A 56,400-nucleotide genomic window follows, 5' to 3' on the forward strand; every position below is an offset into this window, starting at 1 on the left:
CGCGAATACGGTGTGTCAGCCAGAACCTTTCTCGCTGATCCACCGCCTTCGCGAGCAAGCCCGCTCCCACATTTCCAGTCCCGCAGTGTTGCAGATAATGCGTTACTGCTGCGCGATGCTGTACCCATCGAACGCGGTCTGCTGCTGCAGCGCAGTGATCACGCTCTTGCGGCTCAACGGCTGTTCAGCCCCGGCGTTATCCACAAAGCTCTCGACCTCAAGCTCCGCCTCATCGCCTTCGCCGACAAAGCTGAAGCCCAGGAACTCGAACGCCTCGCGGTCGACATTGAGCTTCGAGCGCGGGGTGCGCAGGGGCAGGGTGACGCTGATGCCATCCTTGCTGATCACAAACACTTCGGCTTCTTTCTTGGGCCGCGATGCCTTGCTCTTGCCGGCGCTTGGGTTGCTGATCGCCTGGTGGCTCTGGTTCAGCACTTTCAGCGCCAGACCGTAGACCAGCTCCTGGAACTCGGGGTCGTCCTTGAAGCTGGACAGGATGCGGCTGATCGAGAATTTGCTGCTCAGGTCTTCCAGGGCGGCGCTGTCAGCGGCCTCGGCGTCCTTGAGTTGCTTGAGCTGGCCCATCAGGTCATAGGCCTTGTCGTCGTCGAAGGCATCGTGGGCCTGGCGGATGGCGACGCGCAGCTCGCGGATCTGGTCGCTTTCCTTGGAGGTGTGAAACGCGTCCAGCACCATCTCGCTGATGATCTTGGCCGCCGGCACATGCTGTGAAAGATTGATGGCGTTTTCGTATTCCGCTTTGGATTGCAAGGCGACTACGGATTCTTCGGTGGTGTAGGAATCGGACATTGAAATTTCACTACTTCAGTAAACGGGGGACAAAAAAGCGTCGGGCATTTTCAGCGGGGAGGGGGATCAGGTCAAGGCGGCACTCTGCCCCACGGTTGTGCTGATCCATATCAACAGGCGCCCCGGGGAAATTCGCTACAACAACACGGGGGCTGAACCCGCCCCCGGTTATCTGCCTGATGACGTATAAAAATAATTGCAGACCTGCGCCGAGGAGACCGCTCCAGGCCGGGTTTTTAAAGGAATATTGCGATGACGCTTCCCCTGTCACGTCTTGGCCTTGTGGGGGTGATGTTCTGTCTGTCCCTTCCCCTGCACGCCAACACCCCCGACCCCGCACTGATCGAACACGGCCAATACGTTGCACAACTGGGCGACTGCATCGCCTGCCATACCGCCAAAGAAGGCAAGGTCATGGCCGGCGGCCTCGAGCTGAGCACGCCGATGGGCACGATCTTTTCGAGCAATATCACCCCGGACCGCGAGACCGGTATCGGTCACTACACCTTCGAACAATTCGACCGGGTCATGCGCGAAGGCGTCACGCCTGCGGGTATGAATCTGTACCCGGCGATGCCGTATCCGTCCTACGCGAAGATGAGCGAGGCGGATATGCGCGCCTTGTACGCCTACCTGATGCACGGGGTGGAGCCCGTGCCCCAGGCCAACCGCGACGCCGACATGGGCTTCCCCTTCAACCAGCGCTGGGGCCTGGCGCTGTGGAACTTCGCCTTTCTCGACAAGCAGCCGTTCCAGCCAGACCCGGGCCGCGACGAGGTGCTCAACCGTGGCGCCTACCTGGTTCAGGGCCTCGGCCACTGCGGTTCGTGCCACACACCGCGCGGCATTGCCTTCCAGGAAAAAGCCCTGAGCGATGCCGGCCGCAGCGGCCAGCATTACCTCGCCGGCGAAACTGTCGAGCATTGGCGGGCGCTGAGCCTGCGCAACCTGTGGACCGTGGACGACACCGTGCAATTGCTCAAGACCGGGCAGAACCGCTTTGCCACCGTCTCCGGCAATATGGCCGATGTGATTCACCACAGCACCCAGCATTTCAGTGACGATGACCTGACTGCCATCGCCAGCTACCTCAAATCCCTGCCGCCGGGCAAAGACGACCTGCCGATGCCGTCCGTGGCCCAGGCACCCGCCGCGCCGCCTGCCGACCTGTTCACCAGCCGAGGCGGCCTGGGCTATATGCAGTTCTGCAGCGATTGCCACCGCAGTGACGGCGCCGGCGTGAAAGGCCTGTTCCCGCCCCTGGTCGGCAACCCGAGCATCGCCGCGAGCAACCCGACGTCGCTGCTGCACATCACCCTGACCGGCTGGGAAACCGCGCAAACGGCGACTCACCCACGGGTCTACACCATGCCCGGTTTCGCCCGGCTGGCGGACCCGGAAATCGCCGAGATCCTCAGTTTCGTGCGCACGCGCTGGGGCAACCAGGGCACCCCAATCGACGCCGCCCAAGTGAAAAAGCTGCGCGCCCAGCTCAACCCGGTCACCACCGATTCGTCCGCCTTCGAAACCCCGCGCCTGGCCGATCTGCTGGCCGCCCCCAACGCCGATCAAGTCATGCGCGGCATGCGCCTGCACCTGCAAACCAAGGCGCTGCTGCCTGACAACGTCGGCAACTCGCTCAATTGCACCAGTTGCCATCTCAATGCCGGCACTGTGGCAGACGGCTCGCCCTTTGTCGGTGTGTCGGCGTTTTTCCCCAGCTACGCACCGCGTGCGGGCAAGGTGGTGACCCTGGAGGAGCGCATTAACGGCTGCTTCCGGCGCTCCATGAACGGCAAGCCGTTGCCGCCGCAGTCAGCCGATATGCAGGCGATGGTCGCCTACTTTGACTGGATGAAAAACAACACGCGGCCTGAAGACAAAGTCGCCGGGCGCGGCGTGGGCAAGGTCGACCCGGCGATCAAGCCCGACCTGGCCAATGGCAAGGCGGTCTATGCCAAGCAATGCGCGGTCTGCCATGGCGACAACGGCCAGGGGCTGGCGCGGGCCGATGGCGAGCTGATCTACCCGCCGCTGTGGGGCGAGCAGTCGTTCAACATCGGCGCGGGGATGGCGCGCACCTACACCGCGGCGGCGTTCGTCAAACGCAACATGCCGATTGGCTTCCACGAGAAATTCCCGTTGGGGCAGGGCGGTTTGTCCGACCAGGACGCGGTGGACGTGGCGGCGTATTTTTCCGGGCAACCGCGTCCGGACTTCCCGGACAAGGTCAAGGATTGGCCGAACGGCGGCAAGCCGGTGGATGCGCGGTACTAGTCCAGTTGCTTGAGGCAGGCCTCGAGGATGTCCAGGCCTTCCTCCAGCACCGCTGGCTCAATGGTCAGCGGTGCGAGCAAGCGGATGATGTGCCGTGACTTGCCGCTGGGCATCAGCAGCAGGCCGGCCTCGCGCGCCAGGCTCAGCAACTGGGCGAGTTGTTTCGGCGCGGGCGTGCCGTCGGCGTGGGCCAGTTCCATGCCGCGCATGGCGCCGACGCCGGTCAGGCGGCCGAGGTAGGGCGACAGGCGCTGTGCGCGCCAGGCTTCATAGCGGCTGACAATCGCTGTTTGCTGCTGCGAACCCCAGGCCTGCAAGTGCTCATCGGTCATCGCGTCCAGGGTGGCCAATGCCGCCGCGCAGGCAATCGGGTTGCCGGAATAGGTGCCGCCGAGGCCGCCTTTGGGCAGGTTGTCCATCAGCGCCTTGCGCCCGACCACCGCCCCCAGCGGCACACCGCCAGCGATGCTTTTGCCGAGCAGGATCAAATCCGGTTCGATGCCCAGGCGCGAGAAGGCGAAGCGCTGGCCGGTACGCCCGAAGCCCGACTGGATTTCATCGGCGATCAGCAGGATGTTTTTTTCATCACAGAAACGCCGCAGCGCCTGGGCGAATTCAATGTCGAGGGCCAGGAAACCGCCTTCGCCCTGCACCGGTTCGAGGATGAAACAGGCGACGTCGTCGATGTCGATTTCCACGCTGAACAGGCGGTCCATGGCCTTCAGCGCTTCGGCACAGGTCACGCCGTTGTCGGCGCTGGGGTAGGGCAGGTGATAGACCGGGCCGGGCAGGACGCCTACCTTTTGCTTGTAGGGCGCGACCTTGCCATTGAGGTTCAAGGTGGCGAGGGTGCGGCCATGAAAGGCCCCGTCGAACGCGATCACCGCCGTGCGGCCGGTGGCCCCGCGCACGATCTTCAGGGCATTTTCCGCCGCTTCGGCGCCGCTGTTGGTGAGCATGCCGCTGACCGGATAGTCCACCGGGATAAACGCGGTCAGGCGATCCATCAGCTCGATGTAGGGCGCGTGAGGCGCAGCGTTGAAGGCGTAGTGGGTCAGTTTCGTCGCCTGTTCGCGAATCGCGTCCACGACCCCCGGGTGGCAATGGCCGAGGTTGAGCACGCCGATGCCGCCGACAAAATCGATATAGCGTTTGCCCGCAGTGTCCCAGACTTCGGCGTTTTTACCGTGGCTGAGGCTGATCGGGTGGACGATGGAAATCGACTGGCTGATGGTTTCGCGGCTCATGAATCTCGGACTCGGCAATGGCGGACGTGTTTTTATCTAAGCCGTGCGCCCGCCCTGGCCGCAAACGAAATAAAGTCGCCGGGTCATTATTAAAAGTCGCGATGTGCACTCACGTAGTCGACCATCCAGTTCAGGAAGGCTTTGACTTTGGGGATCTCGCCGGCGTGTTCGGCATGCGCGATAAAGTGCGCGCCGCTGCTGGGCATGGCGTAGTCCCACGGGATCGTCAGGCTGCCTTGGGCAAGTTCTTCGGCCACCAGGTAATGCGGCACCAGCGCCACGCCATAGCCTGACTGCGCCGCGCGAATGCACATGTAGAACGTGTCGAAACGCGGCCCGTGGTAACTGTTCTGCGAGTGCAGGCCTTGCTCCAGGAACCATTCGTGCCAGGCCTCCGGGCGCGAGGTGCATTGCAGCAAGGTGTGGCGCGACGACGCGTCGCTGCCCTCGGCGACAAACCCCGGCGCACAGACCGGCACCACGGCTTCACGAAACAGCTCGATGCAGGTCGCGCCCGGCCATGAGCCCTGGCCGAAGAAAAACGCGATATCGGCCTTGGCCTGCAGCACGTCGAAGGGCTCCAGCTCGTTGCGCACGTCCAGGTGGATATTCGGGTGTTTCGCCGCGAAGTCCTTGAGCTTGGGCACCAGCCAGCGATCGCCGAAGGTCGGCTGGGTGGCGATGCGCAGCACCTCGGTTTCACCGCCGTAGGTGAGGATGTAACGGCTGGAGATGTCCACCTGGGTGAGGATCTTGTGCACCTCGGCCAGGTACAACGACCCGGCCGGCGACAAGTACAGGCGCTGGCGGACCCGCTCGAACAGGTTGTGGCAGAGCATCTCTTCCAACTGCGCCACCTGCTTGCTGACGGCACTCTGGGTCAGGTGCAGCTCTTCGGCGGCGCGGGTGAAACTCAGGTGGCGGGCGGCGGCTTCGAAGCATTGCAAGGCCGTCATCGAAGGGGTCAAGCGTTTTGAAATCATGCAGTTCATTCCAAATCGGAAGGAGCCTTTGCCTAAAGGTCGTTTGTGGCAGCGCCGTAAAGCCGTGGATACTGCCCGGCAGCACTATAAACCGGCGCGGGCTGTGCAGCGCCGAATAATAAGGAATGACAGGGAGCGCCTTGCATGAACCGATTCAAAACCACGTTGGCCGCACTGGGCGCCACCGCCGTATTCGGCCTCGCCGGCACGGCGCACGCCGGGGCGACCCTGGATGCGATCCAGAAAAAAGGCTTTATCCAATGCGGCGTCAGCGACGGCTTGCCCGGTTTTGGCGTGCCCGACAGCAAGGGCAAGATGACCGGCCTCGATGTCGACGTGTGCCACGCCGTGGCGGCGGCCGTGTTCGGCGATGCGTCGAAAGTGAAGTTCACCCAATTGACCGCCAAGGAGCGCTTCACCGCGTTGCAGTCCGGCGAAATCGACCTGATCTCGCGCAACACCACCTGGACCAGCTCGCGTGATTCGGCGATGGGCCTGGTGTTCACGGGCATCACCTACTACGACGGCATCGGCTTTCTGGTGAACAACAAACTGGGAGTGACCGGTGCCAGTCAACTGGACGGCGCGACCGTGTGTATCCAGGCCGGCACCACCACTGAACTGAATGTCTCCGACTACTTCCGCACCCACGGCATGAAGTACACGCCCATCACCTTCGACACCGCCGACGAGAGCGCCAAGGGCCTGGAGGCCGGGCGTTGTGATGTGCTGACCACCGACCAGTCGGGACTGTATGCACAGCGGATCAAAATGGCTCACCCGGATGAGTTCGTGGTGCTGCCGGAGGTGATCTCCAAGGAACCGCTGGGGCCACTGGTGCGCAAGGGCGATGACGAGTGGTTCAGCATCGTCAAGTGGACGCTGTTCGCGATGCTCAATGCCGAAGAAATGGGCATCACCTCGCAGAACGTCGAGGAACAGGCCAAGACCAGCAAGAACCCGGATGTCGCGCGCCTGCTGGGCGCCGACGGTGAGTACGGCAAGGACCTCAAGCTGCGCAAGGACTGGGTCGTGCAGATCGTCAAGCAGGTGGGCAACTACGGCGAAGTGTTCGAGCGCAATATCGGCCAGGGCAGCGTGTTGAAGATCAAGCGCGGGCTCAATGCGCTGTGGAACAACGGCGGTATCCAGTACGCGCCGCCGGTGCGATAACGCCGGGGCTCAGTCGGCGACCCCACCTTTCCCCGCCGCCTTGGCGCGATACAACGCCTGGTCGGCACGTGCCATCAAGGCGGCGGGGGTATCACCCGATTGGCTCGCCGCCACGCCTACGCTGAGGGTGACGTGGAAGTCGTCGCTCACCGGGTTATCCCTCAACGCCTCGCAGATGCTTTCGGCGATTGCCTTGGCCGTCTCCAGCGACGTGTTGGGCAGCAGTACCATAAACTCATCGCCGCCCCATCGAGCCAGCAGGTCATCGGCGCGTATACAGCCTTTCAAACGCTCGACCACCCGCACCAGCGTCTCGTCACCTGCGCTGTGGCCGTACTGATCGTTGATCGGCTTGAAGTCATCGATATCCATCGCGATCAGTGCCAGCGGCAGGCGAAAGCGTTGGGCGCGTTCGCATTCTTCCAGCAAGGTTTTTTCCATGCGATAGCGGTTGGCGACCAGCGTCAGGGTGTCGCGTTCGGCGAGGGAGCGATTTTCATCCAGCTGCAATTGCAGTTGCTGGTTGACCCGTGACAGCTCGCGCGTGCGCTCGGCCACCAGCACTTCAAGGGATTGATTGCGCTGTTCCAGTTGCTCGACGGAGCTTTTGCGTGAATGGATATCACGGTGGGCGCCCACCATCCGCGCCACCGAACCGTCAGCGTTGCGGGCAATCACGTAGCCACGGTCTTCGATCCACAGGTAGCTGCCATCTTTTTTGCGGCAACGGTATTCGGCCTGGTAGTAGGGGGCACGACGCTGGATATAGTCATCAAACAGCATCATCACCTGGGGGTAGTCGTCCGGATGGATCACGTTTTCCCAGGTGAACACGCTGTTTTCCAGGGCGTGTCGAGGGTAGCCAAGCATTTCATACCAACCCGGGTTGCGGTACACGAACCCGGTATTGGCGTTCCAATCCCAGATGCCGTCGCTGACCAACTCCAGAACGGTGTGCAGCATGTCGGCGTTGAAGTGAGAGAAATCAGTGCCCGGTGGGCTGTTGCCGGGAGTATCGTCCATTGCGCGATCCTTGCTTGGGCTGGCATCCAAGGCCTGCCGATATTGATGCCGGTACTCCGTGGCTGGCGCTACTGTACAACGGGATTTGAGTGCTTTGAATAGGGCGAATGTACGCCTTTGGCAGGATGGCAATAGGCTATCTATCTGGGGCGCCCGACGATTTCCCCGCGCCTTGACGATGCGCAGCGCTTCGCGCCAGCGTTCGAACCGCAGGCACCCCTCGTGGCCATTCGAGCTGGACGGCCTTGTTGTCGATGAAGAAAAGTTACTTGGGGGCCAGCATTCTCGTCCTGGCCTTCCCATCCGCGTTGTGTTGGTAGATCTCTTCAGGTTGGCCCTGTTCGTTGAAAAACACCTGGCCGATCCCCGCCGAGTTCCATAGCCGCTCGCCCGCTTCGGCATGTTCCGGAATATGCGGAACCACCTGCATGGTGCGGCGGCGGGTGAACCAGTTGAGGGGCGAGCGGGGCGAGTAGAGCCAGCGGTTGAGCCGGTCGAACCATTCCAGCAGGCGCGGCGGGAATTCGTTCTTGATGCCGCTGCTGGTGATCTGCCAGATTTTCGGGCCGGCATTGCGATGACGGATCAGTACTTCGTAGACGAACGAATAGTGCACATCGCCCGACAGGATCACGTAGTTCCCCGGTGTCCGTGAGTGACGGAAGATATTCAGGATCACCTGGGCAGCGCCACGATGGGCCATCCAGTTTTCCGCGTCTACCAGCAAGGGGTGGCCGCACCAGCTGAACACTTTTTGCACGGTCTCGATCAGCTTGACGCCAAAGATCGGCGCGGGCGAGACGATGATGGCCGAGGGGTGATCAAGCAGTTCCTGCTGCAGTTCGCTCAAGGCTTCCCAATCCAGCAGGCCGGAAGGTTGCTTGAGGGTGAACTCACTGCGCCAGCGGCGGGTGCGGGTGTCCAGCACCACCAGCGCAGGCGTGGTGGGCAGTACGTAGTGCCATTGCTGGAATTTCAGCAGGGCCTCGAGCAACGCATCCTGCGCGCTGGCGTCCAGGTGGTTGGCCTGGGGCTGGGTGGTCAGCGTCTGGACCTGGCTGACCAGCGGACCAAAGACATCCGGCTGGTTGCCCCAGCCCTGGCACAGCAAATAGGCCAGCAGGGCATTGCCGATGATGCGTTTTGAGAAGGGGTGGCCGTAGGCGGTTTCTTCCCATTGGGCGCTGAGGTTCCAGTCGTCGGTGATGTCGTGATCGTCAAAGATCATCAGCGTGGACAGGTGGGCGAATACCCGCGCGACGCCCGGCAGACCCTGGCGAAAGCGCTCGATCTGTACCCGCTCGCGGGCGTAGCGCTGCTGTTCTTCGGCGCTCAAGCGGGGAGGTTCCAGCGTGAGCAGGTTCCAGGGCGTGGGCGACCAGACCAGCAGGTACATCGCCATGACTTCGGCGAAGGTGACCAAGTGGTTATCGGCGGTGCTGCTGGTGAATATCGGTTTTTTCACCCCGCCGAAAAATCGCTCGCGCAGGGTTTCATTGCTGTCCAGCGCCGGGAGCAGGTCGGCACGGTGGTAGTAGCTGGCGCGATGCCCGTAGAGGCTGGCGCTGTCGTCTATCACCGCTCCTTCCAGGTATTCATCGAACAGGCCCAGGCGCGCGATCAACCCATGGATCGCCCGCAGCATGGGCCCGGCGACATCGTCCGCGTACACCTGGTCGCCGCTCATCATCAGCAGGGCCGGGCGCTGCTCGGGCAGGTGGGCTTCGGCCAGCAGACGGTCGACGCACAGCAGGCCTTCGTCCGCGTGATGGTGTGGTTTGCGGCACGAGCCATGGACCAACTGATGAATACGGCTGTGCAGCACAAAACTGGGGTATTGGGCGTCGGCATACAACAGGTGTGGCGCCCACTCGGCGATGCCGAGGCTGTCGATCAATAGGTCATAGCCAATGACCTCATCCTGGGGCAAGGCGTCATCCAGCGGCACGTCGATCAAGTGGATGACGGCGTCACGCCCCACCGCAACGGTTTGGCATTGGCCCTGATCCAGCACGATGCTGCGGGTCTGCCCGGCGATGTGCAGCGTCAGGGTCAGTACCAGCTCCCGGGTGCCCATCAGCCACAGCACCAACCGCTGGGGTTCCAGGCGGCGTAGCAGGGGGCCGGCGAGTACGGCGGGCAATGTGTCGGGTGGCAGCATGCAGGGAAGGGTTCCAGGCGGGGTCGGCCAAAAACTCTAGCGCATTGAATGTCAGTGTTTTGTTAAGGCGAGGGTATGAAGGGCCGTGCACAGCCCTTCACATGCCCGGTTAGAGCAGTCGACCGCCGCCCAGGCTGTCCAGCGTGCTGGTGCCGGTGCTCCTGCGCCTGTCGTTCGCGGCCGGGCCATCGGATGCAATGGAAGAGGCGTGTTGGTGGGTCTGCTCGATGCTGCGCTTGTTGCGAGAGCGCGTGACTTCATCCTGCTGAGCCACAGATGCAATAGGCATGTTCAACGAGTGATTGAGGGTACTTATCATGGAGGTGGTCCTCTGTCAGTGGTAAGCCTCACCGCTTAGTGAAGCTGAGCCAAACCTACAGAGGGGGACGGCAACCGCGCTATAAACGCCTCGCCGCAACATGTGACGGATCGCGGCTGGAAATCATCGACGCGGCCTTCGGCGCAGCCGCCCGCTTCGTGCGAAGTCGCGGCCTCCCTGGCGTGCAGCCCAAACGCCGCGCAGTTGTGTGCGACGCCTTTACGTAACGCGCTGTAGTAATCCGCGCGGCACCCTGACCCTGGCAGAGCGCCAAGGCGGGAGGCGTGTCAGGTATGCGACTCTTCCATCACCTTTGGCACGGTGAAGCGGAACTCACTGCCACGCCCCAATTCACTCTCGGCGACGATCTTGCCGCCATGGGCCTGCACGATACCTTGGGTGATGTACAGCCCCAGGCCGCTGCCGGTGGGGTTGTTTTCCGCCTGGGTCCAGTAGCGATCGAACACGTGGGGCAGTTGTTCCGGCGCAATGCCTTCGCCCGAGTCACGCACCGAAAACACGATTTCCTCGCCATTGCTCATGGCGCTGATACCGATATTGCCCTGGCGCGGGGTGAACTTGATGGCATTGCCAATCAGGTTCGACAGGACCTGGAACAGCCGCTCCGGGTCGGCATTGATCTGCAGGCCGGGCTCGGTGTTGAACGACAGGTCGATGCCTTTCTCCATCGCCAGCGGGGCAAGCAGGGAGTAGGCCTCTTCGAACATCTGGCTGACATCCAGCGCCACCGGCTTGACCACGTAGCGCCCGGCCTCGATTTTCGAGGTGTCGAGCAAGTCTTCCAGCAGCACATTCATGCGCCCGGCGGCCTGTTGCATGGTGTCGATGGCCGAGGAAATGCGCCGTGAGGTGTGTGGGCCATCGGAGCTGAAGGCCTTTTGCATCATGCCGCACAGCATCGAGATTACGGTCATCGGGTTACGCAGGTCGTGGGAAACCACCGCCACCAGTTCATCGCGGGCGCGCACGGCTTGTTGCTCGCGCAGTACCTGGCGGGCCAGGTCGTTTTCCAAGGCCGAGCGGCGCAGGTCGTTGGCGGCGAAGCGGTCGCCATGGCTCCACTTGGTGGAGATGCCGGCCATTTCGACTTTCCAGATTTCAAATGAAGTACGTGGGCGAAGGCGCAGGCCGGCGTCGGAATTTTCCAGGTCGAGGGGCTTTTTCGGGTCGCCGCTCCAGTTGATGTTTTCCTTCACCTCCGGGCGGAACCACATCACGCCATTGTCCACCGGCTTGGGCAGGCTCATGGCCAACACGCCGCTGGCCACCTGCTGGAACTCGGCAGCCGGCGGGTACACCGACACCAGGTTATGGCTGGAAAATACCGGCTCGCCGCTGTCCTGCAGCCACTTGTGCAAGGCACGGATCTGCGCCGGTTCCGGGCAGTTGCCGTAGCGGTGCAATTGTTTGTCTTCGATGATCGCCACGCCGCCGGCGAGGGTCAGGTCCATCAGCAACTGGCCGCGTTGGGCGAGGCCGTCGAACACGTTGTCTTGCGAAGCTTTCATCGCCTGGTCCAGCAGCGCCAGGGCCTCGACTTTTTCTTCTCGCTGACGGCTCAGGTCCAGGGCTTCCATGGCGCTGATCTGCAACGACAAGACTTGGCCGATGGTCTGGCAGGCGGTGCGCAGGTCGTTGGGCACCAGCAGTGGCTCGCGGTTGCCGCAGCTGATCAGGCCCCACAGCTTGTCACCCTTCATCAGCGAGATGCTCATGGACGACAACACGCCCATGTTCTGCATGTACTGGCAGTGAATCGGCGACACGCTGCGCAGGGTGGCGAAGCTCAAGTCCAGCGGTTGGCCGGTGTCCGGGCGCAGTTTGGGCAACAACGGCACCGGCTCGTAGGCCGCGTTCGGGATGATGCGCAGCCAGTTGGTGCGGTACAGCTCGCGGGCCTGCTCGGGGATGTCGGACGCGGGGAAGAACAGCCCGTTGAACAGCTCCATGGACGGTGCCGACGCTTCGGCAATCACCTGGCCGTGGCCTTCGTCTTCGAAGCGATAGATCAGCACGCGGTCGTAACCGGTCATGGCCTGGATTTCGGTCACGCTGATTTCGTACAGCGCCTGCAGGGTTTTCGCCGACTGCAAACGTTGCAGCATTTTGCCCAGGTCACTGGTGCGACCATTCAGCGCGCGTGGGCGGAAGTCTTTGAGCCGCGGTTCGAACTCCAGCACCAGCACGTCCTGATGGCGGTGCAGCAGGCCTTCGAACTCGGCGCCGTTGAGGCTGACATGCAGCGGCGGGGCATCGAAAAAGCTGTTTTGCGCAGCCACGGTTTGCACGGCCTGGGCGTGTTCGGCCCCGATCAGCGTGTGCAGCGGCTGGCCCAGCAGTGCCTCGGGTGCGTGGCCGAACAGAGCGGCGACGTTGGCGCTGACCTGGATGATGCGCAGGTCCGGCTCCGACAAGGTCAGCAGAGCGCCATGAGGCTGGATCGCACCAGGGAAGCGGATCGGCTCGTCGGCACAGTTGGCAAGCAGCTCTTCAAAATCTTCGGGTTTCATAGCAGTACCTCCTGGCTGTCGAGCCATTGCTCAAAGCAGCTGAACGTCGAACGGGCCGCATCCACCGCGTGCTGTCTGGCCTTGGCGTCCAGCGGCATGTGGCCCAGGTAATCGAGGAAATCCCTCCAGCGTCGACCGGTGTCGGCACCGTAAACATTGAGAAACGCACCGCCGTTGTCCGCATTCACGTCCAGGCGCTGGGCCATTTCGCGGCGCAATACCTGGCCGCCCAAGGTCGCGCCTTCCAGCACATAGAGGGCACCGAGGCAGGCGGCGGGCGTGTCGAGGTGGGGCAGATGGGCGCAGCGGGGCAGGGCATGAATAGCGGCGTCACTCACGCCGAGGGCGTTAAGATCGTTCACCAGGGTCGGCGTTTTCACACGCAATGCCTGGTCGTAGCCCACGGGAATCAAGTCTCGGTCGTACAGCGACGCTTCGATCGGCGCATAAAAACCGTAATACGCCCGGACCAGGCGCTGATACCAGCTGGCATCCAGGCGCTCGGAGAAAAACGGCAGGCGTTTTTCCAGCGCCACGTGCAACAGGCCGGTGCCTTCACGCAACGCTTCCAGCAATGAGGGCGCACTAACGTCATGGGCCGGTGAATGCATTCAATGAGCTCGAAGTGTGGGCCTCTCGGCCATGAATGACGCTTGGAAATGGGCGACGATTCTACACAATTCATGGCGATCAACTGAACGCACAAGGCGAAAAGGCTGACCAGCGGATCAGAAAAGTCGCTCCCTGCTCTTCAATGACCACACGGACCCATGTGAAGTTCGGTCCGGGTGATATCGCCATGCTATCAATGCAAGGACGAGCCCTGCTGGGTCAAGGCGGTTTGCACACACTCCAGCAAATGCTCAGTGCTCCACGGCTTGGGCAGGAACCGTACGGAACCGCCCAACTGCTCGGCCAGTTTGGTATTGCCAGACGTCAGCAGCACCGGCACGCTCGGCCACCGATGCGCGACAACCCGGCTCAGGTCGTAGCCATTGAGTAGCCCCGGCATTTGCACATCGCTGACGATCAGGTCCACCGGATCATCGCCCCGTTCCAGGTAAATCATCCCCTCATCCGCCGAAGGAAACGACGTTACCACCGCCCCGAAATCCTCCAGCACATCCACCATTAACGAACGAATGATCTCGTCGTCTTCCAGCACTAAAATCGATGGCTGAGCCATGATCCTTACTCCACCATCAGGGTCCAGTAAGGTGGAGTGGGGCAGGCGCGGATAGGTTCGATTGGATGTTTATAAGGCGATGGGTGGTCACTTGGAGGGTCTGGCTTGCGCATTTGAGTGGGTGTGCTGCACGATACCGGCGCTCTGCCATCCTGACCGGTCCGGTTCTCACCGGCGCACACACAAGGCCGTCAACCGTGAACGCTCCCGCTGCCTCCTTGATCGACCCGGACCTGGGCAACCGCATGATCAAAGTCGACCACGCCGGCGAGCATGGCGCGATCTGCATCTACAGCGGCCAATTGTTCATGGCCCGCGTGTTCGCGCCCGGCATGGTGGCCGAGTTGCAAGCGTTTCTTTCTCACGAGCGTCGCCACCGCGCGGTATTCCAGGTCGAGTTGCAGCGGCGCGGCTATCGTCGCTGCCGCAGTTACTGGCTGTGTGGGCTGGGCGGGCTGGCGTTGGGGTTGATCACCGGCGTCTGTGGGCGCAAGGCTATTGTCGCCACGACGGTCGCCGTCGAAAGTGTCGTGCTCAAGCACCTGGCGCACCAACTGCACACGCTGCGTGACATTGATCCGCTGGCCGTGGCCGCCATTGCCTCGATTGTCGACGAGGAACAGCACCACCACGACCACTCGGCCGCGCAGATTGATGCGCAGGACCCATGGTTCCGTGCGCTGGCGCCGGTGGTCACGGCATGGACTGAAGCGGTGATCTGGATGGGCATGCGTTCCTGACAAACAGGCATAATTGCCGTTATCACCCGCTGTGGAGTCCACCATGAAGTACGCCTTGTTCATCCTCGCCCTGATCCTCAACAGCGGCTCGGCCCTGGCCGCAGGCGATGTCGAGGCGGGTGGCAAGCTCTTCAGCAAGACCTGCGGCGGCTGCCACAGCATAGGCGAAGGTGCGCGCGGTGGCTTTGGGCCGGAACTCAACGGCATCATCGGCCGACCCGCCGGCACCACCACCGATTACCAGTACTCCGACGCGATGAAGAACTCCGGCGTGGTCTGGACCCGCGACAAGCTCGCCGCCTACATCGAGGCACCGAAGAAGGTGGTGAGTGGCACGCGGATGATCTTCTGGGGCATCAGCGACCCGGAAAAAATCGAAAACATCCTCGCCTACCTGGAAACCTTCCAGGATAAATAGTCACTCCCGCACATTCCGGAACAGCATCAACCGCGCGCTCTCATGCAGCCCCTGCGTGAGCGTCCGCAGGCGTTGAAACTCCTGGGGATGCTGCGCGGCGACGTCCTCGCGCGGTGTGGGTGAAGCCAGGTCATGCAGGGTCGGTGAGCTGCCGTCATGCTGCATCTGCAGTAAAAAGTCCTTGGTCACGCCGCCGATGATCGGGAACGTGCCCTCCTGCAAGACCAGCGGCACCACGCGCTCGCCTTCCGGCGCCGGTTGCTGGATGTCCCGGCCCATGGCGCCGTTGCGAAAGGGTATGCCCGCCATGCCGGCCACCGTCGGCAGCAGGTCCGCCAGGCCCACCGCCTCTTCTATGACGCGCGGTTGCAGGCCGGGGGCGTGGATCAGCAGCGGCACGTTGTTGCTTTCCAGGCCCAGTTGTTCGAAGGCCGGGGCCATGTGTGGGATCTGGCTGATGCGCGTGTTGTGGTCGCCGAAGAACACGAAAATGCTGTTGTCGTACCAACCACCGGCCTTGGCGATTTCCATCAAGCGGCCGATGTTGTAGTCCAGCAGGCGCACCGCATTGTATTGCTCGACGCTGCGCGAACCGGCGGCCTGCACCTGTTCCAGGGTCACGTCCTTGACCTGGAAACCGTCGTTGAGGCGGGGAATGGTGAACGGCCGATGGTTGCCGGAGGTTTGCACGTAGGCAAAGAACGGCTGGTCCTTGGGCACGCTGCGCAACAGCTGGTCGCCTTCCTTGAACAGGTCCAGGTCGGAGATGCCCCACACGTCCACCCGCGGCGAACGCCAGTGGCTTTCGTCATAGAGTTGCACGCCGTCGATGCTCTGGCGGATCAGCGCGTTGATATTCGCCCACCCGGCATTGCCGCCGATCAGGTAGAACTTCTGGTAGCCCTGGAACGCGTTGATCACAGTGTGTTGGCGCGTGATCAGCGGGTTGCGGGTGGCCGTTTCCTGGCGGGTCACATCCGGCACGCCGGTGATGCTCGCCCACACGGTCTTGGCGGTGCCTGTGACGGGCACATAGAAGTGCTTGAAGAACCAGCTTTGCGTGGCCAACTGGTCCAGGTTCGGCGTCGGGTTGAGCGGGTTGCCGTAGGCTCCTACGGCGCTGGTGCCGAGGGATTCGAGCATCACGAAGATCACGTTCGGCGCGCGCTCGCCGGCCAGTCGATACGGCTGCACGGGTTGCTCGCGGATGAAGTTCAGTTGCTGCGCATCCGGCTGGTCAACACCAAGGTACGCGGCGACTTGCGGGTAATGTTCGCGCACCTGGGCTTCATCGAACTGTGACTGGCCGACCTTGAGCGTGTCATACAAAAACAGCACCGGGTTCAGGCCCACGGCGGCCACCTGGCTGTTGCCGGAAAAGAATGCATCGCTCCAGCGCAACGGCACCGGGTTCTCCAGGTTGAGGTTGGCGACGCGGCCGAGCAGGGCCAGCAGCACGGCGACCAGGCCGATCATCGAGACCGAGGCCAGCGCCCATTTGCGCGTGGGCGTGGGCTGGCGATCCAGGGTCAGCCGCTCCAGGCAGATCAACGCCCACACCCACAGTGCTACCGCCGCGAGCCAGCAGGCGGTTATCCACAGCACCGGGTAGGTTTCCCACACCATCTGTTGTGAAATCTGCGCGTCTTGCAGGTAACGCAACACCGTCGCGTTGATGCGCACGCCCAGGTAGGCGTAGTGGCCGAAGTCGATGATGTACACCAGGCCGACCCCGGCCAGCGCGATCACCAGGTAACCCCGCGCGAGCCAGCGCAGGGCCGGCAGGGTGGTGAGGTTCCAGCGCGGCAGCCAGGCCAGCACCGCCAGCGGCAGCAGCAACAGCACCGCCAGGCGCAGGTCGAACCGCAGGCCGATGCCAACGGTTTCCAGCAACGCCGGGGTGTCCAGGGCGAGGCCGGAAAACGCCAGCACGAATATCAGCCGCAAGGCGGCCAGCAACGCAAATACCAACCCAATCGCACCCACGCCGTAGCGCAGGCGGCGTGATTGCAACGCACCCATTAGTTTCCCCCTTCTCAACAACACCACAGATCAAATGTGGGAGTGGGCGTGCTCGCGAACGCGGTGGTTCAGTGCCAGAGATGCTGCCTGACACTGCGCATTCGCGAGCACGCCCGCTCCCACAGGTTGAGTTGCATTAATCCAGCCACGACGCAGTAGCCCGCCAAGAGCGGATCCACCAGATAGTCCCAGTAGTTTTCCGAAGCCTTGAGCCGCAGCGCGAACGCCAGGGTGCCCACCGCCAACATCCACACCGCCAGCGCATTGCGCAGCCACAGCATCAACAGCGCGGCCGCGCCCACCAGCACAATCATCGGCCGCGGATTGAAGCCCCAGCGGTAGGGATCGAAATACGTCAGGCCCAGCGTGGCCGGGTATAGCACTAGGCTCAGCAGGCCAAACAGCAGCAACATTTGCACGTGGTGCTGCCGGTTGAGCGGCTGTACCACGCCCACGCGACTCAAGCCCACCCACGCCAACAACACCAGGGTGCTGATCGCCAGGTCATCGGTAAAACTGCGCACGTACGCCGCCAGCGGCAGCTCGTTGATAGGGATAAAACTCACCGCCACCAGCACCGGCAGCAGCCACGGACGCCAGGGGGCGGTGAAGCGCAGCGCGCACAGCAACACAAAGTCCAGCAGTACAAAACTCAAATGCGCCTGCCACATCGAAACCATCAGAGACGCTCCGCCAGCCAGGCTTCGTTGAAGCTGACATGTTTGATAAAGGTGTTATTCCACGAGTACACCAGGTGGTACATGCCGTCCGGGCTGCGGCTGAAGTACGGGTATTCGTATTCGAAATCGCAGCCTTGGGGTTTGCACACGCGGTAGTCGAGGTTGCTGAGAAAGCGCTGCTCCAGCGGCAGGCGCCGGGCGCCGCTGGAGGCGCGGAAGCCTTCGCCGATGATCGCCTTATAGGCTTCGGGGGAGAACGGTTGGCCGAGCGGGTCCGGCGACTCATCCAGTTGCACCACGGTGCGCCATTGGCTGAGCTGGGCGTCGGTGCCGTAGAGGCTGAGTTTGAAACGGCCATCCTCCAGGTCGTTCAGGGCCACCAGCAACCCATCGTCCACCGTGCCCACCGCAGCCAGCGACGAGTTGGGATTGGCCGGCTCCAGCGGGTACGGCTCGCTCCAGGTCTGGCCGGCGTCTTCGGTGCGGCTGGCCAGAACCCGGTGATGGGTGTCGCCGGCGTAGCGCAACATCGCTACGGCGCGCTTGCCGTCCAGCGGCACGATGGTCGGTTGCAGCGAGTGTTTGCCGCGACTGATGCGAAATTTGTCGATCACTGCGCCATCGGCACTCAAGTACAGGTACTCGGCAAACTTGCCCATGAACTCGTGGTACACCGGCAGACCGATCGAGCCGTCGGCATGGAACACCGGGGCGGCGCGCACCAGGGTGCTGATATTGAAGAACGGTGAGGTCACCAACTGCCTTGGCGCCGACCAACTGGCGCCGAGGTCCTCCGAGACCATCAGATTGATCGCACTGGCGGCCCAGCCACCGACTGACACCGATACGTAAAACATCCACAGGCGTTTATCCGGCCCGAGGGCGATGACCGGGTTGCCCAGCTTGCGGATATAGCGCTGGGTGCCGTCGCGAGTGCTTTCCCGCGTGGCCAGCACCTGCTCGGCGCCCCATTCGCCGCTGCGCGCATCAAAGCGCGCGGTGCGCACCTGCACATCGGCCGCGCCTTCGCGTGAGCCGGCAAACCACACTGCCATCAAATCGCCGCCGGGCAGGGCGGTGACGGACGAGGAATGCACAAAGTCAGTGAGTTGGGTGGACACGAAGCGGCTGGTGTATTGCGCCGGCGCCGCCACTTTCGCGGGGGGCGGGCTGGTCTCGGCAAACGGTGCCAGCACATGGGGCGGATGGCTTTGCCAGGCCGCGAAGAATACGGCCAGCAGGCTGCAAATCAATAAGGCGGAGCGCATAGGGAACCTGTCGGCAAAAGGATTACTGCGCACGCTCATCCGGCAGGCGCTTCCTGCGACCGGTGAGCATCGATAACGGCAGGTTGTCCCGCACCTGGATACTTTCAAACAGCGCGGCCAGCACATGCACGCAGACCAGGCCAAGAAGCACATTGGCGGCGGTCTCGTGGATTTGCTGGGGCCAATCGGCGCCCCATAGCGCATCGACTTCCTGCATCAGGAAGCCGCTGACGCCCAGAGTCAGCAAGGCCAGCAACATCAACAGCATCACCAGCGCACCAATGGGCGAATGGCCCAACCGGTGCAGCGGGCGGCGGTTGAGCAGCGAGCGCGCGTGGGCATCCAGTCGTTTCGGCGTAGGCCAAAAGTCCGCCCAACGCGCACTGCGCGGTCCGACAAATCCCCACACCAGCCGTACCAGCAGCCAGGCCATGGCGTAGTAGCCCAGCCAGACATGCCAGTCATCGCCCGCTTCATTGAAGAAGTAATTGGCGACGAAGACCCCGGCGATCGACACATGAAACAGCCTCACCAACGGGTCCCACAGGCGCAGGGATTCGCCTGGCATCAGCCTTTGATCTCAGTCTTCACGGCTTTGCCGGTGACCGGGTCGTGGTAGATCTCGACTTTGCGCTTGTCTTTGTCGAAACCGTAGATCTCGTAGCAGTTGCCGTCGGTGACCTTGAACTTGCTGATTGTGTAGCCTTCGGCCTTGAGCTTGTCCTGGAAGGCTTTCTCGTCTTGCCATTGCGAGCGCTCGGCGGTGGTGCATTGCGGGCCGGCGATGGCCAGGGGGCTGGCGATAATCAGGGACAGCAGGAGAATTTTGCGCATGGAAAAGCTCTCAGCAGAAGTGGGAGGTTTCACAGTGCAAAACCAACCTTAGCGCAACCTTAGTTGGCAACGAGCCGTAACATCTTTGCCGAAATGCCCCGTGTCATAACCCGGCATGATGCCGCCGATTCCTACAGAGATTCTGCTATGCGCCTGCTCCTTGTCGAAGATGATCGTGCCCTCGGCCAGGGGATTCGGGTGGCGTTGGGCGCCGAGGGCTATACCCTCGATTGGCTGCAGGATGGCGTCGCGGCCCTGCATGCGCTGCGCACGGAGAACTTCGATTTGCTGCTGCTCGACCTCGGCCTGCCGCGCCTCGACGGCCTCGACCTGTTGCAGCAACTGCGCGCCGAGCAGCACGACGTGCCGGTGCTGATCCTCACCGCCCGCGACGGCACCGCCGAGCGCATCGCCGGGCTGGACGCCGGCGCCGACGACTACCTGGTCAAACCCTTCGACGTAGAAGAACTCAAGGCCCGCGTGCGTGCCCTGTTGCGCCGCAGCCAGGGGCGTGCGCAACCGATGCTGGAGCATGCTGGCATCCACCTCGACCCGGCCACCCAGCAAGTGCGCTACCTGGACGAAGACATCATCGTCACACCGATGGAATACCAACTGCTGCACCAACTGATGGTGCGCCCCGGCAAGGTGGTGACGCGCGAGCGGCTGTCCCGCGCGCTGTATGGCTGGCAGGACCGCGTCGAGAGCAACACCCTGGAAGTGCTGATTCACAACCTGCGTAAAAAGCTCTCCACCGAACTGATCCGCACTGTGCGCGGTGTCGGCTATGTGCTGGTGCTCAAACCATGAGCTCGGTTCGCGCGCGCATCCTCATCCCCGTCTTGCTGCTGATATTGGCAGGTGACGCCCTGATCAGTTGGCTGGTATTACGTGACAGCCACCACGAAATCGAAGAGGTCTATGACGCCCAGCTCGCCCAGAGTGCGCGCCTGCTGCAAGGTGTCTTGCGCCAGCGCGATCCCGGCGAAGCGGACTGGGACCGGTTGTACGAGGCGTTTGACCAGGCCATGAGCCGCGTCGGCGTGGAGGGCGTCGCCCATCCTTATGAAACCCGGTTGACCTTCCAGGTATGGCGCACTGACGGCCAGTTGCTGGTGCGCTCCGCCGAAGCGCCGATCCTTGCAGCGCCGCCGACCACATTCGGTTCCCACGACATCCTCGACAACGGCAACGACTGGTGCGCTTTCCTGCTCGCCGATCCGCAACAGGGCTTGCTGATCTGGGTGGGCGAGCGCGACGACATTCGCCAGGACCTGATCCAGCGCATCGTGCGCCACACGCTGTGGCCCACATTGATCGGCGTGCCGCTGCTGACGTTGTTGATCTGGCTGGTGATCGGCTGGGGCCTCAAACCGCTGCGTGCGATGGTCTTGTCGATTCGTGGACGCAATACCGACACCTTGCAACCGCTGCACCTCAAGCCCCTGCCGACTGACCTTGAGCCCATGCAAACCGCACTCAACCGACTGCTGGTCCAAGTGGACGACCTGCTCGAGCGCGAGCGCCGCTTCATCGCCGATGCCGCCCATGAACTGCGTACACCCTTGGCGATCCTGCGTATCCACGCCCAGAACGCGCAAAGCGCCGCGACCCCGGAGCAACAGCGCGAGGCCCTGGATTTCCTGGTCAACGGCGTCGACCGCGCCACCCGTATTGGCAGCCAGCTGCTGACCATGGCGCGCATCGAACCGCAACTGAACAACCCCAAGCGCATCCCCGTGCAACTCACCGAACTGGTGCGCGAAGAACTCGCCGAACTGACCCCGCTGGCCATGGAGCGCGGCGTGGAACTGGTGCTCGAAGGCAATGAAGAGTGCTGGGTCGAAACCGAGCCGGTGGCACTGGCCATCGCCCTGCAAAACCTGGTGACCAACGCGCTGAACTTTTCCCCTGCGGGCAGCGAAGTAAAAGTGGTGATTGGCACCGATTGCCTGAGCGTGGAGGATGAGGGGCCAGGGATCGACGAGGCGGAGTTGGCGCGCCTGTTCGAACGCTTTTACAGCCGCGGCAATGCCAACGGCGCGGGGCTCGGACTGGCGATTGTCGAGATGATCGTCGGCAAGATCGGCTGCCGCCTGGCATTGCATAACCTGGAGCAAGGCGGGTTATGTGCGCGGCTGGTGTTCAGCGTGCGCTGATGCACCGCTTTCGCAGCCTCGCTAAGGCTCGACAACTCCCACAGGGGATTGGCCGTGTCGCCCTTATTTCAATCCTCTGGGTGATAGCCATGTTCGACGCGATGAAGCTCAAGTGTGGGAGCAACTGTCGAGCCCTGGCGAGGCTGCGAAGGCTGGGGCATTGCTGGCATTTTCTGCGCCTTAGACACCGCTTTCGCAGCCTCGCTAAAGCTCGACAACTCCCACAGGGGATTGGCGGTGTCGCCCTTATTTCAATCCCCTGGGTGATCGCAATATCCGGCGCGATGAAGCTCACCTGTGGGAGTTGTCGAGCTTTAGCGAGGCTGCGAAAGGATCACCTTGGTATGCCTGCCGGACCTGCGCATTTGCATCGCCGCCTTCCCGAAGTGTGACCGCTCGCCGTTTCAGTGCGGAACAATCCGTTTAAACTCGGGTCCAGTCATCACTCACTCTCACCTTGATAAGGACATCCTCCCGTGAAGCGAATCGCGCTGCTCTCCCTCGCCCTGGCCTTGGGCGCCTGCCAATCCAACCAACGCGACTCATCGCCCAGCCTGCTCAAGGACGGTATCCAACTGCGCCAGAAAACGGTGGCCGTGGATGCGGATCATGCCAAGGTCATCATGAAGGCCAGCGGTGGCACCAACCCTGTCGAATTCGCCGTGCGCCGCGAAGGCGACCCCGACCAGCGCCTGGAAACCCTCGGCACCGTCATGGACACCGGCGAAGGCAAAGTCTTCAACTGGATCGCCAAGCTCAACCAGACCGTCGCCAGCGCCGGGTTCAAGCGTTTTCCGCAGCTGGAACTCCAAGCGGATCCAGGCAAGAAACTCACCGTCTCCAGTTCAGCGAGAAGCCAGGGCAACGGCGCTTACTACAGCTGTGGGCCGGTGATGAGCACGTTCAGCCCGGAAAAGGCCAAGGTGTATCTGGTTGAGTTCCAGTTCAGGCTCAATAGTGCGGCGTGTGCCCAGCAGGTGTTTGATATTACGGATCCGGCGAATCGGGTGTTGATTGGAGGGGAAGGGAGTGAGGCGAAAGAGGGCTAAGCGAAGTTGATTAAACGGTGGGTTTTGCCCACCGTTTGCGTGCTGAAGACTGTGCGAATACCACACCGTTGAAGGTGTGGGTGTTGTAGTCGGAGAAGGGCCCCATCTGCTCGGGCGTCAGCATTGGATTGACCTTTTGCACCAGGCCCGCTTCGTCGACCCACAAGCCGCTGTAGTAGCTGTTTTCATCCGTTCTCACGGACTCCTCCTTGTCGCTTTCATGCATCGCAACCATCCAGAAGATGGGCTCTGGGCGATCCAAGCGGGCTTTGGCTTCGCTGAAAACCTCATCCCACGGGTGGCCCACTTTGGATAGGAGAAACCGGAACAGCGGAGTGTAATCAAAACCGTGTCGTTGATGGCTGTGCATCGAACCGCGGTTTGATCGTTTGTCTTTTTCGCTTTTAGTGTGCCGCTCGTACCGGTAGGCGCGACAACTGCCGTGGCGCACGCCGTGGGTTCGGGTGTTGACTGAGCGGTAGAGGAGGAGCTTTTGCAGTGTGGGTTTCATCGCATTAGGACGCCTTTTGGCGTTGCTTTGGGGGCGGTGGCCAGGCGCCTTGGTACCGGAAGGAAATTTGGTAGTCGAAGCGGTCGGGTTCGATCATGTGCTGGAAGTACGGCTGAATAATCGTTACCCAGTTAGGTTGAACGTTGAATACGTCGGCGTATATCGCGGTTTCTTCGCCTAAACCTAATGCTTCAAAAACACTGTTTGGATCTGCGATATCCGCTGAATACTCATCCGCCTTCAAGTCATTGCTGTGTTTTTCGTACCATCGCAGTCTGATTTTCATTAGCATTTTCCGAGTTCCTTTTTATCTGTAAATACGACGTTTCGGGTCCGCCGGTCCGCGACGCTCGGCGGTGTAAGGATCAAATGCGCCGAGGTGTGTTAAATCGCTATTTCGATAGACTTCCAGCTCGCCTTTTTTAGAATCCCACTCAAATATTTTTCTTCCTTTTGCGTCTTTCCAACGTTCACGTAAGCCGGCTCCGCCTTTTCTCGGTGTTAAAGGCTTTTGGGGAATCAGACCGGGAAAGCCTGTTATGTCCTCCGTTTCGGGTGGAGAGAAGTAATCATGGTGTGGGTTTCTGAGCCCTTTCCTTGGCTGGTTTACCACCACATACAGCGGCCGAACCCCCGACTCCACCGGGAACACCAGAATAAAATCCCGATACTCCGGCGGATAAATCGGGTTCACCAGAATCTGTGCGGCCTTCTCCGTCGGCGGATAAATCCAGATTACCGGCGCTTGCGGCGCAGCCTCCAAGGCTGGAATACCCAGCGTGTCACTTGGATCAACGGCGGGCGTCCAGATCAGCTCCACGCCCTCGTCCAAGTCCGCCACAAACTGATCGCCACGGGTTTGAAACTGCACGACATCAATCATCTGCCAATCGGCATGATTACCCGTGTAAAACCCATACCCCTTGAGCGTACCGTCCTCGCGTTGCTCAATATGCAACCGCATCTGCGACCGCGCCCGTTGCATCGAACGCAACTGCTCCTCGCTGTAGAGCGCGCTATCACCCAGCTCCGACGGCCAGGCCAGCGCCACCAACCCCGTCAACAAGCCTCCGGCGACGGACCCGACAGCAGTGGCTGCCGACTCCAAAACCGCCGAACGCAACGCCAACTGCCCGAGGCCAACGGGCAATGTGCTGCCGCTGATCTTGCGCAAGGCAACTGCGCCCCGGCTGTCCACCTCACGCCCACCCAGCAGGCTTAAATGGCCATACTCCTTGACCAACTCCAACGGGACATACCCCGCAGGGTTGAAGTAATGGGTGACGCCGTCAGGCAGTTGGCAGGGCTTGATGAAAACGCAGCCGCAAGGTTTGGCTAACGTGGGTACCGGGGCAGGGGTTGGCTCGAAAAAATCAACCGTCGGCGAATACGGCACACGCAATGGCTGCGCAATCAGGATGCGCTGTTTGAGTTGCTCTGCTTCGGTGGGGGGATAAAAGCGTTCTGACATGAGCGGCTCACTTCCTTGTGCGAGTAAGTGAGCCTACGGAGGCGAATCAGCGCCTGATATGCGCTTTGTTCGATGAGTTGCGTGGGAAAGTTCAGCGGCTTACCAGCGGCCCTCGGCACTGATACTTGAGCCCCACCATCAGATGGCGTGGGTCACCGCTGAAGCAGCTGTTGTATCGCCCATACCCGCTGTAATACTGGCGGTCGAACACGTTATTCAGTGACCGATGCACTCAGGGCTTGTTGATTTTGTAGCGCGCCAGCAGGCCCACCACTGCGTAGCTGCCTTCCTTGGCGTGAGCAATGAAGAAGACCTTGGGACGCCAAGGTCTTTTTTTGTCCGCGGATCAGCCCAGCAGATGCTTGGAAATCAACCGCGAGATTTCCACGATCGACGTCTTCCCCGTGAACTCAAACCTCACTTTCCCCAGCGACGAAAAGTAAATCTCCAACTCCGAATCCAGGTCAAACGTCCCGGATGTCTCCACCGAATACGCGACGATGTTTTTATACGGCAGCGACGTGAAGTCCTTCTTGCTGCCGGTAATCCCCTGCACGTTGACCGCAATAATCCGCTTGGTGGTGAACACCACGCCGTCGCGCATGGCCTTGTAGGCGTCGATCACCTCTTCGCCGTCGAGCAGCAGGGCCGAGACGCGTTCGGCGTATTCGTTGTTTTGCTTGAGCTTGAGGAAACCTTTGTTGTTGAAGTCGATCATGGGCCGGTCCTTAGATAAGTAGTGCCGTGGGTGTATGACGTTTTGCTCGCGGATCTGTATCTAACGCGCGCATTTTGAACGCCCTACCATGGCGTCCAACCCTGCAACGTTGGCCAAATGTTTCACGTCGACAGAACAATACCCCAGGAGCCGAAGAATGCCTGAACTGTCCAACTGGCTGGCCTATGCGCTGATTTCACTCGGCATGGTGCTGACGCCCGGCCCGAACATGATTTACCTGATTTCTCGGTCGATCTGCCAGGGACGAACGGCGGGATTTATCTCGCTGGGCGGCGTGGCGCTGGGGTTTGTGGTGTACATGTTGTGCGCGGCATTGGGGATAACGGCCTTGGTGATGGCAGTGCCTTTTGCCTACGACGCCCTGCGCTTCGGCGGTGCGCTTTACCTGGTTTACCTGGCTTGGCAGGCGATCAAACCGGGTGGTCGTTCGCCGTTCCAAGTGCAGAGCCTGCCCCAGGACAGCCCGCGCAAGCTGTTCACCATGGGCCTGGTGACCAACCTGCTGAACCCCAAGGTGGCGGTGATGTATCTCTCGCTGCTGCCGCAGTTCATCGATCCGAACGGCCATGGCAGTGTGCTGGCGCAATCCCTGGTGCTGGGCTTTACGCAGATCTTCATCAGCGTGAGTGTCAACGCGGCGATTGCCACCATGGCGGGCTCCATCGCGGTGTTTTTCGTCACCCGGCCGGGTTGGCAGGTGGTGCAACGTTGGCTGATGGGTTCGGTGCTGATGGGGCTGGCGGTGCGGATGGCGGTTGAAGGGCGGCGCTAGGTTGGCTTACTGGATGTCTTTAAGGTAATCCTTGAGAGCATTCAGCGGTGCCGGCAGTTCATCAAGCTGACCCACGCTTTGCACATCAGTCGCCAACCGTTGCAGTTCGCGACCCATCACCGTATTGGCGCCGCCCAATGCCTCAAGTGCCTGATCAACACAGTCCGCTATCTTGGATTGAATAGCCGCCAGGTTTCCCTGGCGCACCAGCAGCCCAAACACTTCGCGCTCATACCCATCCATCACTAGGTCATCCCGCAAAACCGGGCTGCCGCCGTCCGTCTCGTGCACCAGTTTCAGTGCAAAGAGCGCAACCGCTTCCAGCGTCAATTCCATGGTTTCGGTGCCTCTGCTTTTTGGGGGGAGGGCGATCATCACTGTTCTTTGGTCGAAAAAAAAGACCCGGGTGCAGGTGTCAGCTACAAGGCTGGATAGGGCCGGCGGCATTGATATCGGCGCAGTCTCGGAAAGACAGGGATAAACGCATTCTTTACTTGATGGTTGCAACTCGCCGATACTAGGATGAGATCAGTTCTCAAATGCATCTATCTATCAGGCCGAGGCTTTCCGTGTCGTCGTCATCCACTCCCCCAGTGCCTCACGTCGATGTTCGCACCTTGTATGTCAATCATCACGCGTGGCTGCTGGGTTGGTTGCGCAAGCGAATGCGCCATGGCGACCACGCTGCCGACCTGGCCCACGATATCTTTGTGCAGATCCTCGGCAAGCCGGAACAATTGCAGGAACTGCGCCAGCCGCGTGCCTGGTTGAGTACCGTGGCGCGTGGCGTACTGGTGGATCGGGTTCGCAGGCAGCGGATCGAGCGAGCCTACCTGCAGGCCATTGCGCACCTGCCGGAAGCCGAGGTGCCATCGCCCGAGTCGCAGTTGATTCTGTTGGAAACACTGTCTCGCGTAGATGCATTACTCAATGGCCTCCTCCCCAAGGTGCGCATGGCCTTCCTGATGTCGCGCCTCGAGGGCCTCAGCTACAAGGAAATCGCTGAGCGCCTGGCCGTCAGTCTCAGCTCGGTAGAGAAGTACATGGCCAGCGCCATCCGCCACTGCTACCTGGCCCAACGATGAGCCTTCACTCTCTTCCCGAACTTCCAGACGCTGTGCTCGACCAGGCCATCGGCTGGCTGGTCAGGATCGAGTCCGGTGGCTCGAATCCCGAGTTGCTGGAGGCCTGCCAACGCTGGCGTCAAGCCGATGTGATGCATGAAGCCGCCTGGCAAGCATTGCGCAAAAGCGACGCGGCTTTCCAGGGCTTGGCCGCTTTACCCGGCACAGTAGCGCTGGATACCCTACAAAGCCTGAACAGTGGTCGCCACAGCCGGCGCCACGCGATCAAGTTGCTGGGGATGGGGCTTGTGGTCAGCGGTGTGGGCGGCTGGTCGCTGCGCGAAAGCACGTGGGTACCCTGGGGAGCGGACTATGCCACCGGGGTCGGCGAGCGACGCCAGTTCATGCTCAATGATGGCACCCGCCTGCAATTGAACACTGCCAGTGTGGTGGACGTTCAATTCACTGCCCAGCACCGACTGATCGGACTGCGCCGTGGCGAAATTTTCATCGATACCGGCAAGGACAACGCCGCGCCGGACGGGCGCCGCAGCTTCTGGGTCAGCACCCCGCACGCACGTTTGCAGGCCATCGGAACCGCTTTCGCCGTGCGTGACGACCATCAGGGCACGCGAGTGCGTGTAGAAGACGGTGTGGTGGCTATTCATGGCCAAGGCGAGCCGGTCTTGATCGCTGCCGCCGAGGAATATGTGATCGATGCCAACGGCAGTCACCGTGTCGACGTAAGCAGCATTAACGCCAGTGCGTGGACACGTGGCCAGTTGGTGGCCAAACGCATGCTGCTGCGCGACCTTGCCGCCGAACTGGCGCGTTATCGTCACGGCTGGCTGCGCTGTGATCCGGATATTGCGCAACTGGAAGTATCCGGCGTATTCCAGCTTGATGACATTGACCGGGCCCTGAGTGCATTGAGCGATTCGTTGCCCGTACGTGTTGAACGTTTTACCCCGCTCTGGACCCGCATCGTTGCCCGTTAAACGCGATGAGAAAAAATCTCAAAAACGTTTACGGGTTTCTCCGAGCCCTTCGACAGACAGGAAATACATTCAGTCATTCGAAAGGAGCTCAGCGTCCATGTCCTCTGCCTTTACTTTCCCTCAGCCGCTCCAGCGCAGTGCGCTTGCGCTTACCCTGCGTAGTGTTTTGCTGGCCGGTGTGACCAGCCTGCCCCTGGCCAGTTTTGCGGTGCAGGCAGAAAACGTCGACAGCCGTCATTACGATTTGGCGGGCGGGCCGCTGGACGACTCGCTCAACCGCTTTGCCCAGGTTGCCGATATCAGCCTTCCCTTTGATCCGGCGTTGGTGCAAGGCAAACGCGCGCCGGCGCTGCGTGGTGATTATGGCGTACACGAAGGCCTCAACCGCCTGCTCGTCGACAGTGGCCTGGCGGCTATTCGGACTGCCAGTGGCAACTATTTGCTGGTCGCTCACACCCGCGACAGTGATGCACTCGAATTGGGCGCTACCACCATCAGCGGCCTGAGCCTCGGGGCAGCCACTGAGAACAGTGGTTCCTACACCACGGGGGTCATGCAGACCGCAACCAAATTGCCGCTGTCCCTGCGCGAGACCCCGCAATCCGTGACGGTGATTACGCGCCAGCGCATGGATGACCAGGCCATGCGCAGTCTCGATGATGTCGTCCAGGCCACCCCGGGGCTGCGAATGTCGGCTGCGCGCCCGGCCAACAGCGAGTTTTTCGCCCGCGGCTTTCCTATCACCAATATTATGTTCGATGGCCTGCCGACCACTTACAACGCCGACTGGGTCGCCACCGCCGATCTGGCGCCTTACGACCGTGTCGAAGTAGTCCGTGGCGCCACCGGCATGATGCAAGGCGCCGGCAACCCGTCGGCAGCCATCAACATGGTGCGCAAGCGTCCCACCAAAGAGTTCCAGGCCAGTATCACCGGCAGTGCCGGCAGTTGGGACAACTATCGCAGTGAGTTGGATGTGTCCGGCCCGGTTACTGACAGCGGCAGCGTGCGTGGCCGTTTTGTGGGTGCCTACCACGACAAGGACAGCTATCAGGATTACGCAGGGCGTGAGCGCGGCGTGTTCTACGGCGTCACCGAGTTTGACCTGACCGACAGCACCACCCTGACCGTGGGTGCATCCGATCAGAACGACAATAACAACATCAACTGGGGCGGCTTACCGGTGAACCCGAACGGCAGCCACATGGGCTTCTCCCGTTCCAAATCGTTCGGCTACAGCTGGTCGCACCAGGACATCGACAACAAAACGCTGTTTGTCGAGCTCGACCAGCGTTTCGACAACGACTGGCGCCTGCATGCAGGGGCCTCGAAAAACTGGTCTGACTTCAAGTTGGTGGGTGCGGTCCTGGAACGTAACAACGACGCGACCTACCGGCAAAGAGTGTTCAACCAAGGGCGTGACTACGACCAGTCCACCTATGATTTCTTTGCCAGCGGCCCCTTCGCCCTGGTGGGGCGTCAGCATGAGCTGGTAGTCGGCGCCAGCAAGCGCCAACTCAAGACCGAGGCCGTGGGTGGCACGACCTTCATCAATAATATCGACATCAACCATTTCAACCCGAATACGCCCCGGCCGTTCGTTCCCGATATCTATTCCATCAACGACAAGGTCGATCAAGAGGGCCTATACGTCACCACGCGCTGGAATCTCGCCGACCCGCTGAAAGTCATTCTCGGCGCGCGCCTGGACTGGTACGACTCGACCTCGATCTATAACGAGACCAACGACCAGTACTACACTTCGGGCAAAACCAAGGAAACGCGCCACGTCACCCGTTATGCCGGCTTCATCTACGACCTGGACGACAACCACTCCTTCTACGCCAGCTACACCGACATCTTCCAGCCCCAGAGCGAAAAGAACAGCGACGGCGCCGGGATCAAGCCCATCACCGGCGAAAACTACGAAGTGGGTATCAAGGGCGAATACTTCGGTGGCGCACTGAACGCCAGTGCCTCGCTGTTCCAGATCGACCAACTGAACCGCGCGGCGGAAGTGGCGGACGCCAGCACCTGCCGGGTTATTCCTGTCGGCGCCTATGGCTGTTACGAAGCCGCTGGCAAAGTTCGCAGCCAGGGTATCGAGCTGGAGATCAACGGTGCACTGACGCCAAACTGGCAGGTCGGCGCCGGTTACACCTTCGCTCAGGCGAAGTACAAAAAGGATGCGGACAGTTCCAAGGAAGGCACCCTGTTCGACACTGACGTGCCTCGCCACATGTTCAAGGCCAGCACCACCTACCACCTGCAGGGTGATCTGAACAAGCTGCGTGTCGGTGCAAACGTCTACAGCCAGAGCAGTACCTTCAATAAAGGCCGTAACGTTTTCGGCAACTACCATATCGAACAGGAGGCCTATGCGTTGGTGGGGCTGATGGCTGGCTACCAGGTCAGTAAACACCTCGACACCCAACTGAACATCAACAACGTGTTCGATAAAAAGTACTACCAGGGGATTGCCAGTAACTCTACGTGGAGTCCGTACGATGTGTATGGTGATCCGCGTAACTTTACGGTCACTGCCAAGTACACTTTCTGATTGGAGGGGGGCTGGCGTGATCGCCCGTAGCCAGCTCCCACAGGAGACTGCATTTCAAGGTAGCGACGGCGGCGATTGGTCATTTCGCGGGCTGGCCACTTTTCTACAGGCGAAAAAAAAGACCTTGAATTTCAAGGTCTTTTTTTAAGATGGTGCCCGAGGGAGACCGTCGGGGGCCATATAATACGTGGCTTGCAGACTATTTTTGCAGTTAGGGATACACGCAGGGATACATGATCATTGCTTCTGTCATTTAACTACTGAAAAACATCGTGTTGCTGAGCTCCCATAGGCTGAGGCTTATACTCGATTTCCTGCTGTATGGCGAAAAAAATGGAGATGATTAGGTGCCGACTTTACCAGACTTACGCGTAGCTCCTCCTCGGTCATGGGATGAGTTCGAGGAAATCGTTTGCTCAGCTGCTAAGAATCGTTGGAGCAATCCTGATTTCACCCGTCATGGCCGTCAGGGGCAGCGTCAAGATGGTGTGGACATCTACGGTAGTGATCATGAGGGACGTTTTGTTGGGATCCAATGTAAAAACACCTGGGCCGGCATTACGATAAAAATGATTAAAGACGAGGTTGATAAGGCTGAGAATTTTCAACCTCGGTTGGCGCGCCTTTACGTTGCGACTACGGCTGAGACAGATAAGGCAGTCCAGCGTTCGGTACGAGAGATATCGACTCAACGGAAGAAGGAGGGGGCTTTCGAGGTTGTAATTTTGTTCTGGAATGACATTTGGGCTGACCTCACACGAGACGAGTCTCGACTTTTCCAGCATTACCCAACCTTGCGCCCCAGAGATTCAAGCGGTAAGAGAGAGCTCAGTCACGATCAGAAGCTGTTCCAGGAGTTTCAATCTGCACTCTCTTTCGATTCTACGATACGGTTCCTACGTGATCAGGACTTTGGTCAGGCGTTCTTCCGCCGCTCCATTGAGCCGCTCTCCGAGTTTTCGTACACCTGGGATCAACCCGAAAAGGAATTTATAGACCCTGATTTACAAGCTCAACTGGCCGCTTTAAAAGAGGCAGCTCACACCTTAAACGACCATTTCGCAGAAAAAACGGTGATGGTGGGAGATGGGCGACGTATTTCAGTTTATTCGGACCACCTGCGTAGTGCTGGTCCAAAGCCGGATTGGGTGAGGGAGGAAGGTCGGGTTCTGAATAAAGAGGCTCTGCTCTTCGTTCAAATCTATGAGGAATTCATTCGTCTGTGCAAGCGCGAGCTAGAGGCGTAGTTATCACCATACGTTCTGAGAACGATGGAAGTGAAAACCTTGATCATCCAACCTCACGCTAGCCGAAAAGACCGCTGGGGACCCTGAGGGTTTTTCTCTAAGTACGGGGTCAGAAACCCGCGGGATCGAGTTAGTGGAAGGCGTGGGAAGTTACTGAAATTTCAATCGTTGAAATAGAAGGGATTTTGAAGAAAAGAGGGCATCGTTACCGCACTGGTAACGATGCCCTCAGATCAACCAAACGGTACGGCAAATGCACAGGTGAACTGGAGTTCACCAGGTTCACCTGTTCACTAAGCTGGGAGGCTTCCCGCTAACACGATTTCGCGGGTCTTCTACCCCGTACATTCAAGTATGTTCCGGGGGCCCCACTATTGAACCAAAGCCAAGAGCTTGACCCACCTCGCTTCGCTGGAGGAGCCATAGTAATGGGGCTAGGGGGATGCCCTAATAAAATCGTGTTACGGGTGTTACGCGCGTTACGCTAATGCATAAATATATGATTTTAAACAATTATTCAGATGTAACGCTGCTGCGAATGGTTTGCCGATGTACGTGTTACATGGCAAATAGGTGTTACATCAATGAATGCTCTAGAGGAGCGATTTGAAGTGATTAAGGCGGGGGAATCGACATGCGGGCTTTCGCTCACTGGGGCGGCTACCAGCCATAATCGGACTGCCGGCTCAAGGCGAGTCCGAGTGCAATCGGGATTCTCCTGACAACTCAGCCAATCTTTCGTTGCTGGAACCAGATATGCTCGGGTCTATAGTGGAAGGCGTAGCGTCCGTCACACTGCCCGTCATGCAGCGATCAACTACACCGCCATGACGGAGCAGGGCATGTCAACAAGGAGGTGGTGCGTGGTTCGGATTCGCAAGATTGAAATTCAGAATTTCAGGTCGATACGGTCACTCACCTGGCTTCCTTCGCCAGGCCTGAATTGCTTAATTGGTTCTGGCGATAGCGGCAAGAGCACCATCTTGGATGCTATTGACTTGTGCCTTGGTGCCCGCCGAAACATTACGTTGGGGGATACCGATTTCTTCGGCCTCGACGTGAGCCAACCCATTCAGATCACGCTGACCTTGGGTCAGCTACCAGACACGCTGAAGAACCTTGATGTCTATGGGCAGTACTTGCACGCGTTCGATAGCACAACCGGCCAACTACAAGCTGAACCAATGCAAGGGTTCGAAACCGTACTTTCTCTACGCTTGATAGTGGACAGCGAGCTCGAACCAATCTGGACGTTGGTGTCCGAGCGCGCCCAAGCTTTAGGCCAAGAACGCAACATCGCATGGAAAGATCGATTGTTGTTGGCGCCTGCCCGACTGGGTACCTACGCAAACTCCAATCTGTCGTGGACCCGTGGATCCGTACTCAACCGACTCACGGAAGAACGCCCCAATCTAGGTGCCGAGCTTGCTAACGCCTCTCGTGAGGCGCGTGCCACTTTCGGCAATCAGGCAGGACCCCAACTGGCTGAAACGCTGCGAATCGTAACCGAGAAGGCAACCGCCTTAGGCGTTCCCGTCGGAACGCAGGCACAAGCCCTACTGGATGCCCACGCTGTCTCCATCAGCGACGGCGCCATTGCATTACACGATGAGTGGGGGGTGCCACTGCGTTCGTTAGGCACGGGCTCTTCGCGGTTATTGGTAGCTGGATTACAGCGAGCAGCTGCGCAGCGCGCCTCAATCGCTCTAGTGGACGAAGTCGAGTATGGGCTCGAGCCGCACAGGCTCGTCCGACTGCTCGACTCATTGGGTGCCAAGGAGGCTGCATCACCGCTGCAGGCCTTCCTGACAACTCACTCACCGGTGGCAGTCAGGGAGCTTCGAGGCGACCAAATTTTCGTAGTGCGAAAGGCACAAGACGGCACTCACCATGTGCTTGAAGTGGGCGCCGAAGACGATGTGCAGAGCACCATTAGAATGGATCCGGAAGCGTTTCTCGCTCGTAGCGTCATCGTTTGCGAAGGGGCCAGTGAAGTCGGGCTCATTAGAGGATTGGATCAGTACTGGACGGCGCGGAACTACCGCTCACTTCTTGCAGCAGGAACGGCCTACGTAAACGTGGGAGGAGGTGAGCCGGACCGGTGCTTTGCTCGAGGCCTTGCTTTACTTAAGCTGGGTTACCGTGTCATGGTTCTTGTCGATGCTGACAAGCCCCCGACTCCTGAGGTCGTAGAAGCCTATCGCGCGGCCGGAGGGGAGTTTATTACATGGCGGGAAGGGCGGGCCCTGGAAGATGAACTGTTCCTCAGCCTAACGGATGCTGCAGTAGACACCATGCTCCAGCGTGCCGTGGAATTTCTCGATAGAGATCTAGTAGCCGCGCATATCAGTACGCAATCTCAGGGACGAAACTCCCTGGACGACATCCTGCGGCTACGCCAACAACAGCACCCCTATTCTCCTGAAGTGCGTTTGCTGTTGGCCCTGACATCCCGGAACCGAAAGAACGGCTGGTACAAGTCGCTAACCAAATTCGAGATCCTTGCCCGGGAAATTGTCGGCCCCAACTACCAGGCTATGGACGCTGGGTTTACTGCCTTAATCCGCCAGTTATTCGGGTGGGCCCATGCCGCCTGAGTATGATTTGTTCGCCTTCCGCAGCGGAGCCGTGACGGCGCCAGCCGGCTGTGGCAAGACACAACTCATCGCGGACACGCTGACCCAGCATACCGGCGCCAAACCTGTTCTCATTCTCACCCATACGAACGCGGGAGTGGCCGCACTACGCCTGCGCCTGCAACGCGCCAACGTTCCAGCGTCAGCGTATCGCGTGGCGACCCTCGACGGTTTTGCCATGCGCTTGGTCGGTATCTTCCCAGGGCGAAGCGGGATACCTGCTGCCATTCTTGAACTGAGAAATCCAGGCGCTGACTATCCCGCAATCCGCTTGGCAGCCTGCACCTTGGTGCAAGCGGGGCATGTGAGCGATACCCTGGCGGCAACTTATGCTCACTTGCTCGTCGACGAGTACCAAGACTGCAACTTGGTGCAGCACGCCTTGGTCACCGCACTCGCGGCGGTACTACCTACCTGCGTGCTGGGTGATCCTATGCAGGCCATCTTCGGCTTTGCAGGCAATCAACTGGTGGACTGGGATGGACACGTGCTCCAGCAGTTCCCGCTCATCGGTGAGTTGAACCAACCATGGCGCTGGATAAACGCAGGTACCCGCGGGTTTGGCGAGTGGCTTCTGAACTGCCGACGGGTGCTGCAAGCAGGCGGGAGCATCGACCTGGACCAGGCGCCTGCCGAGGTCAACTGGATTCAATTGCTCCCCTCTACTGCCGACCGTCAGCGCATGGCGGCAGCACTTACAAGGTCAGTAACACCCGAAGGGCAGGTCCTGGTGATAGGCGACAGCCGCAACACCCGAGGACGCAGACAAATGGCCAGTCAAACCCCTGGTGCTACTGCAGTCGAACCGGTAGATCTAGGGGACCTCACGAGCTTCGGCCGGAGATTCGACTTACACGCAGCGGACGCCGCTGCGCAACTCGTCAATTTTGCCGCCGAGACGATAACGCAAGTAGGCGCTTCCGCATTACTGCCACGCCTGGATATCCTCCGACGTGGTTCTGCTCGCACTATGCCTACTCCGGCGGAGGCCGCATTGGTGGCATTCGCCGCGACTCCAACCTTTCTGCTGGCCACGGAAGCGATAAGAGCCTTGATGCGCCAAGAGCACGCGCGAGTATATCGCCCCGAGGTGCTGTATGGCTGCTTGCGAGCTATGGAGACTGCAGCCGGAGGTGGTTGTACCTTTGTGGAGGCCACAATTCGAGAGCGCGAACGCAATCGCCATGAAAGCCGACAACTAGCTCGGCGGTCTATTGGTAGTACCCTGCTATTGAAGGGATTGGAGGCACAAGTTGCGGTGATTCCCAACCCTGAGAACATGGATGCTCGTCATCTTTACGTGGCGATGACGCGCGGCTCGAGCCGATTGGTCGTGTGCTCTGCTACGCCGCAACTCGTCCCGCAACCAAGATAGAACTAAAACAAATCAAGCGGACGTGCCCGTCTAGGCCTAGTTGGCAGATATTGGTGAAAGCGCCAAATAGTAAACATTGTTAGAGGCAGCTAATTGCCGATTGCCGCCTGTCGCGAGGGGCAGCAACCGGCCAAAAGCAGCCCTTCACGAGCGGCAGATTTCGGCCAGAAGCGGACAGTTTCGCAGGCTTAGCAGCACATGCTTGAAGCTTGAAGGCGTCTACAGAAGCAGGGGTGATTCATATTTCTATAATGCTTCGTAGACCTTTACTTTCCAGAAACTCGGTGGAGCGTGTAAACGGCTAAACTGCACCCTGTATCCGGGGTGATCGACTTGTAATACACAGTATCCGCATCTACAAATTGGTAGTGATAAGTGTTGTACTTTTCTTCACCTATAGCATCAAACAGCACTAGGTTTTTTCTAGTCAACCAATATCCTCCGCGCTTGGTTATTAATTTCGACCTGGCAGCATCCTCGTAAAAAGTTTCTCCAAATCTACCGTCAGCTGCCATAACTCTCGTCCATGTGACGTAACGGCATTCGGGAGTAGCACTACGTTCGCCTTTCCATCGGCCTACTAACGCAGGGTCTTGTGATCCACAACCTGAAAGGCCTAGCACCACAAACCAAGTTATAAATTTCAACCTCACTCTCACTGGCTTCCATGTTCATTATCAGGGTGGGAAATGCTAGCTTCTACGTTTACAGCCTAGGTTTTCTGCCAGGGCTTGGGGGTCAGCCTGAATCGCCCCTGGCTTCCTAGACGCGTCCGGTTGGTTGCTTTTGGCCAACAGTAGCTTTTGCTCGATAGTGGTCAGACGCGACCGGCTGCTTTCGGCCAAATGCAGTCGCTCACAATCCTTGGCGAATCGATGCAGCGCTGGCACCGTCTGTTCTCTACTGTTAGACAGTATTTCCTGTTTATCACAGTGGAGCATTGCATGTTCAAAAAACTGGAGTGGTCTGGTCACATTGGTCAGTGGAGCTGGCAGCGAACATGGGATTGGTCTCGCCATCGTGAGGCGCCTTGGTGACTCGGATGCAAATCTGATCACCACCGGCAGCAGTGCCCGCATCCATGATCGCGTCGCGCAACTGAGCGCGGAAGGTTATAAGGTTGAAGGTCGCCCTGCGGATCTCACTGAGCCAGCTCAAGTCAACCTTGTATATCTAGAAAGCGAAAGGCCATCAAGGTAATCTCAGAGGCGCTGAACATCTATTCACACAGCCCCTATTCCCGCGTCCATTTTATGGAGAAAATGTATGTCGATACCGAAAATTTTTATTTCCTATAGCTGGTCCTCACCAACGCACCAGGAATGGGTCATACAGTTAGCATCCGAGCTTATAGAGTCAGGAGTTCAAGTAATACTTGATAAGTGGGATCTCAAAGTAGGTCAGGAATCTATCGCTTTCATGGAGCAAATGGTAACCGACCCGTCAATTGATAAAGTCATAATAATTTCAGATCGAATCTACGCAAACAAGGCCGACGGACGCCTCGGGGGCGTGGGCACAGAAACACAAATCATCTCAAAACAAATTTATGAACAAATAGGCGAAGAGCGCTTTATTGCAATAATCTCTGAGAAAGATGAAACTGGCAAACCATATCTTCCGACATTTTACAACTCCAGAGTTTATATCGACCTCAGCCAAGTCGATAGCTACTCAGAAAATTTCGAAGCATTAATTCGCTGCATCTATGGGCAGCCTCAATTTATAAAACCTCCATTAGGTAAAAAGCCCGAGTTCCTTAACGACTCTAGTATTAGCCTGGGAACCTCTGCTGCCCAAAAGCGCGTACTATCAGCGATCCGGGAGGCAAAGCCCCATGTCAGCGGCGCACTATCTGATTACTTAATAGCGTACTCAGAGAACTTAGAGAAATTGAGAGTTGCCATAACTGACAACAAACTAGCCGATGACATCATAGCTGAAAGCATTAATTTATTCTTGCCCGCCAGAAACGAGTTCATCCAAGTAATATCTACCGCATCTCAGTATCTGAAGTATGAAGACTTCATTTTTCAAATCCATAGCTTCTTTGAATCGTTAATCAATTACTTCTCGCCACCACCGGGCACTGGCCGATACACCGAATGGGACTTTGACAATTACAAATTTTTTGCTCATGAACTTTTCCTATACACAATTGCAATACTAATAAGGAAGGAACATTTTTTAGGTGCGAATGAGCTATTGACGAAACAGTATTACATGCAGAACAATAATTATGGAAGATCGGGTACGGAGTCGTACACTGTATTCTGCCAACAAATTAAAAGCATTGAGCATCGAAACCAAAGACTTGGGCTAAATAAAGTTGATCTCCATGCGACTATCCTTCATGAAAGATCGACAGGAACCGGGGTCAACTTTAGTGACATAATGCAAGCTGACTTTATACTATTCATACGATCACAGGTAGATAGTGACAACTACTGGTGGCCAAGCACACTTGTTTACAAAAATAGATTCCATAGTGCATTTGAAGTGTTTTCGAGAGCATCATCATCTCAATACTTCAACAAAATAAAACACCTAATAAATGTAAAATCGAAATCCGACATAAAAATTCTTCTCGATGAATTCTCATCTGGCCAAAAACGGCTACCAACATTTGACTATAGCAAGCTTAACCCTTCACCACTATTAAACTATGAGGAACTCGAAACTCGCTTGTAGCGGAAATAAAGGGTGGCAATATTTGGCCACTCTGAATCGCCCTTAGTTTCGTAGACACCTTTGAGTGTCCGCTGCTGGCCGGTTGCTGCACGTTATGAACGGCAGAAATCGGCCAATTGCAGACCTTGGATGTGTCTGGAAAACTGAGGGCGATTCACACTGCCGTTTTCCAGATATCTGTTTATAGCCAGGAGCAAAGTTCCCATGAGCGGGCTGTATGAGAAAACTGAGTCCGCTTTGCGGGCCAAAGACGGTGCGGCCTTCTGGGCTGCACTCGTCGGCGTCGACGCACAAATTACCGCGCCACTTTTGGCGAAGCTCCTGCTGGAAGACTGGCATGAAGAGCATGAAGACATCGTTTTCGAGTTGGGGTTAATCGGGGAAAACTGCGCGACGTACGCGATTACGGAAGCCGCGCAGAAAAATTTCGAGCACCTGATCAGGTGGGGCAACCTGGAAGAGTTCCAGCGCAAGTGCGCTTATGCATTAGCGCGTATTGGCTCTAGCGATTCAAAGGTAGCTTTGGAACTCATGACACAACAGCTCGACCCTGGCCTAAGCAAGTACGCTGAGGAAGGTCTAAAGCATTGGCCGATGCCGGTCAAAAAGCGGGGTTAGCGAGCCGGTTTGTTTTTTCCTGTCTAAATGACCGCTTCTGGCCGCAAGCTGACGTTGATCATACCGTGCAAGAGCAGGAAAAAGTGGACGTTAGGCACGAGCCTGTTGGAACTGACGTCGAATTGACCCAGAGGCCTATGCCATTGCCCCATCCCGTCAGTAAATATCTAGCGCTGGTAATAGTTCACAGGGTAGGATCCTGGATCAGTAAAGTTTCTGTAACAGGGCCAATCCAGCACTGGCGATAATAATCTCAGGCGATATACACGCTTTACCAGAGGTGAAGTAATGCCGTTAGATAAAGATTGGCAGCCAAGTTTTGGGACTATCTTCACGTGGTTCGCCATGGATCGACATGGGCGTATAGCTGTAATGGTGAATAACTGTTTCGGCCCTATCCCTTCGAGCTTGTTGGCTATTCCAGAGCTAGAGGAAAAACTCGACAGTATAAATGAGTTTGTGTGGGAAGAGTCGCGTGAGTTTCAAAGTTATCCAAAAAACAAGGAAGGTCGAACTCTTTTAGATATATATAGGTTTCGCAGGCACCTCAAACCCTCGTCGCGCGACGAAATGGAACGCATAGTCTTAGAGAGTTCGAACTTTTATCAAGAGCTCACGGAGTATTCACTTCCATCAATAAAAGGCTTCTATGTTTATCACGCGCTAGAAGATTACGTGTCCAGCGAAGACAATCCGATTGGTTATGAGGGAGACGCGGAAATTGGAGACTACTTTCGATATTTGATTCCAACGGTATACGCTAGCATCGAAGACTTCCCTGAAGAATTAAGGTCACTAATCGCCGTATCCGACACATTAGATTTCACAGTTGACCGAGCCATATTTAGTATGTCAATCAATCAGAGTTTTAAGCGATCTTTTAATCAACGGAAGTGAAAGATTAGCAGTTTTTAAAAAGTAGTCGTTTCATCGGCTACGCAGTGAAGCGCTCCTGGATTTGTAGACAAACGGAGTGTCAGCTATTGGCCGAAAGCCGTCATATTCTCACAGCCGCCACAGATCAGAAGCTGAAAAATCTAAAGCCTTGGTTGTAATGGCGGATCTAGCGAAGCGGAAGCTGTTTTAGGCTTCCGCTTCTCAATTACCCGTTCTTTCTTTTGAGTTGAAGATCAATGAAATCAAGCTCTGCCTTGATTGCATCAATCGTGAGCGTCTCAACTCTAGTGTCAGTGTTTGCCCTTGCGTTGAGCTTTTTCACGCCAGCCATGCCGACGATTATCCCGTTTAAATGCAGCTTTCGGGCCTTTAGGTCATCAGGCATCTGAGCGCTGTTCTGTGGTGTTTGGTTCATGGTTAGACCGATGGTAGGCCCGAAGCAACCGGCCCTCGCCGGTTGTTTCGGGGAGGGTTTAGGTTAGGCCGCCAACAGGTCAAGCAGGCTGTGTTGGTGTGAGCGTTCTGCAAGCTCTCGGAAGGTCCAGCTTCCGAAGTTTTCACCTTGCTCAGGGATGTCCAGATTCAGCAGCGCAACCGGATCACGATTAATCAGTCTGCGCGCAGCCCACAACTTGCCACCGGTCTCCAGCAGTGCTTTCGCGGCCTCATTCCATTGTTCTTCCAGCACAGTGTTCGCCAGGTGAGCCGCGTTGTTCTCGATCTTGGCGCATTCTTTTTGTGCCTCAGTGATGTGTAGATCAATCGTCACCAGCTCTTGCTCCAGTGCGTTGATGATCAGTTGTTGGCGACGGTGATGCTCAGCCGCAGCCGTGAGATTTTTTGCTGCTTTTTGAGCTTCCGCGTTAGCGGCTTTCTCGCCCTCCACGTCGCCCCAAGCGACAGCCTGTGCGTAATCAGTGGCTGCGTCCGTTTCAGCTTGTCGAGCCTTTGCCATGTCTTCCTGATCGCTCTGGCGGACTTGCTGCAATCTGGTCTCGATGCTGGTGCGCTTTGCGTTAAGCTCCATCTCGTCGGCTTTCCAGTTCGCCATGCCGCTGAGGTAGCCCGCAGCCAAGCTCTCACGGTTCGCCAGAGTCTCGAGGCGATCGATTTTTTGATTCAGGCGATAGATCTCAAGATCTCGCGAGTCGATGCGTCTTTTGTGATCGTTGATTTCATCCTGGACGGCCCTTTGACGGCCCTCCTGGATAACCTCGGGACTTTCCAATGCCGCTTCAAAAGGCGCTAGATCGCGCTGAATGCTCTCCATTTCGAGGGTCAGTGTGTCGCGGCGGTCTTTCAGTTTTGGATAGTGTTCATCTTTATTGTCTCTGGGTACTGCGGTTAATAGGGATGGTTGTCGAATGGCTGGCGAGGCCGGGAATGAGCCGGCGCTACCTCGATCAGTAGGCATGCCGTCAAGCGGCCTTGGCCTCGCCTTCATCCGTTCCGGGAACTGTCTTCACCACATAGCAGCGTTGAGGCCCTAACCCGGGCAGGCGAATCAAGCTGTACGCCCTGCCGTCGGTTCCCGGCTCGAGCACGCCCCGTTGCAGCTGCTCCTTGTTCACCGCACTGATATTCATGCCCTTGAAGATCTCGGCCCTCCAGGCTTCCGGCAGCACGTAATAGGTATTGGTGGTATGTAGGGCATATCGCATGCCGTGTTCCATCGTCTTGCGAAAGCCCAGTCGATCAATCGTGCGTGGGCCGTGTTCATCGATCTTGGCGGCGGCAGATTCCCAACGGGTGAAGCGGCTTTCTCCAAAGCGCTCGATGACCTGACGCAGCCGCGCCAAGATCTCATCGCTCCGGAAATCACCGGCGCCGCCGCGTTCGGCCGCTCATAGATGCAGGGTCCTCCGTGAGGCGCTCTTGACCGTACAATCGGGCCGGCCGGTGACGCGCTAACTCTCCTGCGGCGGTGGCTAGGTCGAAGGGAAGGGGGGTTGCAGGGCTTGCTTACTTTTAGAAGCAGGAAGGTTTTGAGTCTCGAGTTGCTCTAACGTGTGGCGAGTGATCACCGACCGCTAAGCATTTACTCAGGCGCGCAGAATGTGTGCAGGAATGCAGTCGTGGCGTGTGCCAAAAAACTCGGCTACCTGATGCGGGAGTACATCAGATTGGACGGCAGCGTCCTCAAACCATTCGGTAAATTGTGTAATTGGAGCAAGGCGAAAACTTCGCTACTGACGTTCACGACGCTCCAGGCAGCCCGCCGGAAATTTCCCGCCACAGATCCTGGCTTCCTGCTTCAACCGCTCCTGCGCTACCTTCCGTTGTGTCGCTATCAACCTAGCGACCGGACTTGAGAATCCGAGAAACAATAGGCGCATAGGCGCCACCATCCATTAGACTGTTGGCGCTTTTTATCGTCCGTAAGTCTGTGTAATGGCGGCTATGCGTGGGAGACCTTCGGGTCTGCCGGGTTCCTATTGTCCCGGTTTCTCAGCCCGCGCATAGCTGCCACCCATTCGCATGAGAAACGAACGTGGCAGCTCTCTACATTAGGAGCTTAAGCAATGATCGTTTCTGACAGGTCTTACCTTCGAAATTCCTCAACTCGCACCTCCGTCCATCTGGTAGGTGGCCAATGATCAATCCACCCCTCAACAAAACCCTTGGCGTCATCACCTTTTCTACCTGCGGCAAGCAGCCAAGTCTCCACCGCCTATTCCGCGTCAATTCCGGCGTGCCCATCCGTGATGCCTTGGAGCATGCTTCCGAGCTTCTCCATTGTTCCAAAATGCTGGCGTTGGATGCAGCGATGGAGAAGGGCGCGGATCGCTATGCCTGGGCGGCGCATTATTTGGGGGAGATGGCGAAGGCGGTGGTGGATGATTTGGCGAATGGGATGTTGCCGAATGGTGTGGAGGAGGAGGGGGAAGAGAGTCGTGTGTAGGCAGGTGGTTTGAGGCTGTTGGGGCTGGCGTTTTCGCAGGCAAGCCAGCTCCCACTGGAGACTGCATTTCAAGGTGGCGACGGCGGCGACCGGTCATTTCGCGGGTCGGCCACTTTTCTACAGACGAAAAAAAAGACCTTGAATTTCAAGGTCTTTTTTTAAGATGGTGCCCCGAGGGAGACTCGAACTCCCACTCCTTTCGAAAACGGATTTTGAATCCGCCGCGTCTACCAATTCCGCCATCAGGGCTCAATGGCGGCGAAGTATAGAGAGGTGATTACCGTTGGTCAATCACGTTTCATGGTCAATTTTGACTATTTCCGCTAGACTTCCCGGCCCTGCTAGACGAACCCCATCATGCGCGTTGCTGACTTTACTTTTGAGCTCCCTGATTCGCTGATCGCTCGCCATCCTTTGGCCGAGCGTCGCGCCAGTCGACTGCTGACCCTGGACGGGGTGAGCGGTGCCCTCGCACACCGTCAATTCACTGATTTGCTTGAGCATTTGCGCCCCGGCGATCTGATGGTGTTCAACAATACCCGGGTGATTCCGGCACGGCTGTTTGGTCAGAAAGCGTCCGGCGGCAAGCTGGAAATTCTGGTGGAGCGGGTGCTGGACAGCCACCGCGTGCTGGCCCATGTGCGCTCCAGCAAGTCGCCGAAACCGGGCTCGAGCATCCTCATCGATGGTGGTGGCGAAGCCGAGATGGTCGCGCGTCATGATGCGCTGTTCGAGCTCAAGTTCGCCGAAGAGGTGTTGCCGTTGCTGGAGCGCGTCGGCCATATGCCGTTGCCTCCTTATATAGACCGCCCCGACGAAGACTCGGACCGCGAGCGCTATCAGACGGTGTATTCCCAACGCCTCGGCGCCGTGGCTGCACCGACTGCCGGGCTGCATTTCGACCAGCCGCTGCTGGATGCGATCGCCTCCAAGGGCGTCGAGACCGCCTATGTGACCCTGCACGTGGGGGCCGGTACGTTTCAGCCGGTGCGTGTGGATAAGATCGAAGATCACCATATGCACAGCGAATGGCTGGAAGTCAGCCAGGAAGTCGTGGACGCGGTTGACGCGTGCAAGGCGCGCGGCGGGCGGGTGATTGCGGTGGGCACCACCAGCGTGCGTTCCCTGGAGAGTGCGGCGCGTGATGGCGTGCTCAAGCCGTTCAGTGGCGACACCGATATCTTCATTTACCCAGGCCGACCGTTCCATGTGGTCGATTGCCTGGTCACCAACTTCCATTTGCCGGAATCCACGCTGTTGATGCTGGTGTCGGCATTTGCCGGTTATCCCGAGACCATGGCCGCTTATCAAGCCGCCATCGACAACGGATACCGTTTTTTCAGCTACGGTGATGCGATGTTTATCACCCGTAATCCGGCGCCGCGCGGCCCAGAGGAACAACTATGAGTCGTATGTCGTTTGAACTGCTCGCCACCGACGGCAAAGCCCGTCGGGGTCGCCTGACTTTCCCGCGCGGCACCGTCGAGACCCCGGCGTTCATGCCCGTGGGTACTTACGGTACCGTCAAGGGCATGCTGCCGCGCGACATCGTCGCCACCGGCGCCGAGATCATCCTTGGCAACACCTTCCACCTGTGGCTGCGCCCGGGCACGGAAGTGATCAAGAAGCACGGCGACCTGCATGACTTCATGAAGTGGCAAGGCCCGATCCTCACCGACTCGGGTGGTTTCCAGGTGTTCAGCCTGGGCGCCATGCGCAAGATCAAGGAGGAGGGCGTGACCTTCGCCTCGCCGGTGGACGGTTCCAAGGTGTTCATGGGTCCGGAAGAGTCGATGCAGGTGCAGCGTGACCTGGGCTCCGACATCGTGATGATTTTCGACGAATGCACCCCGTACCCGGCTGATGAAGACGTCGCGCGGATTTCCATGGAGCTGTCGCTGCGTTGGGCCCAGCGCTCGAAGAATGCGCATGGCGACAACACTGCCGCGCTGTTCGGTATCGTCCAGGGCGGCATGCACGAAAGCCTGCGCAAACGCTCGCTCGAAGGCTTGGACAAGATTGGCTTTGACGGCCTGGCCATCGGCGGTTTGTCGGTGGGCGAGCCCAAGCACGAAATGATCAAGGTGCTGGATTACCTGCCGGGCCTGATGCCGGCTGACAAACCTCGTTACCTTATGGGCGTTGGCAAACCCGAGGATCTCGTAGAGGGTGTGCGCCGCGGTGTGGACATGTTCGATTGCGTGATGCCAACCCGTAATGCCCGCAATGGGCATCTGTTCATCGATACAGGCGTGCTGAAGATCCGTAACGCGTTCCATCGCCATGATGATTCGCCGCTGGATCCCACCTGTGATTGCTACACCTGCCAGAACTTCTCCCGTGCTTATCTGCACCATCTGGACAAGTGTGGGGAAATGCTGGGTAGCATGTTGAATACCATCCACAATTTGCGTCACTACCAAGTCCTGATGGCTGGTTTGCGCGAGGCTATTCAACAGGGTACATTGGCCGCCTTCGTCGATGCCTTCTATGCCAAGCGCGGGCTCCCTGTGCCGCCCTTGGACTGAGTTTTCCGACCCTAAGATTCACTATTTGCAACTGGAGTGCTAAATGAGCTTTTTTATCTCTAACGCCATGGCTGATGCCGCTGCGCCTGCCGCTGCCGGTCCTATGGGCGGTGGTTTCGAGTGGATTTTCCTGGTCGGCTTCCTGGTCATCTTCTACCTGATGATCTGGCGTCCACAGGCCAAGCGCGCCAAAGAGCAGAAGAACCTGCTCGGCAGCCTGCAGAAAGGTGACGAAGTTGTGACCACCGGCGGCATCGCTGGCAAGATCACCAAGGTTTCCGACGCTTTCGTGGTTCTGGAAGTCTCCGACACCGTAGAAATGAAGTTCCAGAAGGGCGCCATCGCCGCCACGCTGCCTAAAGGCACGCTCAAAGCGATCTGAGTAACAACCTTTACCAATCGACGGGGCGCGCAAGGCGCCCCGCGTTATAAGCGGGCGGCGTGATGCTGAACAAATACCCTCTGTGGAAATACGTACTGATCCTGGCGGTGCTGGCGATCGGTTTTATTTATTCCGCTCCCAATCTCTATCCTGATGACCCGGCGATCCAGATCACTGGCGCCAGCACTTCGCTGCAAGTCAATCAGGCTGACCTGGAACGCGCGAGCAAGGCACTGACCGACGCTGGCATCCAGGTTAAAGCGGCAACGTTGGCGGCTGATGCGAAGGGCGGCTTGCTGCGCCTGACCAAGGCAGAAGACCAATTGCCGGCCAAAGACGTTGTGCGCAAGGTCATGGGTGATGACTACGTCGTCGCGCTCAACCTGGCACAGACCACGCCGACCTGGTTGCGCAAGATCGGCGCGCACCCGATGAAGCTGGGCCTGGACTTGTCCGGTGGCGTGCACTTCCTGCTGGAAGTCGACATGGACAAAGCCCTCGACGCTCGCCTGAAAGTCTACGAAGGCGACGTGAAGAGCCTGCTGCGCAAAGAGAAGTTGCGTTATCGCAGCCTGCCGCAGCTCAACGGTGCCATCCAGCTGGGCTTCTCTGACGAAGCTTCGCGCGAACAGGCCCGTGCGCTGATCCGCAAGAATTTCAACGATTTCGACATCGTGCCGGCTGACCTCAATGGCCAGGCTGTACTGCGTCTGGCGATGACCCCAGCCAAGCTGGCGGAAATCCGCGAATACTCCATCAAGCAGAACTTGACCACGGTACGTAACCGCGTCAACGAGCTGGGTGTGGCCGAGCCGATCGTTCAGCGCCAGGGTGCCAATCGCATCGTGGTTGAGCTGCCGGGCGTGCAGGACACTGCTGAAGCCAAGCGTATCCTGGGCAAGACTGCCAACTTGGAATTCCGTCTGGCGGCTGAGCCGGGTGCTACCCGCGCGACTGCCGAAGAGTTCGAGTTCCGCGAAGGCAACCGTCCTCCAGCGCTGATCGAGCGTGGCTTGATCATTACCGGTGACCAGGTGACTGACGCCAAGGCCGGTTTCGGCGAGCACGGTACCCCTGAAGTGAACATCCGCCTGGATGGCCACGGCGGCGAACTGATGAGCCGCGCCACGCGCAGCAACGTCGGTCGCAGCATGGCGGTGATCTTCATCGAGCAACGCCCGGTGACCACCTACACCAAGCAGATCGTCAACGGCGTCGAGAAAGACGTGCCGGTACAGACCTTCAAGGAAGAGAAGAAGATCATCAGCCTGGCGACCATCCAGTCGCCGCTGGGGGCTCAATTCCGTATCACTGGCCTGAACGGCCAGGGTGAGTCCTCGGAGCTGGCCCTGTTGCTGCGTGCCGGTGGCCTGGCTGCACCGATGTACTTCGCTGAAGAACGTACCATCGGCCCGAGCCTGGGTGCCGACAACATCACCAAGGGTATCGACGCGGCCTTGTGGGGCATGCTGTTCGTGTCGCTGTTCATCATCGCCATCTACCGCTTCTTCGGCATCATCGCCACCGTGGCCCTGGCGGGCAACATGGTGATGCTGCTGGCCCTGATGTCGCTGCTGGGCGCTACACTGACCCTGCCAGGTATCGCCGGTATCGTACTCACCATGGGTATGGCGGTAGACGCCAACGTGCTGATCTTCTCGCGGATCCGTGAAGAGATCGCCGCCGGCATGACCGTGCAGCGTGCAATCAACGAAGGCTTCGGCCGGGCATTTACCGCGATTCTCGACTCCAACTTGACCACTTTGCTGGTCGGCGGGATTCTCTTTGCCATGGGCACCGGCCCGGTCAAAGGCTTTGCGGTGACCATGTCCCTCGGTATCTTTACCTCGATGTTCACGGCCATCATGGTGACCCGCGCAATGGTCAACCTGATCTTTGGCGGGCGTGACTTCAAGAAGTTGTGGATTTAAGGGGCTGCCATGTTACGTACAATCAACTTCATGGGCGTTCGCAACGTTGCGTTCGGCGTCACCGTGCTCCTTACCGTTCTGGCGTTGTTCAGCTGGTTCCATAAGGGCCTGAACTACGGTCTGGACTTCACCGGCGGTACGCTCATCGAGCTGACCTACGAGAAGCCGGCCGACGTCACCTTGGTGCGCAACGAGCTGGTCAAGGCCGGCTATCACGAAGCCATCGTGCAGAGCTTCGGTGCCACCACCGACCTGCTGGTGCGTATGCCGGGCGAAGACCCGCAACTGGGTCACCAGGTCGCCGAAGCCTTGCAGAAGGTTGGCGGTGACAACCCGGCATCGGTCAAGCGCGTCGAGTTCGTCGGCCCGCAGGTCGGTGAAGAGCTGCGCGACCAGGGCGGCCTCGGCATGCTGATGGCGCTGGTCGGCATCATGATCTACCTGGCATTCCGCTTTCAGTGGAAATTCGGTGTCGGCGCGATTGTGTCGCTGATCCACGACGTGATCGTGACCGTGGGCATCCTCGCGTACTTCCAGATCACCTTCGACCTGACCGTGCTCGCGGCGGTGCTGGCGATCATTGGTTACTCCCTCAACGACACCATCGTGGTATTCGACCGGGTTCGTGAGAACTTCCGGGTACTGCGCAAGGCGTCGTTGATCGAGAACATCAACATTTCCACCACCCAGACCCTGTTGCGGACCATGGCGACGTCGATCTCCACCTTGCTGGCGATCGCGGCACTGATGATCTTCGGCGGCGACAACCTGTGGGGCTTCTCCCTGGCGCTGTTCATCGGCGTTCTGGCGGGTACCTACTCGTCGATCTACATCGCCAACGTGGTGCTGATCTGGCTGAACCTCAACAGCGAAGACCTGATCCCTCCTGCTGCGACTGGCAAGGAGGTCGACGACCGCCCTTGATGGGCGCTTGTTGATCTGCTGTTACAAAGAAGGCACGAGTATTGAACTCGTGCCTTTTTTTTTGCTCCAAGGCTGGGTATAGCGCGGATCTTTCGGTCCGTTTGTGATGGTCAGGAGGTTCACGTGAACAAGTCGTTGCTGGTTGGTGCGGTATTGGGTGCTGTCGGTGTGACTGCCGGGGGTGCTGTTGCCACCTACAGCCTGGTGAAAAGCGGCCCTGAGTATGCGCAAGTGCTGGCGGTGCAGCCGGTAAAAACCCAGATCAAAACCCCGCGCGAGGTCTGCAAGGACGTCGCAGTGACCCGGCAAAAGCCGGTTCAGGATCAACATCAGATCGTCGGCACAGTAGTCGGCGCACTGGCTGGTGGCCTGTTGGGCAACCAGGTCGGTGGTGGTAATGGCAAGAAGCTGGCTACTGTAGCCGGCGCGGTCGGTGGCGGTTACGCCGGTAACAAGGTTCAGGAAGGCATGCAGAACCGCGATACCTACACCACCACCCAAACCCGTTGTAACACCGTCAATGACATCAGCGACAAGGTGGTCGGTTATGACGTGCGTTACAACCTGGATGGCAAGGAAGGATCTGTGCGCATGGACCGTGATCCGGGTGGCCAGATTCCAGTCGATAAAGAAGGTCGGCTGATCCTGGGTCAGAACCAGCAGTAATTGATAAGCCTGGCACTGGTCCAGATGTAGGCGCTGGCTTGCCTGCGATTGCGCTGGGTCGGCAGCTGATTAGCTGGCTGACCGCAATCGCAGGCAAGCCAGCGCCTACATTGGATTGTGGTTGAGTCAGTGGTACTGGGTTTGCCCCCAAATCCCAGGCATAAAAAAAGCACCCCTCGGGGTGCTTTTTTTGTGCTCGCTCGCTTAGCGTTTCAGCGAAGCCGGCAGGTGCGGCTGGATCGCCGTCAGTACTGCCTTGAAGCATTTGGTGTTGCCGGCAACCACGTGGCCTTTCTCAAGGAAGTCGTGACCGCCGGTAAAGTCGCTCACCAGGCCGCCTGCTTCCTGGATCAGCAGGGCGCCTGCAGCCATGTCCCACTCGGACAGGCCCGATTCCCAGAACGCATCAAAACGACCTGCGGCCACATAGGCCAGGTCCAGGCTGGCGGCACCGGCGCGGCGGATGCCAGCGGTCTGGCCAACCAGGGCGCGGAACATGCCCAGGTAGTTTTCCAGGTTGTCCATCTGGTCGTCACGGAACGGGAAGCCGGTGCCGAGCAGGGCGCCGTCCAGGCTGGTACGGCCGCTGACACGCAGGCGACGACCATTCAGCTGGGCGCCACGGCCACGGCTGGCGGTGAATTCTTCCTGGCGAACCGGATCGAGTACGACGGCGTGTTCCAGGCGGCCACGGTATTTGCAGGCAATGCTCACCGCAAAGTGTGGGATGCCGCGCAGGAAGTTGGTGGTGCCATCCAGTGGGTCGATGATCCACAGGTAGTCTTCGCCTTCGCCGCTACCTTTGTGCAGGCCGGTTTCTTCACCGAGGATGCCGTGGGTAGGGTAGGCCTTGCGCAGGGCGTCGATGATTTTCTGTTCGGCGGCACGATCCACCTCGGATACATAATCCTTGGCGTCTTTTTCGTCGACCTTGATGGTATCCAGGCGCTCGATGGAGCGGAAGATCAATTCACTGGCGCTGCGGGCGGCGCGCAGCGCGATATTCAGCATGGGCTGCATGGATGTGTCACCTAAGGTTGTTAAAGAAAGCCGGGCATTCTAGCAGAAACTTTCTTCAGGTGAAGGACGACGTTAGCTTTCATGGCATAACCTTAGGCTGTTCTGTAAGATTTGCTCCCCTTTCCCGTGTCCGAGAGCGCCTCCCTTGCTGCAAAACATTCGTGTCGTCTTGGTCAATACCAGTCATCCCGGCAACATCGGCGGGGTGGCGCGAGCCATGAAAAACATGGGGCTGACGCGCCTGGTGCTGGTCGAACCGCGCGTGTTCCCCCATCACGAGGCTGATGCCCGTGCGTCCGGCGCCAATGACATCCTCGAAAAGGCCCAGGTCGTCGCCACCTTGGAAGACGCCCTGGTCGGTTGCAACCTGGTGCTCGGCACCAGTGCTCGCGATCGCCGCATTCCCTGGCCGCTGCTGGATCCGCGCGAGTGCGGGACCAAGGTCGTGGAAGAGGCGGCTGGCGGCGCTGAGATCGCGCTGGTGTTTGGCCGTGAAGACTCCGGCCTCACCAATGAAGAGCTGCAGCGATGTCATTACCACGTGCACATTCCATCAGACCCTGAGTTCAGCTCGCTGAACCTCGGGGCAGCGGTGCAGGTGTTGAGTTATGAAGTGCGCATGGCCTGGCTGGCCGCAGAAGGGCAGCCGAGCAAGGTCGAGAAGGACGAAGTGGCGTCGACCAAGAGTGGCGAGTTGGCCACCATGGACGAGCTGGAGCGATTCTATGAACACCTGGAGCAAACCCTGGTGGCCATTGAGTTCCTCGATCCGGAAAAACCACGGCACTTGATGGCGCGCCTGCGTCGGTTGTACGGACGCAGCTCGGTCAGCCGGGCGGAAATGAATATATTGCGTGGCATCCTCACGGAAACCCAGAAAGCGGCCCGTGGCGAGCTTCTTAAGCGGAAGGATTAAAAATGTTCGAGCGTTTGCGAGAAGATATCCAGAGTGTTTTCCACCGTGACCCGGCGGCGCGCAACGCCTTTGAAGTGCTGACGTGCTACCCGGGCATGCATGCAATCTGGATCCATCGCCTGTCCGGCGCCCTGTGGGGCATGGGCTGGAAATGGCTGGCGCGGCTGGTGTCGAACTTCGGTCGCTGGCTGACCGGGATCGAAATCCACCCGGGGGCCAAGGTCGGGCGTCGCTTCTTTATCGACCATGGCATGGGCATTGTGATCGGCGAGACGGCTGAAATTGGGGATGACGTAACCCTCTACCAGGGCGTGACCCTCGGCGGTACCAGCTGGAACAAAGGCAAGCGCCACCCAACCCTCGAAGACGGCGTGGTGGTCGGGGCGGGTGCCAAGGTGCTGGGCCCGTTCACGGTCGGCGCGGGCGCCAAGGTCGGCTCCAATGCGGTGGTGACCAAGGCGGTACCGGCCGGTGCGACCGTGGTCGGCATTCCAGGGCGGATCATCGTCAAGCCGGAAGTCGGCGATGAGCAGGAAGCCAAGCGCAAGGCCATGGCCGAGAAGATCGGCTTCGATGCCTACGGCGTCAGCGAAGACATGCCGGACCCGGTGGCGCGCGCCATCGGCCAACTGCTCGATCATCTGCAGGCAGTAGATGGCAAGCTGGAGGGCATGTGCGGTGCGCTGAAGGATCTGGGCAGCCCTTACTGTGCGAAAGATCTGCCTGAGTTGCGCGAAGAAGACTTCGCCGAGATCAAGGACGAAGCATCAGCCACCAAGGCAGGCTAGATATTACGGTTGATAGAAATCTCCTGTGGGAGCTGGCTTGCCGGTGATCGCGGTCTGCCAGCTACCCCTTGAGCTGCTGATCCACCGCCAATCGCAGGCAAGCCAGCTTCCACATTTGATCTCCATTGGTCATGAGATCGGGCGTTGACCTTGTTCCTGCTGGTCGTCCCCACCCCATCCTGCTATGATTCGCGCGCCCTTTTTACGGGTAATCCTGACTAAAGTACTAGGTCTTATAGTTGACTTAAATACTCGGGAATCGCATACTTGCTCCCATTCTGAAACACCTTGGTACTTGTCCATGAGACTGACTACAAAAGGCCGATACGCGGTGACCGCCATGCTTGACCTGGCCTTGCACGCGCAAACTGGGCCGGTGTCCCTGGCCGATATCTCCGAGCGCCAAGGCATTTCCCTGTCCTACCTCGAGCAACTGTTCGCCAAGTTGCGCCGCAGCAACCTGGTTTCCAGCGTGCGTGGGCCGGGCGGCGGCTATCAACTGTCCCGCGACATGCAGGGCATCCAGGTAGCCCAGGTCATCGACGCGGTGAACGAATCCGTCGATGCAACCAAATGCCAGGGTCTGGGTGACTGCCACGCCGGCGACACCTGCCTGACGCACCACCTGTGGTGCGACTTGAGCCTGCAGATCCATGAGTTTTTGAGTGGTATCAGCTTGGCTGATCTTGTGACTCGCCGTGAGGTGCAAGAAGTAGCCCAGCGTCAGGACCAGCGCCGTTGCAACACCAAGGCGCCGCGTCTGGACAAGATTGAAGCGTCCGCCGTCGAGTGACAGCCGAAGAGCTAACGGCACGCCAGCCAGCCTGATTTAGGAGAAAGTCCATGAAATTGCCGATTTACCTTGATTACTCAGCGACCACCCCGGTTGATCCGCGTGTCGCGCAAAAGATGAGTGAATGCCTGCTGGTTGACGGAAACTTCGGCAACCCGGCCTCCCGTTCCCACGTATTCGGCTGGAAAGCCGAGGAAGCGGTCGAGAACGCTCGTCGCCAGGTTGCTGACCTGGTGGGTGCAGACCCGCGTGAAATCGTCTGGACCTCCGGTGCCACCGAGTCCGACAACCTGGCAATCAAGGGCGCGGCGCATTTCTATGCGACCAAGGGCAAGCACCTGATCACCACCAAGATTGAGCACAAGGCTGTCCTCGACACCATGCGCCAACTGGAGCGTGAAGGTTTCGAGGTGACCTACCTCGAGCCAACCACCGACGGTATCGTCACCCCGGCCATGATTGAGGCCGCGCTGCGTGAAGACACCATCCTGGTTTCCGTGATCCACGTGAACAACGAAATCGGCACCATCAACGACATCGCGGCCATTGGCGAGCTGACCCGTTCCAAGGGCATCCTGCTGCACGTCGACGCTGCCCAGTCCACCGGCAAGGTCGACATCGACCTGTCGAAACTGAAAGTCGACCTGATGTCGTTCTCTGCCCACAAGACCTACGGCCCTAAAGGCATCGGCGCGCTCTACGTGAGCCGCAAGCCTCGCGTGCGTATCGAAGCCACCATGCACGGCGGCGGTCACGAGCGCGGCATGCGTTCGGGCACCCTGGCGACCCACCAGATCGTCGGCATGGGCGAAGCTTTCCGCGTAGCCAAGGAAGACATGGCTGCCGAAAACGTGCGCATCAAGGCCCTCAGCGATCGCTTCTACAAGCAGGTCGAGAACCTTGAAGAGCTGTACATCAACGGCAGCATGACCGCCCGTGTACCGCACAACCTGAATTTGAGCTTCAACTACGTCGAAGGCGAGTCGCTGATCATGGCGCTCAAGGACCTGGCGGTTTCGTCCGGTTCGGCCTGCACCTCGGCCTCGCTTGAGCCTTCGTATGTCCTGCGCGCCCTGGGCCGCAACGACGAACTGGCACATAGCTCGATCCGCTTTACGTTCGGCCGCTTCACCACCGAAGAACAAGTCGACTACGCCGCGCAGAAAGTCTGCGAGGCCGTCAACAAGCTGCGCGTTTTGTCGCCGCTGTGGGACATGTACAAAGACGGTGTCGATATTTCCAAGATCGAGTGGGCGGCACACTAAATATAGAAGCCGCCACCCAAGCTCTGTAGGAACGTGGCGGAAAACGCAGGCGTTTTTACAGGGTTCCAGAGCGGCCCTGATGAGTGAGGATTCAGTACCATGGCTTACAGCGAAAAGGTCATCGACCACTACGAAAACCCGCGCAACGTCGGCAAGATGAACGCGGAAGACCCTGATGTCGGCACCGGCATGGTCGGCGCTCCGGCGTGCGGCGATGTGATGCGCCTGCAGATCAAGGTTAACGAAGCTGGCGTTATCGAAGACGCCAAATTCAAGACATATGGCTGCGGTTCCGCCATTGCCTCCAGCTCCCTCGCTACCGAGTGGATGAAAGGCAAGACCCTGGATGAGGCTGTCACCATCAGCAACACCCAGCTGGCCGAAGAACTGGCCCTGCCGCCGGTGAAAATTCACTGCTCGGTACTCGCTGAAGACGCCATCAAGGCGGCCGTTCGCGACTACAAGCAGAAGAAAGGCTTGATCTAAGCATTTGGCGACGAGTAAGGAGTCAACGATGGCTATCAGCATGACAGAAGCGGCTGCGCAGCACATTCGCCGCTCCCTGAATGGGCGCGGTAAAGGTGAGGGGATTCGTCTGGGTGTTCGCACCACGGGCTGTTCCGGCCTTGCCTACGTGCTGGAGTTTGTCGACGAGGTGGTTGCGGAAGACCAGGTGTTCGAAAGTCACGGCGAGAAAGTGATTATCGACCCCAAGAGCCTGACCTACCTGGACGGCACCGAACTCGATTTCGTCAAGGAAGGGTTGAACGAAGGCTTCAAGTTCAACAACCCCAACGTGCGCGGTGAATGTGGCTGCGGCGAAAGCTTCAACATCTGAGGCTATTCGTGGGTACTCCTTGTCATTTCGCTTTATTCGAGCTGCAGCCGAGTTTCCGGCTGGACCTCGAACAGCTGGCCACGCGCTACCGTGAATTGGCGCGTGGCGTGCACCCGGACCGCTTCGCTGACGCTTCCGAGCGTGAGCAACGCCAGGCCCTGGAGCAATCGGCCAGCCTCAACGAAGCCTATCAGACGCTCAAAAGCCCTCCGAAACGCGCGCGTTACCTGCTCGCGATGAACGGTGGCGAGTTGCCGCTGGAAGTCACGGTGCACGACCCGGACTTCCTGATGCAGCAGATGCAGTGGCGCGAAGAGCTCGAAGACTTGCAGGACGAAGCCGATCTGGCGGGTGTCGCGGTCTTCAAGCGTCGTCTGAAAACGGCCCAGGATGAGCTCAACGAAAGCTTCGCAGCCTGTTGGAACGATGCTGCGCAACGCGAACAGGCCGAACGCCTGATGCGGCGCATGCAGTTCCTCGACAAGCTCACCTACGAAGTGCGCCAGTTAGAAGAGCGCCTCGACGATTAACCCAGTGCTGCCCGTGATGCACGCCTGATAGACAGATAAGACCTGATTACCATGGCTCTACTGCAAATCGCCGAACCCGGCCAAAGCCCTCAACCGCACCAGCGTCGCCTGGCGGTGGGGATTGACCTGGGCACCACCAATTCCCTGGTTGCTGCCTTGCGCAGCGGCCTGTCCGAGCCGCTGCCCGACGCCAATGGCCAGGTGATCCTGCCGTCCGCCGTGCGCTATCACGCTGATCGCACCGAAGTGGGCGAGTCGGCCAAGCTGGCCGCGTCTACCGATCCCTTGAACACCGTGCTGTCGGTCAAGCGCTTGATGGGTCGTGGTCTGTCCGACGTCAAGCAATTGGGCGACCAGTTGCCGTACCGCTTTGTCGGTGGCGAATCCCATATGCCGTTCATCGATACTGTCCAGGGGCCGAAGAGCCCGGTGGAAGTGTCGGCCGATATTCTCAAGGT

54 protein-coding genes, 1 tRNA gene and 1 pseudogene (1 of these 56 only partly in view) are annotated in these 56,400 nt (G+C 58.9%); 32 read left to right on the forward strand and 24 right to left on the reverse strand.

Annotated elements, in window-relative coordinates; genetic code table 11:
* Positions 1–102 precede the first annotated feature (102 nt).
* Positions 103–810: a hypothetical protein gene (locus AC07OJ_RS28145; protein WP_065908539.1), complete on the reverse strand. Its 708-nt coding sequence runs from the start codon at positions 808–810 to the stop codon at positions 103–105.
* 252 nt (positions 811–1,062) lie between these two features.
* Here AC07OJ_RS28145 and AC07OJ_RS28150 point away from each other — a divergent pair, with 252 nt between their 5' ends.
* The gene (locus tag AC07OJ_RS28150) at positions 1,063–3,087 is read left to right on the forward strand and encodes a c-type cytochrome (protein WP_495095636.1); all 2,025 of its coding nucleotides are present in this window, start codon (positions 1,063–1,065) and stop codon (positions 3,085–3,087) included.
* Here AC07OJ_RS28150 and AC07OJ_RS28155 read toward each other — a convergent pair.
* Together AC07OJ_RS28155 and AC07OJ_RS28160 are read right to left on the reverse strand one after the other, a co-directional pair.
* Positions 3,084–4,334, reverse strand: coding sequence for a 2-aminoadipate transaminase (locus AC07OJ_RS28155; protein WP_495095637.1), 1,251 nt, complete (start codon positions 4,332–4,334; stop codon positions 3,084–3,086). The genes AC07OJ_RS28150 and AC07OJ_RS28155 overlap by 4 nt on opposite strands.
* 89 nt (positions 4,335–4,423) lie before the next feature.
* The gene (locus AC07OJ_RS28160) at positions 4,424–5,317 is read right to left on the reverse strand and encodes a LysR substrate-binding domain-containing protein (protein ID WP_065908545.1); all 894 of its coding nucleotides are present in this window, start codon (positions 5,315–5,317) and stop codon (positions 4,424–4,426) included.
* A gap of 144 nt (positions 5,318–5,461) precedes the next feature.
* On the opposite strand from AC07OJ_RS28160, the gene AC07OJ_RS28165 reads away from it, so the two are divergent.
* Positions 5,462–6,490 carry an amino acid ABC transporter substrate-binding protein gene (locus tag AC07OJ_RS28165; RefSeq protein WP_120449856.1) on the forward strand — a complete coding sequence of 343 codons (1,029 nt, stop codon included), beginning with the start codon at positions 5,462–5,464 and terminating at the stop codon, positions 6,488–6,490.
* A 9-nt stretch (positions 6,491–6,499) separates the two neighbouring features.
* Here the strand turns inward: AC07OJ_RS28165 and AC07OJ_RS28170 are convergent, their stop codons facing one another.
* The 6 genes from AC07OJ_RS28170 to AC07OJ_RS28195 form a co-directional block, all read right to left on the reverse strand.
* Positions 6,500–7,513 carry a sensor domain-containing diguanylate cyclase gene (locus AC07OJ_RS28170; protein ID WP_213552623.1) on the reverse strand — a complete coding sequence of 338 codons (1,014 nt, stop codon included), beginning with the start codon at positions 7,511–7,513 and terminating at the stop codon, positions 6,500–6,502.
* Between the two features lie 265 nt (positions 7,514–7,778).
* The gene (locus tag AC07OJ_RS28175; protein ID WP_495095638.1) at positions 7,779–9,674 is read right to left on the reverse strand and encodes an alkaline phosphatase D family protein; all 1,896 of its coding nucleotides are present in this window, start codon (positions 9,672–9,674) and stop codon (positions 7,779–7,781) included.
* Between the two features lie 109 nt (positions 9,675–9,783).
* Entirely contained in the window at positions 9,784–9,993 is a 210-nt protein-coding gene (locus AC07OJ_RS28180) for a hypothetical protein (protein ID WP_065908553.1), read from the reverse strand.
* 287 nt (positions 9,994–10,280) lie between these two features.
* Positions 10,281–12,524: an ATP-binding protein gene (locus AC07OJ_RS28185; RefSeq protein ID WP_495095639.1), complete on the reverse strand. Its 2,244-nt coding sequence runs from the start codon at positions 12,522–12,524 to the stop codon at positions 10,281–10,283.
* Positions 12,521–13,135, reverse strand: coding sequence for a biliverdin-producing heme oxygenase (locus AC07OJ_RS28190; RefSeq protein WP_495095640.1), 615 nt, complete (start codon positions 13,133–13,135; stop codon positions 12,521–12,523). The genes AC07OJ_RS28185 and AC07OJ_RS28190 overlap by 4 nt, the downstream gene beginning before the upstream one ends.
* Positions 13,136–13,329: 194 nt before the next feature.
* Positions 13,330–13,710, reverse strand: coding sequence for a response regulator (locus AC07OJ_RS28195; protein WP_065908558.1), 381 nt, complete (start codon positions 13,708–13,710; stop codon positions 13,330–13,332).
* 197 nt (positions 13,711–13,907) lie between these two features.
* On the opposite strand from AC07OJ_RS28195, the gene AC07OJ_RS28200 reads away from it, so the two are divergent.
* Positions 13,908–14,450, forward strand: a complete 543-nt coding sequence (locus AC07OJ_RS28200) for a demethoxyubiquinone hydroxylase family protein (RefSeq protein WP_495095641.1) — start codon at positions 13,908–13,910, stop codon at positions 14,448–14,450.
* A 43-nt stretch (positions 14,451–14,493) separates the two neighbouring features.
* Complete coding sequence (locus AC07OJ_RS28205) at positions 14,494–14,868, forward strand: c-type cytochrome (RefSeq protein WP_495095642.1); 375 nt, start codon at positions 14,494–14,496, stop codon at positions 14,866–14,868.
* Here the strand turns inward: AC07OJ_RS28205 and AC07OJ_RS28210 are convergent, their stop codons facing one another.
* From AC07OJ_RS28210 to AC07OJ_RS28230, 5 genes are all read right to left on the reverse strand, one after another.
* Positions 14,869–16,890 carry an LTA synthase family protein gene (locus AC07OJ_RS28210; protein ID WP_282397969.1) on the reverse strand — a complete coding sequence of 674 codons (2,022 nt, stop codon included), beginning with the start codon at positions 16,888–16,890 and terminating at the stop codon, positions 14,869–14,871. It abuts the gene before it with no gap.
* A gap of 68 nt (positions 16,891–16,958) precedes the next feature.
* On the reverse strand, positions 16,959–17,570 hold the full coding sequence (locus AC07OJ_RS28215) for a hypothetical protein (protein ID WP_495095643.1): 612 nt from the start codon (positions 17,568–17,570) through the stop codon (positions 16,959–16,961).
* The gene (locus AC07OJ_RS28220; protein WP_495095644.1) at positions 17,570–18,838 is read right to left on the reverse strand and encodes a sialidase family protein; all 1,269 of its coding nucleotides are present in this window, start codon (positions 18,836–18,838) and stop codon (positions 17,570–17,572) included. The genes AC07OJ_RS28215 and AC07OJ_RS28220 overlap by 1 nt, the downstream gene beginning before the upstream one ends.
* 22 nt (positions 18,839–18,860) lie before the next feature.
* Positions 18,861–19,406, reverse strand: coding sequence for a cytochrome b/b6 domain-containing protein (locus AC07OJ_RS28225; protein ID WP_495095645.1), 546 nt, complete (start codon positions 19,404–19,406; stop codon positions 18,861–18,863).
* Positions 19,406–19,672: a PepSY domain-containing protein gene (locus tag AC07OJ_RS28230; protein ID WP_065908564.1), complete on the reverse strand. Its 267-nt coding sequence runs from the start codon at positions 19,670–19,672 to the stop codon at positions 19,406–19,408. The genes AC07OJ_RS28225 and AC07OJ_RS28230 overlap by 1 nt, the downstream gene beginning before the upstream one ends.
* A gap of 147 nt (positions 19,673–19,819) precedes the next feature.
* On the opposite strand from AC07OJ_RS28230, the gene AC07OJ_RS28235 reads away from it, so the two are divergent.
* The 3 genes from AC07OJ_RS28235 to AC07OJ_RS28245 all read left to right on the forward strand — a co-directional run bounded on the left by AC07OJ_RS28235 (position 19,820) and on the right by AC07OJ_RS28245 (position 22,880).
* The gene (locus tag AC07OJ_RS28235) at positions 19,820–20,482 is read left to right on the forward strand and encodes a response regulator (protein WP_120449838.1); all 663 of its coding nucleotides are present in this window, start codon (positions 19,820–19,822) and stop codon (positions 20,480–20,482) included.
* Positions 20,479–21,831: a sensor histidine kinase gene (locus AC07OJ_RS28240; RefSeq protein WP_282397315.1), complete on the forward strand. Its 1,353-nt coding sequence runs from the start codon at positions 20,479–20,481 to the stop codon at positions 21,829–21,831. The genes AC07OJ_RS28235 and AC07OJ_RS28240 overlap by 4 nt, the downstream gene beginning before the upstream one ends.
* 476 nt (positions 21,832–22,307) lie before the next feature.
* Complete coding sequence (locus AC07OJ_RS28245) at positions 22,308–22,880, forward strand: hypothetical protein (RefSeq protein WP_201145839.1); 573 nt, start codon at positions 22,308–22,310, stop codon at positions 22,878–22,880.
* A 10-nt stretch (positions 22,881–22,890) separates the two neighbouring features.
* On the opposite strand, the gene AC07OJ_RS28250 is transcribed toward AC07OJ_RS28245, so the two are convergent.
* From AC07OJ_RS28250 to AC07OJ_RS28265, 4 genes are all read right to left on the reverse strand, one after another.
* Positions 22,891–23,391 carry a hypothetical protein gene (locus AC07OJ_RS28250; protein WP_495095646.1) on the reverse strand — a complete coding sequence of 167 codons (501 nt, stop codon included), beginning with the start codon at positions 23,389–23,391 and terminating at the stop codon, positions 22,891–22,893.
* Between the two features lie 4 nt (positions 23,392–23,395).
* Complete coding sequence (locus AC07OJ_RS28255; protein WP_495095647.1) at positions 23,396–23,683, reverse strand: colicin E3-like toxin immunity protein; 288 nt, start codon at positions 23,681–23,683, stop codon at positions 23,396–23,398.
* 15 nt (positions 23,684–23,698) lie between these two features.
* Positions 23,699–24,862 (reverse strand): S-type pyocin domain-containing protein, encoded by a 1,164-nt coding sequence (locus AC07OJ_RS28260; protein WP_495095648.1) that lies wholly within the window; start codon positions 24,860–24,862, stop codon positions 23,699–23,701.
* Positions 24,863–25,208: 346 nt separating this feature from the next.
* Positions 25,209–25,580 (reverse strand): PH domain-containing protein, encoded by a 372-nt coding sequence (locus AC07OJ_RS28265; protein WP_495095649.1) that lies wholly within the window; start codon positions 25,578–25,580, stop codon positions 25,209–25,211.
* 157 nt (positions 25,581–25,737) lie between these two features.
* On the opposite strand from AC07OJ_RS28265, the gene AC07OJ_RS28270 reads away from it, so the two are divergent.
* Positions 25,738–26,373 carry a LysE family translocator gene (locus AC07OJ_RS28270; protein ID WP_495095650.1) on the forward strand — a complete coding sequence of 212 codons (636 nt, stop codon included), beginning with the start codon at positions 25,738–25,740 and terminating at the stop codon, positions 26,371–26,373.
* Between the two features lie 6 nt (positions 26,374–26,379).
* Here the strand turns inward: AC07OJ_RS28270 and AC07OJ_RS28275 are convergent, their stop codons facing one another.
* A complete protein-coding gene (locus AC07OJ_RS28275; RefSeq protein WP_495095673.1) occupies positions 26,380–26,709 on the reverse strand; it encodes a hypothetical protein in 330 nt (109 codons plus the stop codon).
* A gap of 203 nt (positions 26,710–26,912) precedes the next feature.
* Between AC07OJ_RS28275 and AC07OJ_RS28280 the strand changes: the two genes are divergently transcribed.
* The 9 genes from AC07OJ_RS28280 (at position 26,913) to AC07OJ_RS28320 (ending at position 40,459) form a co-directional block, all read left to right on the forward strand.
* Positions 26,913–27,458 carry a sigma-70 family RNA polymerase sigma factor gene (locus tag AC07OJ_RS28280; RefSeq protein WP_065908587.1) on the forward strand — a complete coding sequence of 182 codons (546 nt, stop codon included), beginning with the start codon at positions 26,913–26,915 and terminating at the stop codon, positions 27,456–27,458.
* Positions 27,455–28,435, forward strand: coding sequence for a FecR family protein (locus tag AC07OJ_RS28285; RefSeq protein WP_495095651.1), 981 nt, complete (start codon positions 27,455–27,457; stop codon positions 28,433–28,435). Before AC07OJ_RS28280 ends, AC07OJ_RS28285 begins: the two co-directional genes overlap by 4 nt.
* 97 nt (positions 28,436–28,532) lie before the next feature.
* The gene (locus tag AC07OJ_RS28290; RefSeq protein WP_495095652.1) at positions 28,533–30,995 is read left to right on the forward strand and encodes a TonB-dependent siderophore receptor; all 2,463 of its coding nucleotides are present in this window, start codon (positions 28,533–28,535) and stop codon (positions 30,993–30,995) included.
* A 347-nt stretch (positions 30,996–31,342) separates the two neighbouring features.
* Positions 31,343–32,242 (forward strand): hypothetical protein, encoded by a 900-nt coding sequence (locus AC07OJ_RS28295; RefSeq protein ID WP_495095653.1) that lies wholly within the window; start codon positions 31,343–31,345, stop codon positions 32,240–32,242.
* Between the two features lie 863 nt (positions 32,243–33,105).
* Positions 33,106–34,839 carry an ATP-dependent nuclease gene (locus tag AC07OJ_RS28300; RefSeq protein WP_495095654.1) on the forward strand — a complete coding sequence of 578 codons (1,734 nt, stop codon included), beginning with the start codon at positions 33,106–33,108 and terminating at the stop codon, positions 34,837–34,839.
* Positions 34,829–36,253, forward strand: coding sequence for a UvrD-helicase domain-containing protein (locus AC07OJ_RS28305; protein ID WP_495095655.1), 1,425 nt, complete (start codon positions 34,829–34,831; stop codon positions 36,251–36,253). Before AC07OJ_RS28300 ends, AC07OJ_RS28305 begins: the two co-directional genes overlap by 11 nt.
* A 1,266-nt stretch (positions 36,254–37,519) precedes the next feature.
* On the forward strand, positions 37,520–38,944 hold the full coding sequence (locus AC07OJ_RS28310) for an SEFIR domain-containing protein (RefSeq protein ID WP_495095656.1): 1,425 nt from the start codon (positions 37,520–37,522) through the stop codon (positions 38,942–38,944).
* Between the two features lie 204 nt (positions 38,945–39,148).
* Positions 39,149–39,562: a hypothetical protein gene (locus tag AC07OJ_RS28315; protein WP_034104958.1), complete on the forward strand. Its 414-nt coding sequence runs from the start codon at positions 39,149–39,151 to the stop codon at positions 39,560–39,562.
* A 288-nt stretch (positions 39,563–39,850) separates the two neighbouring features.
* Positions 39,851–40,459 (forward strand): hypothetical protein, encoded by a 609-nt coding sequence (locus AC07OJ_RS28320; protein WP_495095657.1) that lies wholly within the window; start codon positions 39,851–39,853, stop codon positions 40,457–40,459.
* Positions 40,460–40,664: 205 nt separating this feature from the next.
* On the opposite strand, the gene AC07OJ_RS28325 is transcribed toward AC07OJ_RS28320, so the two are convergent.
* The 3 genes and pseudogenes from AC07OJ_RS28325 to AC07OJ_RS28335 all read right to left on the reverse strand — a co-directional run.
* Positions 40,665–40,874 (reverse strand): hypothetical protein, encoded by a 210-nt coding sequence (locus tag AC07OJ_RS28325; RefSeq protein WP_495095658.1) that lies wholly within the window; start codon positions 40,872–40,874, stop codon positions 40,665–40,667.
* 63 nt (positions 40,875–40,937) lie between these two features.
* Positions 40,938–41,873, reverse strand: coding sequence for a chromosome segregation protein SMC (locus AC07OJ_RS28330; RefSeq protein ID WP_495095659.1), 936 nt, complete (start codon positions 41,871–41,873; stop codon positions 40,938–40,940).
* Positions 41,874–41,877: 4 nt separating this feature from the next.
* A pseudogene (locus AC07OJ_RS28335) lies at positions 41,878–42,603 on the reverse strand (DUF927 domain-containing protein); the annotation flags it as partial.
* Between the two features lie 449 nt (positions 42,604–43,052).
* Between AC07OJ_RS28335 and AC07OJ_RS28340 the strand changes: the two are divergent.
* Positions 43,053–43,361, forward strand: coding sequence for a DUF3077 domain-containing protein (locus tag AC07OJ_RS28340; protein WP_495095660.1), 309 nt, complete (start codon positions 43,053–43,055; stop codon positions 43,359–43,361).
* A gap of 164 nt (positions 43,362–43,525) precedes the next feature.
* Here the strand turns inward: AC07OJ_RS28340 and AC07OJ_RS28345 are convergent.
* Positions 43,526–43,610, reverse strand: a tRNA-Leu gene (locus AC07OJ_RS28345).
* Positions 43,611–43,718: 108 nt separating this feature from the next.
* Here AC07OJ_RS28345 and queA point away from each other — a divergent pair.
* The 6 genes from queA to AC07OJ_RS28375 all read left to right on the forward strand — a co-directional run bounded on the left by queA (position 43,719) and on the right by AC07OJ_RS28375 (position 49,792).
* Positions 43,719–44,768 carry a tRNA preQ1(34) S-adenosylmethionine ribosyltransferase-isomerase QueA gene (gene queA / locus AC07OJ_RS28350; RefSeq protein ID WP_495095661.1) on the forward strand — a complete coding sequence of 350 codons (1,050 nt, stop codon included), beginning with the start codon at positions 43,719–43,721 and terminating at the stop codon, positions 44,766–44,768.
* 5 nt (positions 44,769–44,773) lie between these two features.
* Complete coding sequence (gene tgt, locus AC07OJ_RS28355) at positions 44,774–45,889, forward strand: tRNA guanosine(34) transglycosylase Tgt (protein WP_003175976.1); 1,116 nt, start codon at positions 44,774–44,776, stop codon at positions 45,887–45,889.
* A gap of 43 nt (positions 45,890–45,932) precedes the next feature.
* Entirely contained in the window at positions 45,933–46,271 is a 339-nt protein-coding gene (gene yajC / locus AC07OJ_RS28360; protein ID WP_003175975.1) for a preprotein translocase subunit YajC, read from the forward strand.
* 62 nt (positions 46,272–46,333) lie between these two features.
* Positions 46,334–48,202 carry a protein translocase subunit SecD gene (gene secD / locus AC07OJ_RS28365; RefSeq protein ID WP_106802682.1) on the forward strand — a complete coding sequence of 623 codons (1,869 nt, stop codon included), beginning with the start codon at positions 46,334–46,336 and terminating at the stop codon, positions 48,200–48,202.
* A 9-nt stretch (positions 48,203–48,211) separates the two neighbouring features.
* Positions 48,212–49,126, forward strand: coding sequence for a protein translocase subunit SecF (gene secF, locus AC07OJ_RS28370; protein WP_120449815.1), 915 nt, complete (start codon positions 48,212–48,214; stop codon positions 49,124–49,126).
* A 123-nt stretch (positions 49,127–49,249) separates the two neighbouring features.
* Positions 49,250–49,792 carry a glycine zipper 2TM domain-containing protein gene (locus tag AC07OJ_RS28375; RefSeq protein ID WP_065908615.1) on the forward strand — a complete coding sequence of 181 codons (543 nt, stop codon included), beginning with the start codon at positions 49,250–49,252 and terminating at the stop codon, positions 49,790–49,792.
* A 204-nt stretch (positions 49,793–49,996) separates the two neighbouring features.
* Here the strand turns inward: AC07OJ_RS28375 and suhB are convergent, their stop codons facing one another.
* Entirely contained in the window at positions 49,997–50,812 is an 816-nt protein-coding gene (gene suhB, locus AC07OJ_RS28380; protein ID WP_003175971.1) for a type III secretion system regulator SuhB, read from the reverse strand.
* A gap of 145 nt (positions 50,813–50,957) precedes the next feature.
* On the opposite strand from suhB, the gene trmJ reads away from it, so the two are divergent.
* The 8 genes from trmJ to hscA form a co-directional block, all read left to right on the forward strand.
* Positions 50,958–51,728, forward strand: coding sequence for a tRNA (cytosine(32)/uridine(32)-2'-O)-methyltransferase TrmJ (gene trmJ, locus AC07OJ_RS28385; RefSeq protein ID WP_003210307.1), 771 nt, complete (start codon positions 50,958–50,960; stop codon positions 51,726–51,728).
* Positions 51,729–51,730: 2 nt separating this feature from the next.
* Positions 51,731–52,516 (forward strand): serine O-acetyltransferase, encoded by a 786-nt coding sequence (gene cysE / locus AC07OJ_RS28390; RefSeq protein ID WP_065908617.1) that lies wholly within the window; start codon positions 51,731–51,733, stop codon positions 52,514–52,516.
* 301 nt (positions 52,517–52,817) lie between these two features.
* Entirely contained in the window at positions 52,818–53,309 is a 492-nt protein-coding gene (iscR, locus tag AC07OJ_RS28395; protein WP_003194020.1) for a Fe-S cluster assembly transcriptional regulator IscR, read from the forward strand.
* Between the two features lie 50 nt (positions 53,310–53,359).
* A complete protein-coding gene (locus tag AC07OJ_RS28400) occupies positions 53,360–54,574 on the forward strand; it encodes an IscS subfamily cysteine desulfurase (protein ID WP_017530022.1) in 1,215 nt (404 codons plus the stop codon).
* A gap of 99 nt (positions 54,575–54,673) precedes the next feature.
* On the forward strand, positions 54,674–55,060 hold the full coding sequence (gene iscU, locus AC07OJ_RS28405; RefSeq protein ID WP_003209682.1) for a Fe-S cluster assembly scaffold IscU: 387 nt from the start codon (positions 54,674–54,676) through the stop codon (positions 55,058–55,060).
* 28 nt (positions 55,061–55,088) lie between these two features.
* Positions 55,089–55,412 (forward strand): iron-sulfur cluster assembly protein IscA, encoded by a 324-nt coding sequence (gene iscA, locus AC07OJ_RS28410; protein ID WP_003175963.1) that lies wholly within the window; start codon positions 55,089–55,091, stop codon positions 55,410–55,412.
* A gap of 8 nt (positions 55,413–55,420) precedes the next feature.
* A complete protein-coding gene (gene hscB, locus AC07OJ_RS28415; protein WP_106802684.1) occupies positions 55,421–55,942 on the forward strand; it encodes a co-chaperone HscB in 522 nt (173 codons plus the stop codon).
* 51 nt (positions 55,943–55,993) lie between these two features.
* On the forward strand, positions 55,994–56,400 hold the 5' end (the start) of the coding sequence (hscA, locus tag AC07OJ_RS28420; RefSeq protein WP_495095662.1) for a Fe-S protein assembly chaperone HscA. Its footprint extends 1,456 nt past the window's final position; only the first 407 of its 1,863 coding nucleotides appear in the window; it begins with the start codon at positions 55,994–55,996; its stop codon lies beyond the right edge, outside the window.

Source organism: Pseudomonas sp. GW821-FHT09C08, assembly GCF_059418125.1.

Excerpts from the sequence above, each read along its gene's own strand:
- AC07OJ_RS28400 (WP_017530022.1), top strand. The coding sequence starts at position 53,360 with ATGAAATTGCCGATTTACCTTGATTACTCAGCGACCACCCCGGTTGAT.
- AC07OJ_RS28315 (WP_034104958.1), top strand. The coding sequence starts at position 39,149 with ATGAGCGGGCTGTATGAGAAAACTGAGTCCGCTTTGCGGGCCAAAGAC.
- AC07OJ_RS28165 (WP_120449856.1), top strand. The coding sequence starts at position 5,462 with ATGAACCGATTCAAAACCACGTTGGCCGCACTGGGCGCCACCGCCGTA.
- AC07OJ_RS28260 (WP_495095648.1), bottom strand. The coding sequence starts at position 24,862 with ATGTCAGAACGCTTTTATCCCCCCACCGAAGCAGAGCAACTCAAACAG.
- AC07OJ_RS28285 (WP_495095651.1), top strand. The coding sequence starts at position 27,455 with ATGAGCCTTCACTCTCTTCCCGAACTTCCAGACGCTGTGCTCGACCAG.
- AC07OJ_RS28205 (WP_495095642.1), top strand. The coding sequence starts at position 14,494 with ATGAAGTACGCCTTGTTCATCCTCGCCCTGATCCTCAACAGCGGCTCG.
- AC07OJ_RS28150 (WP_495095636.1), top strand. The coding sequence starts at position 1,063 with ATGACGCTTCCCCTGTCACGTCTTGGCCTTGTGGGGGTGATGTTCTGT.
- AC07OJ_RS28160 (WP_065908545.1), bottom strand. The coding sequence starts at position 5,317 with ATGATTTCAAAACGCTTGACCCCTTCGATGACGGCCTTGCAATGCTTC.
- AC07OJ_RS28240 (WP_282397315.1), top strand. The coding sequence starts at position 20,479 with ATGAGCTCGGTTCGCGCGCGCATCCTCATCCCCGTCTTGCTGCTGATA.
- secD (WP_106802682.1), top strand. The coding sequence starts at position 46,334 with ATGCTGAACAAATACCCTCTGTGGAAATACGTACTGATCCTGGCGGTG.
- AC07OJ_RS28145 (WP_065908539.1), bottom strand. The coding sequence starts at position 810 with ATGTCCGATTCCTACACCACCGAAGAATCCGTAGTCGCCTTGCAATCC.
- secF (WP_120449815.1), top strand. The coding sequence starts at position 48,212 with ATGTTACGTACAATCAACTTCATGGGCGTTCGCAACGTTGCGTTCGGC.
- suhB (WP_003175971.1), bottom strand. The coding sequence starts at position 50,812 with ATGCAGCCCATGCTGAATATCGCGCTGCGCGCCGCCCGCAGCGCCAGT.
- AC07OJ_RS28290 (WP_495095652.1), top strand. The coding sequence starts at position 28,533 with ATGTCCTCTGCCTTTACTTTCCCTCAGCCGCTCCAGCGCAGTGCGCTT.
- AC07OJ_RS28270 (WP_495095650.1), top strand. The coding sequence starts at position 25,738 with ATGCCTGAACTGTCCAACTGGCTGGCCTATGCGCTGATTTCACTCGGC.
- AC07OJ_RS28305 (WP_495095655.1), top strand. The coding sequence starts at position 34,829 with ATGCCGCCTGAGTATGATTTGTTCGCCTTCCGCAGCGGAGCCGTGACG.
- AC07OJ_RS28185 (WP_495095639.1), bottom strand. The coding sequence starts at position 12,524 with ATGAAACCCGAAGATTTTGAAGAGCTGCTTGCCAACTGTGCCGACGAG.
- AC07OJ_RS28280 (WP_065908587.1), top strand. The coding sequence starts at position 26,913 with ATGCATCTATCTATCAGGCCGAGGCTTTCCGTGTCGTCGTCATCCACT.
- AC07OJ_RS28340 (WP_495095660.1), top strand. The coding sequence starts at position 43,053 with ATGATCAATCCACCCCTCAACAAAACCCTTGGCGTCATCACCTTTTCT.
- AC07OJ_RS28190 (WP_495095640.1), bottom strand. The coding sequence starts at position 13,135 with ATGCATTCACCGGCCCATGACGTTAGTGCGCCCTCATTGCTGGAAGCG.
- AC07OJ_RS28320 (WP_495095657.1), top strand. The coding sequence starts at position 39,851 with ATGCCGTTAGATAAAGATTGGCAGCCAAGTTTTGGGACTATCTTCACG.
- AC07OJ_RS28220 (WP_495095644.1), bottom strand. The coding sequence starts at position 18,838 with ATGCGCTCCGCCTTATTGATTTGCAGCCTGCTGGCCGTATTCTTCGCG.
- AC07OJ_RS28175 (WP_495095638.1), bottom strand. The coding sequence starts at position 9,674 with ATGCTGCCACCCGACACATTGCCCGCCGTACTCGCCGGCCCCCTGCTA.
- AC07OJ_RS28310 (WP_495095656.1), top strand. The coding sequence starts at position 37,520 with ATGTCGATACCGAAAATTTTTATTTCCTATAGCTGGTCCTCACCAACG.
- tgt (WP_003175976.1), top strand. The coding sequence starts at position 44,774 with ATGTCGTTTGAACTGCTCGCCACCGACGGCAAAGCCCGTCGGGGTCGC.
- iscU (WP_003209682.1), top strand. The coding sequence starts at position 54,674 with ATGGCTTACAGCGAAAAGGTCATCGACCACTACGAAAACCCGCGCAAC.
- AC07OJ_RS28235 (WP_120449838.1), top strand. The coding sequence starts at position 19,820 with ATGCGCCTGCTCCTTGTCGAAGATGATCGTGCCCTCGGCCAGGGGATT.
- iscR (WP_003194020.1), top strand. The coding sequence starts at position 52,818 with ATGAGACTGACTACAAAAGGCCGATACGCGGTGACCGCCATGCTTGAC.
- yajC (WP_003175975.1), top strand. The coding sequence starts at position 45,933 with ATGAGCTTTTTTATCTCTAACGCCATGGCTGATGCCGCTGCGCCTGCC.
- queA (WP_495095661.1), top strand. The coding sequence starts at position 43,719 with ATGCGCGTTGCTGACTTTACTTTTGAGCTCCCTGATTCGCTGATCGCT.
- AC07OJ_RS28255 (WP_495095647.1), bottom strand. The coding sequence starts at position 23,683 with ATGCTAATGAAAATCAGACTGCGATGGTACGAAAAACACAGCAATGAC.
- AC07OJ_RS28250 (WP_495095646.1), bottom strand. The coding sequence starts at position 23,391 with ATGAAACCCACACTGCAAAAGCTCCTCCTCTACCGCTCAGTCAACACC.
- AC07OJ_RS28210 (WP_282397969.1), bottom strand. The coding sequence starts at position 16,890 with ATGGGTGCGTTGCAATCACGCCGCCTGCGCTACGGCGTGGGTGCGATT.
- AC07OJ_RS28180 (WP_065908553.1), bottom strand. The coding sequence starts at position 9,993 with ATGATAAGTACCCTCAATCACTCGTTGAACATGCCTATTGCATCTGTG.
- iscA (WP_003175963.1), top strand. The coding sequence starts at position 55,089 with ATGGCTATCAGCATGACAGAAGCGGCTGCGCAGCACATTCGCCGCTCC.
- AC07OJ_RS28265 (WP_495095649.1), bottom strand. The coding sequence starts at position 25,580 with ATGATCGACTTCAACAACAAAGGTTTCCTCAAGCTCAAGCAAAACAAC.
- AC07OJ_RS28330 (WP_495095659.1), bottom strand. The coding sequence starts at position 41,873 with ATGCCTACTGATCGAGGTAGCGCCGGCTCATTCCCGGCCTCGCCAGCC.
- AC07OJ_RS28275 (WP_495095673.1), bottom strand. The coding sequence starts at position 26,709 with ATGGAATTGACGCTGGAAGCGGTTGCGCTCTTTGCACTGAAACTGGTG.
- AC07OJ_RS28325 (WP_495095658.1), bottom strand. The coding sequence starts at position 40,874 with ATGAACCAAACACCACAGAACAGCGCTCAGATGCCTGATGACCTAAAG.
- AC07OJ_RS28215 (WP_495095643.1), bottom strand. The coding sequence starts at position 17,570 with ATGGTTTCGATGTGGCAGGCGCATTTGAGTTTTGTACTGCTGGACTTT.
- AC07OJ_RS28155 (WP_495095637.1), bottom strand. The coding sequence starts at position 4,334 with ATGAGCCGCGAAACCATCAGCCAGTCGATTTCCATCGTCCACCCGATC.
- AC07OJ_RS28195 (WP_065908558.1), bottom strand. The coding sequence starts at position 13,710 with ATGGCTCAGCCATCGATTTTAGTGCTGGAAGACGACGAGATCATTCGT.
- AC07OJ_RS28230 (WP_065908564.1), bottom strand. The coding sequence starts at position 19,672 with ATGCGCAAAATTCTCCTGCTGTCCCTGATTATCGCCAGCCCCCTGGCC.
- AC07OJ_RS28225 (WP_495095645.1), bottom strand. The coding sequence starts at position 19,406 with ATGCCAGGCGAATCCCTGCGCCTGTGGGACCCGTTGGTGAGGCTGTTT.
- cysE (WP_065908617.1), top strand. The coding sequence starts at position 51,731 with ATGTTCGAGCGTTTGCGAGAAGATATCCAGAGTGTTTTCCACCGTGAC.
- AC07OJ_RS28170 (WP_213552623.1), bottom strand. The coding sequence starts at position 7,513 with ATGGACGATACTCCCGGCAACAGCCCACCGGGCACTGATTTCTCTCAC.